The following is a 55,962-nucleotide window of genomic DNA, read 5'->3' as shown; positions in this document are numbered from 1 at the left end:
TATTTTTTCATCATTCCGGGCGTGCGTGTTGTGTTTGTTTTTAAAAGGCCGCAGGGCCCTTACTGTTTTTCCGGCGGCGTATAGCCTTCGATGTGCACGTCTTTCCCTTCAAACAGGAACTGCACCATCTCCTGCTCCAGCAGCTTGCGGTGCTCCGGGTTCATCATGCTGAGCTTTTTCTCGTTGATCAGCATGGTCTGCTTGTGCTGCCACTGCGCCCAGGCTTCTTTGGAGATTTCGTTGTAAATGCGCTTCCCGAGTTCGCCCGGATACAGCTGAAAATCCTGGCCGTCCGCTTCACGCTGCAGGAAGGTACAAAAAATGGTTCTGCTCATAATCAATCCTCTTTGATAGCCGAAAATTTATACCGGCGTTCCGGCTTTTAACTGTTGCAACAAGCGCTCCACGGGGGCCGCCAGACCGACCGACGGCGGCTGCGCTAAGTTATACCAGAGTGCGTTGCCTTCATCCATGCATGCGCCAGATGAGTGCACTGTAAGCCACATCGGCACAATATCCAGATGGAAATGGCTGAAAGTGTGGCGAAAAGCGGTGAGCTGCGTCAGATTATCGGCCTTAATCTGGCGCTGTGCCAGCCACTCGCGCAGGCCCGCTTCGTCGGCAAACTGCGGAAAACAGAACAATCCGCCCCACAGGCCCACCGGCGGACGCTGGGCGAGAAACACCTCGTCGCCGTGCTGCATCAGCAGGAAATAGCCGGTGCGTTCCGGAATGGTCTGCTTCGGTTTTTTGCCCGGATATTCTGCCCATGAATGATTGGCGTAGGCCACGCAGCCGTTGCTCAGCGGGCACAGTTCGCACTTCGGCTTCGAGCGGGTGCAGACCATCGCCCCGAGGTCCATCATCGCCTGGTTAAAGCGCTCCACGCCCTTCGCTGGCGTGACCGCTTCGCTGATCTCCCACAGCCGTTTTTCCACCTCTTTTTTCCCCGGCCAGCCGCTGACAGCATAGCAGCGGGCGAGCACGCGCTTCACGTTGCCGTCGAGAATCGGATAATGCTGACCGAGCGAAAGGGATAAAATGGCCCCCGCCGTTGAGCGCCCGACGCCGGGAAGCGCCGCCACTTCGTCAAAGGTCTGCGGGAATTCGCCGCCGTGCTGCGCCGCCACCTGCTGCGCCGCTTTGTGTAAGTTGCGCGCCCGCGCGTAGTAACCCAGTCCGGTCCACAGGTGCAGCACCTCATCCAGCGGCGCGTTGGCGAGATCGACCACCGTGGGGAAACGCGCCATAAAGCGTTCAAAATACGGGATAACCGTGGTCACCTGGGTTTGTTGCAACATCACTTCGGAGAGCCATACTTTGTAGGGCGTCTTGGCGATTTGCCAGGGCAGGGTTTTACGCCCGTATTTGTCGTACCAGTCCAGGACCTGGGCTGAAAATTGCGTGGCGAGAAAAGTCAAAGCTACGGCTCCGGGATCGCGATTACAGGGTGGCAGATTGCAGCACAAGGCCGAGTGGCTGTAAACCCTTGCATCCGCCGGGTAACTTTGGATAATGCCCGTTTTCCGAACACTTTCACTAGCAGACCTAACTTTTATGAAAAACGACGTCATCTCTCCGGAATTTGATGAAAACGGCCGTCCGCTGCGCCGTATTCGTAGCTTCGTCCGTCGCCAGGGCCGCCTGACGAAAGGGCAGCAGCATGCGCTGGATAACATTTGGCCGGTGATGGGCGTTGAATTCAACGATGCGCCGCTCGATTTCGCCGCCCTGTTTGGCCGCGAAGCGCCGGTCACCCTCGAAATTGGCTTCGGGATGGGCGCCTCGCTGGTGGCGATGGCAAAAGCCAAACCGGAACAGAATTTCCTCGGCATCGAAGTGCACTCCCCGGGCGTCGGCGCCTGTCTGGCCTCGGCCGAAGAAGAAGGTGTGCAAAACCTGCGCGTGATGTGTCACGATGCGGTGGAAGTGCTGCACACTATGATTCCGGATAATTCGCTGAATATGGTGCAGCTGTTTTTCCCTGACCCGTGGCACAAAGCGCGCCATAATAAACGTCGTATCGTGCAGCCGCCTTTCGCCGAGCTGGTGAAAAGTAAACTGAAGCTCGGCGGCGTCTTCCATATGGCGACCGACTGGGAAGCCTATGCCGTCCATATGCTGGAAGTGATGTCCTCGCTGGAAGGGTACCGTAACCAGTCGGCAAGCAACGATTACGTACCGCGCCCGGAATCGCGCCCGGTAACCAAATTTGAACAGCGTGGCCATCGTCTCGGCCACGGCGTATGGGACTTAATGTTCGAGAGGGTGAAATAATGGCCAAGAATCGTAGCCGTCGTCTGCGGAAAAAAATGCATATCGACGAGTTTCAGGAGTTAGGCTTCTCCGTCGCCTGGCGTTTCCCGGAAGGGACCAGCGAAGAACAGATCGACCAGACGGTCAACGATCTGATCGAAGAGGTGATTGAGCCGAACAAGCTGGCCTTTGACGGCAGCGGCTATCTCTCCTGGGAGGGGCTGATCTGCATGCAGGAGATCGGTAAATGTACCGAAGAGCATCAGGCTATCGTGCGCAAATGGCTGGAAGCGCGTAAGTTAGAGGATGTGCGCACCAGCGAACTTTTTGACGTCTGGTGGGACTAAGTTTGACAAGGGTCGGCAACTGCCGGCCCGTTTTGTCTTAAGGGAGTTTTATGATGCGTAAAACGCTGCTGGCGGTGGCGCTCTCCGTCACCGCTTTGTCTGCCCATGCAGACTACCAGTGTAGCGTCACGCCGCGTGACGATGTGATCCTCACCCCGCAGCAGGTCCAGGTGAAAGGGGAAAATGGCAATCTGGTGATCAAACCGGACGGTAACCTGACCTTTAACGGCAAGGCCTATGCCCTCAGCGCCGCCCAGCGCGAGCAGGCCCAGGATTATCAGGCCGGTCTGCGCAGCAGCCTGCCGTGGATTGACGAAGGCGCGCGTTCGCGAGTCGAAAAAGGCCGCAAGGCGCTGGATAAAATCATTACCGAACAGGTCGGCGCCGACAGCAGTATGCACGGTCGTCTGACTAAGCTGGACGCGCAGCTGAAAGAACAGATGAACCGCATTATTGAGCGCCGCAGCGATGGCCTGACCTTCCACTATAAAGCCATCGACCAGGTGCGCGCCGACGGCCAGCAGCTGGTGAATCAGGCGATGGGCGGCATTCTGCAGGACAGCATTAACGAGATGGGGGCGAAAGCGGTGCTCAAAGGCGGCGGCAACCCGCTGCAGGGCATTCTCGGCAGCCTCGGCGGTCTGCAAACCGCGATTCAGGACGAGTGGAAAAACCAGGAGGCCGATTTCCAGCAGTTTGGTAAAGACGTCTGCAGCCGAGTGGTCTCCCTTGAGGACAGCCGCAAAGCGCTGGTGGGCTCGTTAAAGTAAGCGACATCCCGCTACCTGCGTCCGCAGGTAGCAAAATCAGATTTCATTTATCCTGCCTGCGGTGGCGAACGCCTTATGATGCCTGCTGTATTCATAAAAGGAATTTGCTGATGAAAGAGGCATGGAAAACGCTCACCGTCCTGATGATCGCTTCCCCTTGTTACGTGCTGGCGGATGCCAACACGCCAACAGACGACGTGGTGAAAAAGCAGTTTGCTGAACAGACTGGCGGGATTATGCGCTTGCAAAGTGTGACGCTAAAGCAGCTCGACGCCAGGGGAAATCAGGCGACCTATATGCTGGAAGGCGATATGGCCGCCGCGGAAGATCTCTATATTTGCGTCGGCGTCGCGGGAGATTACTTTTTTTATGAGCGAGTCTGGACCAGGGGGCGGCCGGTAAAGTTCTCCGCCATGATGACCTCGGTAGGGACCAAAGACTCCGGCTGGCAGACCGAATTCTTTTCGCTGCAAATGGCGGCGAAGAGGGGCGGGAGAACCTTGAAGGAAATCGGAGGGGATGAAAGTAAAAACCTGATCGTTAATGACCACAAATTTATGGCGCAATTTGCCAAAATTAACGCCAGCTTTGCCGCCAGCAAAGCCACGATGAAGACGTTGCAAGGGCAACAGGATGCGCTGAAAACCGAGATCGCCGCGTTAGAGGAGCAGATTAACCGTTCATGGGGTACGGATGCGAACGGCAAGCCGCTCGATCGCAGCGACGTGCAGCAGGCGATGCTGGAAAAAATGTATGAAGTAGATCGGCAAAACGATCCGCTGAAATTCGAGAATCATTACTACAAAACTATCTATGAACCCGCCCTGGCCGCCTGTCAGAAAAAAGCGGTTTGCGATGCCGGGCCGCTGCGCGCCGAGCGCGATGCTGTGCTGAATGAGCAGAAGCGTAACTATTATCGCCAGCATAAAGAGATGAGTGAAAATATCAAAGCGGAGATGGCCGCGCGCGATAAAAAGATAGCGCCGCTGCAGAAGCAAAAAGGCGAACTGAGCGCGCAGCTGATGGCGCTGGAGATACGCTATCGGGATTTGGCTCGCGACGAAAAATACTGGCAGGAGGGGCTGGAGAAGATGCGCCGCGACGGGGTCCTTAAGTAGCCGAATCAGGTTCGGAATGGCCCGGCTGCGCCTGGCGGGTATAGGCTTGTCGGATAACACAATGTTCTGATATTGAAGATTTTTGCCTGACGGGCAGGGCGCTAACCGCCGCCCGGGCAGAAGCGTTAGCACGGGGGCTAACGCTCGTTTTTCCTCAGGGAGGAGAGCCCCTTCCCCTGGGCAAAACCCTACATTAGCCCCAACAGCTGTGGAATAAACAGCGAGATCGGCGGGATATAAACAATCATCATCAGCGCGATCAGCAGGGCGGCGTAGAACGGCAGCAACGGTTTGATGAGCTGCTGAATTTTCACCCCTGAAATGGAGCAGCCGACAAACAGCGCGCTGCCTACCGGCGGGGTCAGCAGGCCGATGCACAGGTTAGCGACCATCATGATGCCGAAATGAACCGGATTCATGCCTAAATCCTCAGCAATGGGCAGAAATATCGGCGTGAAAATCAGCACCGCAGGGGTCATATCCATAAAAATGCCGACGATTAGCAGCACGATATTTATCAACAGCAGGATCACCACCGGGTTTTCCGACACCCCCATTAGCGCATCGCTTATCATGTAGGGAATGTCGGCGTTGGTCATCGCCCACGACATGCCCACCGAAAAGCCAATCAGCAGCAGCACAATAGAGGTCATGACTACCGATTCCAGAATCAGCTTCGGCAGATCGCGCCACTTCACTTCCCGATAGATCAGTACCGACAGGATAAAGGTGTAGACCACGGCGATGGCAGAGGCTTCCGTCGCGGTAAAAATGCCGCCAAGGATCCCGCCCATCACAATGATGACCAGCAGCAGGCTGGGCAGAGCATCGAAAAAGGCCTTTGCCGCCTGGGCGCAGGTCGGCCGTTCGGAAACCGGATAGCCGCGGCGTTTAGCGATGCAGCCGCAGACCAGCATAATAGCCAGGCCCATCAGGATGCCCGGCAAATAGCCGGCCATAAACAGCGAGGCCACCGAGACGCCGCCTGCGGTCAGGGAAAAGACGATCAGGACGTTTGACGGCGGAATAAGCAGACCCGTGATGCAGGATGAGACGTTTACCGCTGTGGAAAAGGTCGGATCGTAGCCTTTTCGCGTCTGAATGGGATTCAGCGTGCCGCCTACCGCGGCGGCGGCGGCGACGGCTGAACCGGAAATCGAGCCGAACATCATATTGGCCAGCACGTTGACGTGGCCCAGAGAGCCCGGCACGCGTCCGACCATCACCTGTGCCAGATTGATTAAACGTATGGCAATCCCGCCGCTGTTCATCAGGGTTCCGGCAAAGATAAAAAAGGGGATGGCCAGCAGCGCGAAGTTATCAAGCCCGTTCGCCAGGCGTTGAGACACGGTAATCACCGCGATATCCCAGGGGAACATCAGCAGCATCGAACCAACGGTAGCGATACCGATGGCGAAGGAGATGGGAACGCCAATAAAAACCAGAATAAAGAAAGCGCCAAACAGCGTCAGTGCAATATAGCTATCCATGAGTTGCTCCTTATTCTGCATGTTTGATGTTTTTCAGGCCGTTACTGATAAAACACAATGCGTAAAACATCATCATGATGCCGGTGAGCGGCAGGATCAGATACACGTAGCCCATAGGGATCTGCATCGCGGCTGAGACCTGGGCGGTCGACAGCGTTTTTGCAATCAGTTTTACGCCGCCGGTCACAATCACTGCGCCGGCAAACAGCAGGATCAGCAGGTTAATGATGACGCTGAAAAGCGCCTGCCTGCGGGGAGAGAGCGTCATGGTGAGTAAATCAATCGCCAGGTGACGCTGGGCGCCGACCGTATAGGCCGCGCCCAGTAGCCCGACCCAGATCATTAAGAAGCGCGCCAGCTCGTCGGTCAGGGTGCTTGGCTGGTTGAGCACGTAGCGGCTGAATACCTGCCAGACGACGCAGACAACCAGCGCAATCATTACAGCGACAGAGAAGGCGGCGATGGTGCGGTCCACCGCCAGCTTAATGCGGTTAAGTATCATCGTTGATTTCCTGGTGCAAACGGGCCAGCGACCGGCCCGTTAAAGGTTATTCCGCGGCAGCTTCAAATTTGGCCAGCAGGGCGGCCTGGCTGGGATCTTTTTTAAAGTCATCGTATAGCGGCTGCACGGCGGCGCGGAACGGCGCTTTATCTACTTTGACTATTTCTCCGCCCAGGGCTTTGGCCTGCGCGCGGGTATCGGCATCGATCTTCCGCCACAGCTGTTGCTGATAAATCTCTGAGGCTTTCGCCGCTTTGATCAGAATGTGCTGCTGATCCGGCGTCAGCTTGTCCCAGGTTTTGCTGGAGATAACGAGGAAGTCAGGGATGGAGGCGTGCTCATCTTCAGAGAATACTTTCGCGATTTCGATATGGCGCGTCTGCACCCAGGAGGGAACGTTATTTTCCGCGCCGTCCACCACCCCCTGCTGCATGGCGGTATAAACTTCACCAAAGGAGATGGGGGTCGGGGAACCGCCCATTAATTCGACCATTTTTAACGTTGTCGGACTGGCCTGGACGCGGATCTTCAGTCCTTTTAAATCTTCCGGTTTAGTAATGGGCTTTTTGGCATAAAAGCTTCGCGTCCCGGCGACATAAGCGGAAAGGGCAAAGAATCCTTTCTCTTTCGTCGAGTTCATTATTTCCTTGCCCACCTCGCCGAAGACGACTTTATTGAAGTGATTCTGGTCGTTAAACAGGAAGGGTAAATTATAAATGGCGTAAATATTATCGAAGGACTCCAGATCGCTGGCGGAACCTTTGGTCATATCCAGCGCGCCGTTTTGTAATAACTCCATGGTCTCGCGCGCGCTGCCCATCTGACTACTGGGGTAAATACGAATCTTCATCTTACCGTCAGAAAGCTGGTTTACCTCTCTGGACATCTCCTCCAGCGCCTGATGCACCACATGGCTGCGCTCAAGGTTATGTGCCAGTTTTAATGTGACTTTTTCAGCCGCGACGGCCCCTGCGGAGAGTAGGGCCAGTAAAGCTATACCTACCAGAGAACGAGAAAAAGGGTATTTTTTCATGAGTTGGCTCCATGCACTTGGGATAATTGGTCAATATCTTTAGCATCATGCTTTATTTCTGTATGACATATTATCTTTGTTGTCGTACATCTTTAAGCTACCTGACTCACACTTTCTGGCAATGAGGTAAGGAAATAACCGATCTTATTGCTGGATTGATATTTGGCTTGTATTAATTAATGCAAATTAATTTGAGGGTGGAATATTTAATAAGAATGAATCGGATATAATAAGGTATATATGGCGGAGGAATCGAGTTATTCCCATTCCCGCACTCTGCCTGGCGGGAATGGGATAACGATATTTATTCGCTAAGGAATAGTTCGAGAAGAGAATTTAAAAACAGCTTTCCATGCTCGGTGATCTGCCAGTTCTGCTCGTCTTCCTGCAGATAGCCCTGAGCTATCGCCGCGTCCAGCTGTGGACGGATCGCCGCTTCATCAAGACCGGTATAACGGCGGAATTCCGCGCGCGGCGCGGCCTCCAGCAGGCGAAAACGGTTCATAAAGAACTCAAACGGTTTATCCGCCTCTTCCACATCATGCTGACGTTCGAGGTAGCGGCCTTCCATATAGCCGCGCGGGTGGCGGGTTTTGGCGGTACGCAGAATGCGCCCGTCCGGGAAGGTTATCTTGCCGTGCGCGCCGCAGCCGATGCCAAGGTAGTCGCCAAAGCGCCAGTAGTTGAGATTATGCTGACACTGATAGCCCGGTTTGGCGTAAGCGGAAGTCTCGTACTGCTGGTAGCCGGCGGCGCTCAGCAGCTGATGCCCCTGCTCGAAAATATCCCATAGCGCGTCGTCATCCGGCAGCACCGGCGGCCGGGAGCCGAACAAGGTGTTCGGCTCAATGGTCAGCTGGTACCACGAGAGATGCGGCGGGTTGAGAGCAATGGCCTGACGCAGATCGTCCAGCGCCTCCTCCAGAGACTGGTCCGGCAAACCGTGCATCAGGTCGAGATTGAAACTGCGCAGGCCCAGGCCGCTGGCGAGGCGTGCCGCGCGTTTGGCCTCTTCCGGGCCGTGGATCCGCCCCAGCCGCTGCAGCTTCGGTTCGCTAAAGCTTTGTACGCCGATGGAGATGCGATTCACCCCGGCGCGCTGGTAATCAACGAAGCGATCGGCCTCCACGGTGCCCGGGTTGGCTTCCATGGTGATTTCCGCCCCGGCGGCCAGCGGCAGGCAGGCGCGGACGCCATCGAGCAGGGTTTGCATGGCCGGGCCGGACAGCAGGCTCGGCGTACCGCCGCCGATAAAAATGGTGCCTATTTCCCGTCCCTGGGCATACTGCGCATCGGTCCGCAGATCGTTCAGCAGATGCTGGACGTAGTCATCGTGCGGCACTTCGCCTTTCAGCGCATGCGAATTAAAGTCGCAGTACGGGCACTTCTGCACGCACCAGGGAATATGGATATAGAGACTCAGCGGCGGCAAATTAGCCATTACGTAATGCTTCCAGTAACAGTTTCAGCGCCTGCCCGCGATGGGAAATGGCGCTCTTTTCTTCACGGCTCAGTTCGGCCGCGGTTTTTCCTTCTGACGGGACGAAGAAGATCGGATCGTAGCCGAAGCCGCCCTGACCCGCGGCTTTCCGGGCGATCACCCCAGGCCAGCTGCCGTGGCACACCAGCGGCGTGGGATCCTCGGCATGGCGCAGATAGACCAGTACGCAGTGGAATTGCGCCTGGCGCTGGTCGTCCGGCACGTCCTGCAGGGCGTCGAGCAGTTTCTCAAGGTTCTGCTGGTCGCTGGCGTCGACGCCGGCATAGCGGGCGGAGTAGATGCCCGGCGCGCCGCCCAGGGCATCGACGGCCAGACCGGAATCGTCGGCGATAGCCGGCAGGCCGGTGATCTGCGCCGCATGACGCGCCTTCAGAATCGCGTTTTCAATGAAGGTCAGGCCGGTCTCTTCCGCAGACTCGACGCCCAGCTCGGTCTGAGCGACGATATCGAGACCAAAATCTTCCAGCAGCGAGGCCAGTTCGCGCACTTTACCGGCGTTGCCGGTAGCGAGGACGACTTTTTGCATGATAAATCCTGTTTATTCAGTTAGCGCCGCGACCGCAGTCGGGATCTGTTGTGGGGCGATGATTTTAACTTGCTTATGGCGGCCCAGCTCGCCTTTTTCAATCAGTACCTGGCTTTTGGCGACGCGGAACTGTTTGGCGAGAAATTTCACCAGATGGGCATTGGCCTGGCCATCAACGGGCGGGGCGGTAATGGCGACTTTGAGCTCGTCGCCATGCACGCCCACGATGCTGTCGCGGCTGGCCTTCGGCTGAATATACAGCCTCAGCACCAGCCCGTCAGCGCAGCTTTCAACGGCACTCATAGCGCCATCCACAGCCCCGGCAGCAGTACGTTACCGGTGGCCTGCAGCACCTCGGCGATACCCATATTGATCACGTACAGCAGCAGCACCAGCACCATCGGTGAGAAATCGATACCGCCCATCGACGGCAGCAGGTTGCGGATAGGGCGCAGCAGCGGGTCCGCCAGCTGCATCAGCACATATTCCACCGGGCTGCGTCCCTGGCTGACCCAGCTCATGATTGCCATCAGCAGGAGCACCCAGAAGATCAGCGAGCCGATGGTTTTCAGCAGAATAAGCAGAGCGGAGATCCAGATGATCGGCTGGAAGGTGATCACCATAAACAGTACGATCGCTTTGATGACGCAGAGGATGAATGCCACCAGCAGCGAGGCGCTGTCAATCGGCCCCATTGCCGGGATAATCCGGCGCAGCGGCCCGACAATCGGCTGCGTGGCCTTTACCACAAACTGCGAAAACGGGTTGTAAAAGTCGCAGCGCGCCCACTGCATCCAGACGCGTAACAACACGACCATCGTGTAAAGCTCAATGACCGTTGAAAGCAGGAAAGTCAACGTCTTCATGGCGTTCCTCAGATTCCTTATTATTTGCTGTAGTCGCGCGCACCAAAAATGGCCGTGCCGATGCGCACCATTGTGCTTCCCGCCGCGATAGCGGCTTCCATATCGTCCGACATTCCCAGAGACAACGTATCGACCGTGGGGTACCGCGTTTTTAACCGCGCAAATGCTACCGCCATTTGCTGGGCGACGGCAAACTGCCTTACATATTCTGACTCAGGCGCGGGGATCGCCATCAGGCCGCGCAGCTCCAGATGAGGTAACTCAGCGATCTCCGTCGCTAAAGCATCGAGCGCTTCCAGCGGGATGCCGGATTTACTCTGCTCATCGCTAATGTTGATTTGAATCAGTACCTTCAGCGGCGGCAAATGCGCCGGGCGCTGCTCGTTCAGGCGGGTGGCGATTTTCAACCGATCGACGGTGTGGCACCAGTCAAAATGTTCGGCCACCAGCCGGCTTTTGTTGGACTGCAGGGGGCCAATAAAGTGCCACTGCAGACCGCTGACGCCTGCCTGCTGGAAATGGTTAATCTTCTCCACGCCCTCCTGGACGTAGTTTTCACCAAATGCCCGCTGGCCTGCCGCGATGGCTTCTTCGATCGCGCTCGCAGGTTTCGTTTTACTCACTGCAAGCAATGTCACTTCTTCTGGCGCACGCCCGCAACGGGCGGCGGCACCGGAGATTTTGTCCCGGACCTGTGCCAGGTTATGCGCAATATCGTTCATATTCCGAGGATGAGTTATGAAGCTGGAAGAAATCGTAGCCCTTAGTGTAAAGCATAATGTCTCCGATCTACACCTGTGCAATTCCGCCGCACCGCGCTGGCGGCGGCAGGGCAAGCTGGAGGCCGCTCCCTTTCCCGCGCCGGATATCGCGGATTTACTCAACGACTGGCTCGATGCCGCACAGTTCCAGCACTGGCAGGAGCACGGCCAGATTGACTTTGCGCTGACTCTGGCCTGCGGTTCGCGGCTACGCGCCAGCGCTTTCGCCCATACGCGCGGAATATCGCTGGTGCTGCGCCTGCTGCCCGTCCAGTGCCCGCGTCTGGAGACGCTGGGCGCGCCGCCTGCGCTAAGCGAGCTGCTGGCGGAAGAGAGTGGCCTGCTGCTGGTCACCGGGGCGACGGGCAGCGGCAAGTCGACTACCCTGGCGGCGATGGTCGGGCATCTCAACCAGCATCTTGATGGCCATATTCTGACGCTGGAGGATCCGGTGGAGTTTATTCATCACAGCGAGCGCTGCCTGATCCAGCAGCGGGAGATTGGCCGTCACTGTCCTTCGTTCTCCGCGGCGCTTCGGGTGGCGCTGCGCCAGGATCCGGATGTGATCCTGCTTGGGGAGTTACGCGACAGCGAAACCATCCGTCTGGCGTTGACGGCTGCGGAAACCGGGCATCTGGTGATGGCGACATTACACACCCGCGGCGCGGCGCCGGCGGTGGAGAGATTGATCGATGTCTTTCCGGCAGAGGAGAAAGATCAGGTTCGGAGTCAGCTGGCCGGAAGCCTGTGCGCGGTGCTGGCGCAAAAATTATTACCCGCACGTCAGGGCGGCAGAGTTGCGCTATACGAGCTTCTGGTCAATACGCCGGCGGTGGCGAATTTGATCCGCGAAGGAAAAGTGCACCAGCTGCCCGGTGTGATGCAGACCGGGATGCAGGCCGGAATGCTGACATTTACCCAGAGTTTTCAGCAACGTGTGGCCACAGGCCAGCTGTAGGGGGGGCGTGAAGCGGGTTGGGTGGTTAAAATGATGTGTTAACTGAATGTTTAAATGCTGTTTCTGGATATTATTTGATAATACAAATAATCTTTCTGAATAAATTCAAATAAGACATTCAGCTGAGATATTTCGACAGTGAATACGCATTTCCAGGAAAAAAGTTTGATTACCTTTTGACAGCTTTGCGGTATTCGATTTATGCTGTTTACGGGAATAGGATGATTCTCATGGAATAACGTTTCAATTTGTAAATTGCTAAGGCTATTTATAAATTCATGACTGATTGTATATTTTTTTATTCATTTAACCACCATGATGGTGGATAGCAGCTAAGGAGAGTTTTAAGTGATTAATTTAAATGGAAATTTATCATCTTCTCGTCAGGTTACATTTATTACCCACCCGTCAATCCAGAGTAAAGCCTTTGCCAGCTATCTCAGCGAAACCCTGATGGCACCGGTAGTTTTACAAAATATTAATAAACCGCTGGCGCAGCGACTGGCGAAAGACTCTGTAATATTATTTGATATCGCCGTTTCAAATAAGAAATTAAACGGGGTGTGGCGAGATATTATTCGGCTGCAGTCAGATAATCCCCGCTTGCTGATTATCAACAGCGCGCAAAAGTATGAGTTATACGAAATGGCGCAGTGGCCGGCTTTATATGGCGTGTTCCGCCATGACGATGATGAATCGCGCTTAATTGAGGGCGTCAAGGCCGTGCTGAACGGCGAACAGACGGCTGAATTGAGCGTGATGCACCCGGCGATGTACGCTGCGGACCATACATCGGCGCCGGTTGAAAACTCGCCGCTGACCGAACGAGAATGCGAGATCCTCAACGAACTGCGCTGCGGCGCGACCAACCTGGATATTGCCCGCGCGCTGTTTATCAGCGAGAACACGGTGCGGACGCACCTGTATAACGTGTTCCGTAAGCTGAGCGTTAAGAATCGCACCCAGGCGGTGAGCTGGGCTAACGAACATCTGCGCCACTAGGCGGGAGGATCTGCGCCGTTAGCGGTTCGCCGGCGGCGCAGAAGACAGAGCTTAAAAGCTCTGCTCGAAGTAGCTTTCCAGAATGACCACCGCAGAGGCCGAATCGACGCTGCCTTTATTCAGCGCCCGATAGCCGCCGTGTTCGAACAGGCCCGCCCGGGCCTCAACCGTACTCAGACGTTCATCGTGGAGAAGGATCGCGACGCCAAAGCGGCCATGAATTTTATTGGCGAAATTACGTGCGCGCGCCGTCAGCGGTTGCTCGGTGCCGTCCATATTCAGCGGCAGGCCGACGATCACCGCCTCAGGCTGCCACTCCTTAAGCAGTTTTTCGATGATATTCCAGTCCGGTTTACCGTCCTGCGCCTTCAGCGCCGGCAGTGGCCGGGCGGTGGCGGTGATGCGTTGCCCCACCGCCACACCGATGCTTTTCGTCCCGAAATCAAAGCCAAGAAAGGTTCCGCTCATCATGCATGCCCCGCGACGCCTGGCATCGTCACGATGTCGATGCCAATCAGTTTAGCCGCCTCGCGCCAGCGATCGGCGATGGGCGTACGGAAAAGAATATTCTGGTCCGCCGGGGCGGTGAGCCAGGCATTATCTAAAATCTCCTGCTCCAGCTGCCCTTTCTCCCACGAGGAGTAGCCCAGCGCAACCAGCACGTTGCCCGGCTGCCGGTCGGTGCCTAAGGTTTCGAGGACATCCCGGGAGGTGGTGATCACCGTGTTATCCGAGATACGGATGCTTGAGGAAAAGTCAGAGGGCGGGGTATGTAAAATAAAGCCGCGGTCTTCCGCCAGCGGGCCGCCCAGCATCACCGGTTTATCCAGGCGGATCTCCGGATTACGCGGCTCCGGGACAATTTTGAGCTTCTCAAGGATCCCTTCCACCTGCAGATTTTCCAGCGGCTTATTGATAATAATGCCCATGGCACCCTCGTCGTTATACTCGCAGATATAGACCACGGAGCGGCGGAAAATGGGGTCCTGAAGCGCAGGCATGGCAATCAGAAAGTGATGCTGTAAATTCATTGTCAGAGGTTCTGTTCCTGGTTCAAAAAGCAACACCCAGTATGCGGGCAAAGTAGAATGGTGTCGATGCACTTTATCTGGCAGGCGCCTGAGCGGCGCCTGGCTGGAAGGGTTTCACCAGCGCGGCGATCCGCGCTCGCTGTGCCCTGAGCGGACGTTCGTCCGCCGTAGTGCTTATCGGGCGAGACGTCTTTCAATAGCGTCCATCAGCATGCCGGTGATCGAAATATCCGGGAAGGCGGCTTCGATCTCACGTACGCAGGTGGGGCTGGTGACGTTAATTTCCGTCAGACGGTCGCCGATGATATCCAGGCCGACGAAGATAAGACCTTTGGCCTTCAGCGTCGGGCCGACGCGGCGGGCGATGTCCCAGTCGCTTTCGGTTAGCGGGCGAGCTTCGCCGCGGCCGCCGGCGGCCAGATTGCCGCGGGTCTCGCCGCCCTGCGGAATGCGCGCCAGGCAGTAAGGCACCGGCTCGCCATCCACCACCAGCACGCGCTTGTCGCCATCTTTAATGGCTGGCAGATAGTTCTGCGCCATGCAGTAGCGGCTGCCCAGCTCGGTCAGCGTCTCGGCGATAACCCCAAGGTTCGGATCGCCGGCTTTGACGCGGAAAATAGAGGCGCCGCCCATGCCGTCGAGCGGCTTCATGATGATATCGCCGTGCTTTTCCCAGAAGGCTTTCAGCTGGGCTTTATTGCGGGTGACCAGCGTTTCCGGGGTCAGCTCGGAGAACCAGGCGGTGAACAGCTTCTCGTTACAGTCGCGCAGGCTCTGCGGCTTGTTGACGATAAGCGTGCCTTTCTCTTCCGCTCGCTCCAGAATATAGGTCGCATAAATAAATTCGGTATCAAACGGCGGATCCTTACGCATCAGAATGACGTCAAGATCCGCCAGCGGCAGGTCCTGTTCGCCGGTGAAGTCATACCATTTGTCGTAGTTCTGTTCGACGCTCAGCGTGCGCGTCCGGGCGCGGGCTTCGCCGTTGATCAAATAGAGGTCGTTCATCTCCATATAATGGAGTTCATAGCCGCGACGCTGCGCCTCCAGCAACATAGCGAAGCTGGTGTCTTTCTTGATGTTGATGGTTGCGATGGGATCCATCACGATGCCGAGCTTGATCATGGTTCTTCTCCGTTAACGCCTCAACCTAAGTCGCCAAAACGCACCTGCAGGGCGGTGATGGCGGTGAGCGCAGTAGTCTCTGTACGCAGAACGCGCGGTCCCAACAGGATATCAGTAAACTGGTATTTCGCGGTCATCGCTATCTCTTCAGCCGACAGCCCGCCTTCCGGGCCAATCAGCAGACGGACGCGTTCAACCGGCAGCGGCAGCGTGTTAATGCTGGCGCTGGCGCGCGGGTGCAGGTTGAGCTTCAGCCCGCTGTCCTGCTCGGCGCACCACTCCTCCAGCTGCATCGCCGGGCGAATTTCCGGTACCACATTACGACCGCTCTGTTCGCAGGCGGCAATAGCGATTTTCTGCCACTGCTGGATCTTTTTCTGCAAACGTTCGGCGTCCAGTTTAACGCCGCAGCGCTCGGAAAACAGTGGCGTTATGAGGCTTACCCCGAGTTCGATCGATTTCTGGATGGTGAATTCCATTTTTTCGCCGCGGGACATCACCTGGCCTAAATGGATATGCAGCGGCGATTCCCGATCGTCGGGTTCGCCACTGAGGACTTCAACCGCGACGTTTTTCTTACCGGCCTCGGTGATGACGGCGTCAAACACCTGGTTACTGCCGTCGAAGAGCTGAAGGTGCTGACCAGCGGTCATGCGCAGGACGCGGCCGACGTGGTTGGCCGCGTCATCGCTCAACGCGATCAGGCTGCCGACAATGAGGCGTTCTGGATGATGGATGCGAGGAATGCGCATGCTTGATATTCCGTTCTTTGCGCAGATGCCAGCTTCCCGCCATTGGGCGGGAAGCACAGGGCTGCAAATTAACAATTGCCGCTAGTGTAGGTTAGCTCTTTTGCGCCTGGCAAGCCTGCAGGACATACGGATTATGGTTGCCCTGTACTTTCGCGATGCGTTCATCGCGTTCACACTCCCAGGCGGTGACCGGGTACTGTTTATTCCAGGCGGTAAACAGCTGAGTTTGCTGGCGGGAAAGATTCAGCTGGTAGCGGTCGCGCATATAGAAGTAGGTGCGGGCGATGGCGCCGCGTGCGCGGGCAGGGGGCTCGGCGATTTTATCTTTAAAATCGACCTTCATGGTGCACTGGCCGTACTGGCCTTCACCGCCGTTCCACTGGCTGTACATAAAGTTGCCGCGATCGCCATTCACTTCTCCCACCGCCGGCTGCAGATTGTGCATATCGCTTTCCATCTTGCGGTACTCCGGATCTTTGGCGCAGTTTTTACGTCCACCCTCCTGCCAGCACTGGCGCTGATGGCCGAACTGCCACGCCGGCACCACGTGTTCCCATTCAACCCGGCTGGCGCGGTTCTCATTTTTACGCACTTTATAGCCGCAAGATTCCAGATCGATAACGCCTTTTTTACCCTGCCAGTCAATTTTACAGCCGCAGTAAAAGTCGCCGGGAACGTCGGCGTTTACTTTGACGCCAGCGGCCTTGGCCTGGGAAAAGCTGGTAATTTCGGCGGCCGCAAGCGGGCCACTCACTGCCGTGCACAATACTGCAACGGCTAAAACATGCATACGGGACATCGTTCACTCCGTGTCAAAACGAGCCCGCAACGTAGCGAATGAGGGTGCCGGATGCAATCAGTCAGATCAGAAAGTTTCTAATTAATTCCAATGGTTATTTTTCAGCCACCAGCAGATCGCCGCAGCGCACGCAGCGGTAAGTGGCTTCGCCGCGCACCACCCGGTTATGGCGACGAACGGTGAGCTGATGCTGCTGGCAGCGGCAGCGGTAGGGGAAGGTATTCTGGCGGACCGAATCAAGTTCAAAACGGTGGGTGCGACGCGCGGGAACGCCCAGGACGCTCTCCATCATCCATTTCCACTCTTTGCCGTGCGGGGCTACCCGGCCAAAGTGTTGCCACACCAGCAGGTGCGCCAGCTCATGGGGCACCACTTCATCGATAAACTCCTGCTGATTCTCCAGCAGCAGCACCGGGTTTAAACGAATTTCGTTTTTCTCCAGCCAGGCGGTGCCGGCGGAGGTACCGCGCTGCTGGTAGACCAGCGTCGGCTCCGCGTAGCGGCGTTCCAGCTTGAGGTTCGCTTTGGCGAGATGCTCCCGCAGGCTGCGCATCACGGCCTGCTGAATAGCGATGGGAATACGGGGTGTTTTCATAGCGCCAGAGGATAGTGCGGCGGAGGGGGGAGAGCAAGAGGAAGCTTCCTCCCGTGAGGGGAGGAAGCTCAGGCGGGTTAATCGCGGGCGCCGATCTCGCGCAGCGGACGACCCTGCATCAGGTTGCGTTCGATATGTTCCAGCGAGACGTTTTTGGTTTCCGGGATCAGCCACAGCGTCAGCAGGATAAACAGCACGTTCAGACCGCCGTACACCCAGAAGGTGTTGGCGCTGCCCAGCGAATTGAGCATGGTCAGGAAGGTAGCCCCGACAATCATGTTGGCAATCCAGTTGGTCGCTGTGGAGCAGGTGATACCGAAGTCGCGGCCTTTCAGCGGCTGGATTTCGGAACACAGTACCCAAATCAGCGGGCCGGCGCTCATGGCGAAACCGACGATAAACATCAGCAGCATCAGGACGGCGATGTACTGGGCGGTTGAGGAGTGAATGCCGATGTGCATCATGCTGCCCAGCACGCCCATCCCCGCGGCCATGACGATAAAGCCAAGGATCAGCGTCGGTTTACGGCCCCAGCGGTCGACCAGACCGATGGCGATAAAGGTAGCCAGCACGTTAGTCAGGCCGACGATCACCGTCCCCCACATCTGCTCGGTGGTGTTGGCATAGCCCGCCAGCTCAAAGATCTTCGGCGCGTAGTACATGATGACGTTCATCCCGGTGAACTGCTGCATCACCTGCAGCAGAATGCCGAGGAACACCGCGCGGCGGAAGTTGCTGTTGTCTTTAAACAGCGACCAGCCGGACTGTTTTACCTTCAGGCTTTCGCGGATCTCGTCGAGTTCGCGTTTCGCTTCGGCGCTGGTATCGCGCAGGCGCAGCAGCACGCGCTCGGCATCGACAAAGCGACGTTTAGCGGCGAACCAGCGCGGGCTGTCCGGCAGGAAGATAACGCCGATCAGCAGCAATACCGCCGGAATAATGATTACGCCGAGCATCCAGCGCCATGCGCCGCTGTAGCTGAAAGCGGTGTCGGAGAGGTAGGCGCCAAGAATACCGATGGTGATCATCAACTGGTACATGGAAATCATACTGCCGCGAATTTTCTCCGGAGCGATTTCCGACAGATACAGCGGCGCGGTGTAGGAGGCGACGCCCACCGCCAGGCCCAGCAGCACGCGGGAAACCAGCAGGATCTCGACGTTTGGCGCGGCGGCGGAGAACAGAGAGCCGGCGACGAAGAGGATGGCGCCGATCATCAGGCTCTTTTTACGGCCCAGTTTGAAGGAGAGCCAGCCGCTGCCGACCGCACCGACGGCGGCGCCGAACATCATGGAGCTGACCACCCACTCCTGAGTGTGAGCGGAAATCTGGAACTCATTGGCAATAAAGGGTAACGCACCCGCAATAACACCGATATCAAGGCCGAACAGCAGGCCAGCCAGCGCGGCGAGGAAACAGACGAAGAACGTCATGGTCTTGTTTGAACGCCCTTGTTTTTTGTTGTCAGGCATAACGCCCTCCAGTTGAGTTATTGATTCTGTCGATGGTTAGCGTAGGACACTCGTCGGTAAAAAAACGTGATTATAGTCACGGCTGTGTAATCGTTTCCACAAAGGTAAAGAAACGTAATTCATTAAATGCTTTTTAAATCAGCAATATAAATAAGGATAGACGACAATTTTAAAAACGGTAATCAGAGTTAACCGAAACAATATGTAACATTGTGAAAAATGCGCGCATATGGAGGCGCTTGCAGGCAGCAATCGACCATTGTCATTATGTAATCGCTTTCATTGCATCGCCGCGGTTCGCTGAAGCAGGGCATGGGAGGGTGGGTAACGGACATAAAAAGGCCAGCGCGAGGCTGGCCTTGAAGAGTGGAAGCGGGGAGATTATTTCAGACCAGCCGCTTCGCGCAGCAGGGCCGCTTTGTCGGTTTTTTCCCATGGGAAATGTTCGCGACCAAAGTGACCGTAGGCAGCGGTTTCTTTGTAGATCGGGTGCAGCAGATCCAGCATCTGAATCAGGCCGTACGGACGCAGGTCGAAGAACTCGCGCACCAGCAGGGTCAGCTGTTCAGAAGGCACTTTTTCTGTACCAAAGGTTTCCACCATGATGGAAGTCGGCTCTGCAACGCCGATGGCGTAGGAAACCTGAATTTCGCAACGGTCAGCCAGGCCTGCGGCAACGATGTTTTTCGCCACATAGCGCGCCGCATAGGCTGCGGAACGGTCAACTTTAGATGGATCCTTACCGGAGAAGGCGCCGCCGCCGTGACGAGCCATGCCGCCGTAGGTATCGACGATGATCTTACGACCGGTCAGACCGCAGTCGCCCATCGGGCCGCCGATAACGAAACGGCCGGTTGGGTTGATGAAGAATTTAGTGGACGCGCTCAGCCATTCGGTTGGCAGAATCGGTTTGATGATCTCTTCCATCACCGCTTCCTGCAGCGATTTCTGGTCGATATCTTCCGCGTGCTGCGTGGACAGCACCACCGCGTCGATGCCGACGATTTTGCCGTCGTCATACTGGAAGGTCACCTGGCTTTTCGCATCCGGACGCAGCCACGGCAGGGTGCCGTTTTTACGTACTTCAGCCTGGCGCTGCACCAGACGGTGAGCGTAGGTCACCGGCGCCGGCATCAGCACGTCGGTTTCGTTGGTGGCGTAGCCAAACATCAGCCCCTGGTCGCCTGCGCCCTGTTCCAGCGGATCGGCACGGTCAACGCCCTGGTTGATGTCCGGAGACTGTTTACCAATGGCGCTCAGTACGGCACACGAGTTGGCGTCAAAGCCCATATCGGAATGCACGTAGCCAATTTCGCGGACGGTGTTGCGGGTGATCTCTTCGATGTCAACCCATGCGCTGGTGGTGATTTCGCCGCCTACCAGCACCATGCCAGTTTTGACATAGGTTTCACATGCGACACGCGCTTTCGGATCCTGCTCGAGGATCGCATCCAGCACGGCATCAGAGATTTGGTCAGCAATTTTGTCAGGATGCCCTTCTGATACGGACTCAGACGTAAAAAGGTGTTTTGCCATATTTTATTTCACCTGTGGACGATTCGGATAGCTCATACTGTTGTGTAATGTGGCTTTGGTGGATAATCAGCGCAAAGCCGCGCAGGTAGCGACACGAGCAGTCTGAGTGTTAATCAGTATAGACGGATTAACTTCTGGACGGCTATTTTAGGTCAAATCTTAAGCCCATTTCCAGCCTTTTTTGATGGCGGTCGCATTTATCGGAAAACTCGCCTGGCAAATTTTCCTGACAACCGCGCAAACCTGCACATTTTTATTTTGCTTTTTACCCCGCTTCTCGGTATAAAACGCCGCGCGCGGCTCATTAAAAAAGCGCACGGGGATCTCCCCGTGGTGCCACTTCCAGCCGGGTTAAGCAGTCTGTATTTACAGAATCTCGCAACGGCATAGCGCCTGTTGCCCGGTATGTATAGCTTTGGCTTGTCGCCGACCCTGACCCAGGGCGGTGTGGAGGTGATACCAGATAATGAACCAACGTTTTTCGCTTGATTCGTCGCGTCGTTCTGTCGCGCGTCAGCACTCCGCAACCTGCATCTCTCTCATGCAAACCAGCCGATGTTCACCCCATCTCGGCGCTTCTCAGGATTCCAGGGCCGGTCGGTCGTCAGAAAACTGAACAAGGGCGCTCTTGCCTGGCAAGAGTTTTCTCGTGGTTTCTCCGGACTGTCATACTCTGTTCGGCTACGTGTTTTACGATGATATGAATAAGAAACCGGTCGCGCAGTCGCAAAACCAGCAGATAGTGCTGGGCTTTAGGACTGTTCATGGGTTGTTATCGCATCTTTGGACTGCGATAGTAGTTAACTGTCTTACACTTATTATTAAAAATTGAGGTTCGCTATGTCTGACGACATGTCTATGGTTTCGCCTTCGTCAGCAGGCGAACACGGTGTACTACGTTCCATGCAGGAGGTAGCGATGAGCTCCCAGGAAGCCAGCAAGATGCTGCGTACTTATAATATTGCCTGGTGGGGCAATAACTATTATGACGTCAACGAACTGGGCCACATCAGCGTTTGCCCGGATCCGGACGTCCCGGAAGCGCGCGTTGACCTCGCTGAATTAGTCAAAGCGCGCGAAGCGCAAGGGCAACGCTTGCCGGCGCTGTTCTGCTTCCCGCAGATCCTGCAGCACCGCCTGCGCTCAATCAACGCCGCATTCAAGCGCGCGCGCGAATCCTACGGCTATAACGGCGATTACTTCCTGGTCTACCCGATCAAGGTGAACCAGCATCGCCGCGTCATCGAATCGCTGATCCATTCCGGCGAGCCGCTGGGTCTGGAAGCCGGTTCGAAAGCGGAACTGATGGCCGTGCTGGCGCACGCCGGGATGACCCGCAGCGTCATCGTCTGTAACGGCTATAAAGACCGCGAATACATCCGCCTGGCGCTGGTGGGCGAGAAAATGGGCCACAAGGTCTATCTGGTCATCGAGAAGATGTCGGAGATCGCCATCGTGCTGGAAGAGGCCGAGCGCCTGAACGTGGTGCCGCGCCTTGGCGTGCGCGCGCGTCTGGCCTCGCAGGGGTCCGGTAAATGGCAGTCTTCTGGCGGCGAGAAGTCCAAGTTCGGCCTCGCGGCGACCCAGGTTCTGCAGCTGGTGGAGATCCTGCGTGCCGCAGGACACCTCGACAGCCTGCAGCTGCTGCACTTCCACCTCGGCTCGCAAATGGCTAACATTCGCGATATCGCCACCGGCGTGCGTGAATCGGCGCGTTTCTACGTCGAGTTGCATAAGCTGGGCGTCAATATCCAGTGCTTCGACGTCGGCGGCGGCCTGGGCGTGGATTACGAAGGCACCCGCTCGCAGTCTGACTGCTCGGTGAACTACGGCCTGAACGAATACGCTAACAATATCATCTGGGCCATCGGCGACGCCTGCGAAGAGAACGGCCTGCCGCACCCGACGGTGATCACCGAGTCCGGCCGCGCGGTGACCGCACACCACACCGTGCTGGTTTCCAACATCATCGGCGTGGAGCGCAACGAATACACCGAGGCGACCCCGCCGGCGGAAGACGCCGCGCGCCCGCTGCAGAGCATGTGGGAAACCTGGCTGGAGATGCACGAAACCGGCAATCGCCGCTCGCTGCGCGAATGGCTGCACGACAGCCAGATGGACCTGCACGATATCCATATCGGCTACTCCTCCGGCACTTTCAACCTGCAGGAGCGCGCCTGGGCAGAACAGCTGTATCTGAACATGTGTCATGAAGTGCAGAAGCAACTCGACCCGAGCAACCGCGCCCATCGCCCGATTATTGATGAGCTGCAGGAGCGCATGGCGGATAAAATCTACGTCAACTTCTCGCTGTTCCAGTCGATGCCGGATGCGTGGGGGATCGATCAGCTGTTCCCGGTGATGCCGCTGGAAGGGCTGAACAAGTCGCCGGAGCGCCGCGCGGTGCTGCTGGACATCACCTGCGACTCGGATGGCGCCATCGATCACTACGTGGACGGCGACGGGATCGCCACCACCATGCCGATGCCGGAATATGACCCGGAGAACCCGCCGATGCTGGGCTTCTTTATGGTCGGCGCCTATCAGGAAATCCTTGGCAACATGCACAACCTGTTCGGCGATACCGAGGCGGTAGACGTGTTCGTCTTCCCTGACGGCAGCGTTGAGGTTGAGCTGTCCGACGAGGGCGATACCGTGGCGGATATGCTGCAGTACGTGCAGCTGGATCCCAACACGCTGCTGACCCAGTTCCGCGATCAGGTGAAAAACACCGGCCTGGACGACGCGCTGCAGCAGCAGTTCCTCGAAGAGTTCGAGGCGGGTCTGTACGGGTACACTTATCTGGAAGACGAGTAACCGCCGATGCCCGGTGGCGCTGCGCTTACCGGGCCTGCGTATGGCGGCCGCCTAAGGCGAAGCCGTCATCCGGCAGAAGGCGATACTCACTTGAACCCGTATGCATTACCGGCGATAATTCACGCCAATAAGCGATTTATCTATCAAACCCTTCCTCGTCGGGCCTAACGACGCGGAGGGGTTTTTTTATACTTATTTTTTACGTTCCACGACTGTGAAAAGAGGTCATATCCATGAGCACTTTAGGTCATCAATACGATAACTCCCTGGTATCCAATGCCTTTGGCTTCCTGCGTCTGCCGATGAATTTCATGCCCTACGACAGCGATGCTGACTGGGTGATCACCGGCGTCCCGTTCGATATGGCGACCTCCGGGCGCGCGGGCGGCCGTCATGGCCCGGCGGCGATCCGTCAGGTTTCCACCAATCTCGCCTGGGAGCACAACCGTTTTCCGTGGAACTTCGACATGCGCGAACGCCTGAACGTGGTTGACTGCGGGGATCTGGTGTACGCCTTCGGCGACGCGCGCGAAATGAGCGAGAAGCTGCAGGCCCACGCCGAGAAGCTGCTGGCGGCCGGCAAGCGCATGCTCTCCTTTGGCGGCGACCACTTCGTTACGCTGCCGCTGCTGCGCGCCCACGCCAAGCACTTCGGTAAAATGGCGCTGGTGCACTTCGATGCCCACACCGACACTTACGCCAACGGCTGCGAGTTCGACCACGGCACCATGTTCTACACCGCGCCGAACGAAGGGCTCATCGATCCGAACCACTCCGTACAGATCGGTATTCGCACCGAATTCGATAAAGATAACGGTTTCACCGTGCTTGATGCGGGCCAGGTTAACGACCGCAGCGTCGATGACGTGATTGCCCAGGTGAAGCAGATCGTTGGCGATATGCCGGTGTACCTGACCTTTGATATCGACTGCCTGGATCCGGCATTTGCGCCAGGAACCGGTACGCCGGTTATCGGTGGGCTCACCTCTGACCGCGCGATCAAGCTGGTGCGCGGTCTGAAGGATCTGAACATCGTCGGGATGGACGTGGTGGAGGTCGCCCCGGCCTACGATCAGTCCGAAATCACCGCCCTGGCGGCGGCGACCCTCGCGCTGGAGATGCTGTACATCCAGGCGGCGAAGAAGGGCGAATAACCCGAGGTCACCCCAACCCTCTCCCTTCCGGGGAGAGGGTACCGCACGGCACAGGGGGTTAATCAAGGCGCCGGACGGTTGCTCCTGCGGGCCGGGAGAGGGCCGACCCGCAGGAGAGGGTTCATCAGGTGCTTAAAACACGTTAAATGGATATTCGACGTAGAACCGCACTTCATTACCGCTGACGTTATAGTCGCTGGCGTTGCTGGAAACCCGCAGTACCGAATAGCGAAGCCTGAATTTCAAATCTTTCGCCGCCCCGTTTTGCACCTGGTATTGAACCTGGTTGAACCATTCATGTTCTTTGCCGTTGCTGGTCTCTGACGTTTTAATGTTATCCCCGCGCACGTAGGCGGTGGTCCAGGTCAGCCCCGGTAGCCCCAGCCCGGCAAAATCCAGTCCATACGATGCCTGCCAGGAGCGTTCATCTTCCCCGTTAAAATCAGACCAGTAGGAGTTGGCCAGCCAGATGGTGTTCCCGCCATCGCCGACGCCGCCCTGGTTCTGGTAGCCGCCGTAGTGGTAGCCGGTGCTGCCGCTGCTTTGCTGGTAAGCAACCTTAAAGGTATGGATATCCCAGATGTAGCTGGCGGCCAGGCTCCAGATACTGTTGCTGCGTCCGGTGTAATTGGCATCGGCATATTGCTGATCCAGGCGTGAGTGATAGCCGTTGAAGTCGAGAACCAGTTGTTGGTTGGCGGCGAACGGCTGCTGATAGTTCAGGCCGAGATACTGTTTGTTCAGCACATCTTCGACATGCGACGCGTACAGCGCGCCGCTGAGCTGGTCGTTGAACCGGTAGCTGGCGCCGCCGAAGGACAGGCTTTTCAGACCGCTGTTATGGCTGTCGTCGCTTTTACGCTGCTGATCGGTCAGGTAGCCGGCGTTAATTTCCAGACCGTCGATTTCGCGTGAGGTCAGCATGGTGCCGGTATAGCTCTCGTACAGCAGACGTGAATCATCGGCGTAGACGATGGGCAACATCGGGCGCTGACTGCCGTAGCTGAGCACAGTATTCGAAAAGCGCATTTTGCCGGTGGCGCCGAATTTCGCGAGGTCGGATTTTGCCCGGCCGTCGTCATCCTGGGCGAAAAAGTCAATGCCGCCCGCGCCGCTGCGGCCGCGGCCGCCGTCGAGGCGCACGGCGTACTGGGCGATGCCGTCCACGCCGAAGCCGACCGGTCCCTCGGTAAAGCCGGATTCGAAGGTGGCGATAATTCCCTGGCCCCATTCGGCTTTATCCGGCAGCCCATCGCGATAATCGCGTTTGATATACGCGTTACGTAAAAAGAGATCCAGATGGCTGTCTTCAATAAAGCCCTGGCTGGTAGATTGTTGGCTGGCGAAAGCCGGCGCGGCGGCAATAATGCCAAGTGCGATGAATGATAATTCTTTTTTCACTGAGGGCACTTCTCTGTCTGTCGATATATTCAAGGGAATCACTGCAATCGCGATATTCTCCTGAAATAATGTCAAAAGCAATCATTGTGTGAGCAATGGTATCGGCAGGAAACAAGCGGTGTGGCCCACGCCGGCCAGGTTTGGCGAAGAGGGGTGGACTATTTAATATTTGGTCTAACCCGGTTCTGAAAGGCGGATTGTGTACGCCGTTTTTCATTTGCCAAATAATATTTTGCTGAGTGACAGCATATAAAATAATTGGCTGCGACGAGGTGAAATAATAATTAACGGTTTGTGCGCTTAAGTTATCAATTGATGCGGCTAAATATTTTTACTGGCAGATATAAAAGGGAGGCAGTCATGCCTCCCGCTGGCGATTATTTAATCCCGTCGGCCTTCATGCGATCGCGAATATGCTGGGCGCGCGCTTCTGAGGCCGGGTGATCGTCAAACATCGAGCTCTGACGGCCGGCTTCCAGCTTGGCCAGTTTCTCGAAGCTGGTGGCCAGTCCCGACGGATTGATGCCGCGCTTACGCAGCAGGTCGTAAGAGTAGTCGTCCGCTTCCGATTCCTGGCGCTGGGAGAACTGCGAGTTCACCAGTTTTTCACCCAGATCGCCGAGCTGCGACTGGGACAAGCTGCCGACGATGCCGCCGGCGGAGGCCGCCGCCGCGCGCACGGCGTTGGTGCCCAGGGCGACCTGCATGCCTTTCTTCACATGGCCCAGCGCGACGTGGCCCATTTCGTGGCCGATCACCGCCTCGACTTCATTATCGTTCATCAGATCCATCAGCCCGCTGTAGACGCGGATGCAGCCGTTAGCCATGGCGAAGGCGTTGACATCCTTGGTCTCATAGACCTTGTAGTTCACGGGCTGACCATTGATGTTATCGCCCAGCGCGGCCGCGATTTTGTTCAGCCGCTGGCTGTATTCACTGCTGGCCGGGGCGATTTTCGCTTTGGCGTCCATCTCTTTACAGGCCTGGTCGCTTAAGGTTTTCACCTGCGCGTCGCTGAGGGAGTATGCCTGGAAGGCTTCGGCCCCTGAGCTGAGCAGACCGTTGGAGTCCATGTTCTGACATCCGGTGAGCGTTGCTGCGATCCCAAGAGCAAGTACGGTTGAGCGAATTTTCATTTTTTATCTTCCACAATCTTATGGTTGTTTATCCGACAATACGGCGACGGCAGGGAACCGTATTCTGCGTAAATTATAAAGAGTATCGCAGGATGCGGGCGAGCGGATTCCGGCGTAGCACAACCTGTTCCAGAGATTTCTTAAAGGGCAAAAGGATGCTCCATGTACATGACTTGTCGCTTGGGTTACATTGTTCACACTTTTTTCCGGCGTAGCCCAAAACGCGCTCTCGTCAAGTCGTTAAGGGCATGGCCTTCAACAGTCCGAACTGGAGTCAAAATGTCCTCACGTAAAGAGCTTGCTAACGCTATTCGTGCGCTGAGCATGGACGCTGTACAGAAAGCCAAATCCGGCCACCCGGGTGCCCCGATGGGTATGGCTGACATTGCCGAAGTGCTGTGGCGTGATTTCCTGAACCATAACCCGAACAATCCGGCCTGGGCTGACCGTGACCGTTTTGTACTGTCCAATGGCCATGGTTCGATGCTGATTTACAGCCTGCTGCACCTCACTGGCTACGATCTGCCGATTGAAGAGCTGAAAAACTTCCGCCAGCTGCACTCCAAAACGCCGGGCCACCCGGAAGTCGGCTACACCGCGGGCGTGGAAACCACCACCGGTCCACTGGGCCAGGGTATCGCTAACGCGGTCGGGATGGCTATCGCCGAGAAAACTCTGGCGGCGCAGTTCAACCGTCCGGGCCACGACATCGTCGACCACTACACCTACGCCTTCATGGGCGACGGCTGCATGATGGAAGGCATTTCTCACGAAGTGTGCTCCCTGGCCGGTACCCTGAAGCTGGGCAAACTGGTGGCCTTCTATGATGACAACGGCATCTCTATCGACGGCCACGTTGAAGGCTGGTTCACCGACGATACCGCCAAACGCTTTGAAGCCTACGGCTGGCACGTGGTGCGCGGCGTTGACGGTCACGACGCTGACGCCATCAAACGCGCAGTAGAAGAAGCGCGCGCGGTCACCGACAAACCGTCCCTGCTGATGTGCAAAACCATCATCGGCTTCGGTTCGCCGAACAAAGCCGGTACCCACGACTCCCACGGCGCGCCGCTGGGCGACGCCGAAATCGCCCTGACCCGCGAAGCGCTGGGCTGGAAACACGCGCCGTTTGACATTCCGTCTGACATCTATGCGCAGTGGGACGCCAAAGAAGCCGGTCAGGCGAAAGAAGCGGCATGGAATGAGAAGTTCGCTGCCTACGCCAAAGCCTTCCCGCAGGAAGCAGCCGAATTCACCCGTCGTATGAAAGGCGAGATGCCGTCTGACTTCGACGCGAAAGCCAACGAGTTCATCGCGAAGCTGCAGGCCAACCCGGCGAAAATCGCCAGCCGTAAAGCCTCTCAGAACGCCATCGAAGCTTTCGGTCCGCTGCTGCCGGAATTCCTCGGCGGTTCCGCTGACCTGGCGCCGTCCAACCTGACCCTGTGGTCTGGTTCTAAGCCGATTAACGAAGACACCGCGGGTAACTACATTCACTACGGCGTGCGTGAGTTCGGTATGACCGCTATCGCCAACGGTATCGCGCTGCACGGCGGCTTCCTGCCGTACACCTCCACCTTCCTGATGTTCGTGGAATACGCGCGTAACGCGGTACGTATGGCCGCGCTGATGAAACAGCGTCAGGTGATGGTTTACACCCACGACTCCATCGGTCTGGGCGAAGATGGCCCGACTCACCAGCCGGTAGAGCAGGTGGCTTCTCTGCGCGTAACGCCGAACATGTCCACCTGGCGTCCGTGTGACCAGGTTGAATCCGCGATTGCATGGAAATATGGCGTCGAGCGTCAGGACGGCCCGACCGCGCTGATCCTCTCCCGTCAGAACCTGGCGCAGCAGGAGCGTACCGAAGCGCAGCTGGCGAACGTGGCCCGCGGCGGTTACGTGCTGAAAGATTGCGCCGGCCAGCCGGAGCTGATCTTCATCGCCACCGGTTCCGAAGTGGAGCTGGCGGTGGCCGCGTGGGACAAACTGACCGCCGAAGGCGTGAAGGCGCGCGTGGTCTCCATGCCGTCCACCGACGCGTTCGACAAGCAGGATGCGGCCTACCGTGAATCCGTACTGCCGAAAGCCGTGACCGCGCGCGTTGCCGTGGAAGCGGGTATTGCTGATTACTGGTTCAAATACGTTGGCCTGAACGGGGCGATCGTTGGCATGACCACCTTCGGTGAGTCTGCGCCGGCTGAGCAGCTGTTCGAAGAGTTCGGCTTCACCGTCGACAACGTGGTCGCTAAAGCGAAAGCGCTGCTGTAATTGCGGTTACGGTGCGGGCTGATGCCCGCACCCCAACCCTCTCCCACAGGAGAGGGTGCAAACGCCAAAAACGGTAACCCCTGGGTTACCGTTTTGCTTTAACCTCGCCACCCGGCTTTTCACCCGGCTTTTTGTATCTGCTATTCCTGAACCATGTAATACGGTTGTAAATTATTCCAGCGAAAATGTGATGTGAGTCATATAGCTGGTTTATTGCGCTGGACAAACATTCCTTTTATTCCTCGTTTGGCTTATTCTAGCTGAAGCGTTTCAGTCGTTTAAATGTTCGACAATTAATCAATCAGTCGCAGTTTGCGGCTGGTAAGGTTTCCCTCAGAGCGTAGCTGGATTACTCTGTCAGCCACCTCATAACAGGGACAGCCTTGCAGGAGATCTATGACCATTCGCATCGCGATTAATGGCTTCGGTCGTATTGGACGCAACGTGGTTCGTGCGCTATATGAATCCGGGCGCCGTGCGGAAATCACCGTGGTGGCTATCAATGAGCTGGCGGATGCTGCGGGCATCGCGCATTTGTTGAAATATGACACCAGCCATGGCCGTTTCGCCTGGGATGTTCGTCAGGAGCGCGAGCAGCTGTTTGTTGGCGATGATGCCATCCGGCTGCTGCACGAGCCGACCATTGCGGCGCTGCCCTGGCGCGAGCTGGCGGTAGACGTGGTGCTCGACTGCACCGGCGTTTACGGGAGCCGTGAACACGGTGAGGCGCACCTGCAGGCTGGGGCGAAGAAAGTGCTCTTCTCCCATCCCGGCGGCAACGACCTCGACGCGACGGTGGTGTACGGCGTCAATCAGGATGAACTCCGCGCCGAGCATCGCATTGTCTCCAACGCCTCCTGCACCACCAACTGCATTATTCCGATCATTAAACTGTTAGATGATGCCTATGGCATCGAGTCCGGCACCGTCACCACCATTCACTCGGCGATGCATGACCAGCAGGTGATTGACGCCTACCATCCGGATCTCCGGCGTACCCGCGCGGCCAGCCAGTCGATCATTCCGGTGGATACCAAACTGGCGGCAGGGATCACCCGTATTTTCCCGCAGTTTAATGACCGTTTTGAAGCGATTGCCGTGCGGGTGCCGACGATAAACGTGACGGCAATTGACCTGAGCGTGACGGTTAAAAAACCGGTAAAAGCATGTGAAGTCAACCAGTTGCTGCAAAAAGCAGCACAAGGTGCATTTCATGGTATAGTTGACTATACGGAATTACCGTTGGTCTCAACAGATTTTAACCACGATCCGCACAGCGCCATCGTCGATGGCACGCAAACCCGGGTCAGTGGCGCGCATCTGATCAAAACGCTGGTCTGGTGCGATAACGAATGGGGCTTTGCTAACCGAATGCTCGACACGACGTTAGCGATGGCGGCTATTGGTTTCAGGTTCGACGCGTAAACGTCGACAAAACTTTATGAATCAACGAGAGGATTCACCATGTCTGTAATTAAGATGACCGATCTGGATCTGGCTGGTAAACGCGTTTTTATCCGTGCGGATCTGAACGTACCAGTTAAAGACGGGAAAGTAACCAGCGACGCACGTATCCGTGCCTCTCTGCCGACCATTGAACTGGCGCTGAAGCAGGGCGCGAAAGTCATGGTTACTTCTCACCTGGGTCGTCCGACCGAAGGCGAGTACAACGAAGAATTCTCTCTGCTGCCGGTTGTTAATTACCTGAAAGACAAACTGTCCAGCCCGGTACGTCTGGTTAAAGACTACCTGGACGGCGTGGAAGTCGCTGCCGGCGAGCTGGTGGTGCTGGAAAACGTTCGCTTCAACAAAGGCGAGAAAAAAGACGACGAAGCGCTGTCCAAAAAATACGCCGCGCTGTGCGACGTGTTCGTGATGGACGCTTTCGGTACCGCGCACCGCGCGCAGGCTTCCACCCACGGTATCGGCAAATTTGCTGACGTGGCGTGCGCAGGCCCGCTGCTGGCCGCTGAACTGGACGCGCTGGGTAAAGCGCTGAAAGAGCCGGCTCGTCCGATGGTCGCTATCGTCGGTGGTTCTAAAGTATCCACCAAACTGACCGTGCTGGATTCCCTGTCTAAAATCGCTGACCAGCTGATCGTCGGCGGCGGTATCGCCAACACCTTTGTTGCCGCTCAGGGCCACAACGTCGGTAAATCCCTGTACGAAGCGGATCTGGTTGATGAAGCCAAACGCCTGCTGAGCACCTGCGATATCCCGGTTCCGACTGACGTTCGCGTCGCGACCGAGTTCTCCGAAACCGCAACGGCGACTCTGAAATCTGTTAACGACATTAAAGATGACGAGCAGATTCTGGACCTCGGCGACGTTTCCGCACAGAAACTGGCTGACATCCTGAAAAACGCCAAAACCATCCTGTGGAACGGCCCGGTTGGCGTATTCGAATTCCCGAACTTCCGTAAAGGGACTGAAATCGTGGCTAACGCTATCGCGGACAGCGAAGGTTTCTCCATCGCCGGCGGCGGCGACACCCTGGCAGCGATCGACCTGTTCGGCATCGCTGACAAAATTTCCTACATCTCCACTGGCGGCGGCGCGTTCCTTGAATTCGTCGAAGGCAAAGTCCTGCCGGCAGTAGCGATGCTCGAAGAGCGCGCTAAGCAGTAATTCAGTTCAGGCGGGGAAACCCGCCTGTTTTTCAGCGCGCTTAAGGGCTCGCGAACCTTCTTCAACGGTCGAAGATACAGATACAGGACTAAGTAACATGTCTAAAATTTTTGATTTCGTAAAACCGGGCGTCATCACTGGCGACGACGTTCAGAAAGTGTTCCAGGTAGCGAAAGAAAACAACTTTGCACTGCCGGCGGTAAACTGCGTAGGTACTGACTCCATCAACGCCGTTCTGGAAGCTGCTGCGAAAGTTCGCTCTCCGGTTATCGTTCAGTTCTCTAACGGCGGCGCGGCGTTCATCGCAGGTAAAGGCGTGAAAACTGACGTTCCTCAGGGTGCTGCTATCCTCGGCGCTATCTCTGGCGCGCACCACGTGCACCAGATGGCTGAGCACTACGGCGTGCCGGTTATCCTGCACACTGACCACTGCGCGAAGAAACTGCTGCCGTGGATCGACGGCCTGCTGGACGCGGGTGAAAAACACTTCGCCGCTACCGGCAAACCGCTGTTCTCTTCTCACATGATCGACCTGTCTGAAGAGTCTCTGCACGAAAACATCGAAATCTGCTCTAAATACCTGGCGCGCATGGCCAAAATGGACATGACCCTGGAAATCGAACTGGGTTGCACCGGTGGCGAAGAAGACGGCGTGGACAACAGCCACATGGACGCTTCCGCCCTGTACACCCAGCCGGAAGACGTGGATTACGCGTACACCGAGCTGAGCAAAATCAGCCCGCGCTTCACCATCGCCGCTTCCTTCGGTAACGTACACGGCGTGTACAAACCGGGTAACGTCGTTCTGACCCCGACTATCCTGCGCGACTCTCAGGAATATGTTTCCAAGAAACACAACCTGCCGCACAACAGCCTGAACTTCGTCTTCCACGGCGGTTCCGGTTCTTCCGCTCAGGAAATCAAAGACTCCGTTAGCTACGGCGTAGTGAAAATGAACATCGATACCGACACCCAATGGGCAACCTGGGACGGTATCCTGCAGTACTACAAAACTAACGAAGCTTACCTGCAGGGCCAGCTGGGCAACCCGAAAGGCGAAGACCAGCCGAACAAGAAATACTACGATCCGCGCGTATGGCTGCGTGCTGCACAGACTTCCATGGTGACTCGTCTGGAGCAGGCATTTAAAGAGCTGAACGCGATCGACGTTCTGTAAGAAAAATCTGTTTCTTACCCTGAAGCCCGCAGTAATGCGGGCTTTTTTATTAGCTTAACAACAGGATAGCGCGGCAGAAAACTGTGATCCATTTGGCAAAACGTGCACTTATTGTTTACCCTATAACCTGACTGCCCTGTCGCAGGCTGAGTTATTTACTTCCCCCTGGGGGATTCATAAGGAATGTTAAATGGAAGATTTGAACGTTGTCGATAGCATCAACCACGCCGGGACGTGGCTGGCACGCAACCAGGAGCTGCTGCTGAGCTATGCCGTCAACATCGTCGCGGCTATCGCTATCCTGATCGTCGGGATGATCGTGGCGCGCGTCGTCTCTAACACCGTCAACCGCCTGATGCTGGCGCGTAAAATTGACGCCACCGTTGCCGATTTCCTCTCCGCGCTGGTGCGCTATGCGGTTATCGCCTTTACGCTGATTGCCGCCCTGGGCCGCGTGGGCGTGCAGACCGCCTCGGTCATTGCGGTGCTGGGCGCCGCGGGTTTAGCCGTCGGTCTGGCGCTGCAGGGGTCTCTGTCTAACCTCGCGGCTGGCGTACTGCTGGTGATGTTCCGCCCGTTCCGCGCCGGTGAATATGTCGATCTCGGCGGCATTGCGGGTACCGTACAGAATGTGCAGATTTTCTCCACGACCCTGCGCACCGTCGATGGCAAAATCGTGGTGGTGCCGAACGGCAAAATTATCGCCGGCAACATCATTAACTTCTCCCGCGAACCGGCGCGCCGCAATGAGTTTATTATCGGCGTCTCTTACGATGCCGATATCGACAAGGTGAAGCAGCTCCTGACCTCGATTATCGAATCTGACGATCGTATTCTGCGCGATCGGGAAATGACGGTGCGCCTGAACGAACTCGGCGCCTCGTCGGTGAACTTCGTGGTGCGCGTGTGGAGCAAAAGCAGCGATCTGCAAAACGTCTACTGGGATATCCTCGAGCGCATCAAGCGTGAATTTGACGCCAATGGCATCAGCTTCCCTTATCCGCAGATGGATGTTCATGTGGTGCGCCTGCCGGAAAAAGCCGAGTAAACCACTACTCAGTGACTCAGGCCGGCCATGCCGGCCTTTTTTAATGGCTCATTATTAGCTTTGCTTATTAATGATTAATACTTTCAATTTCCGCTAATAATTTATTCGCGTTATAGTCAGCGCCACTCTCGAAGACAGCGGAAAAATCCTCATGTTTACCTATTACTTTCAGGGCCTTGCCCTGGGAGCGGCAATGATTTTGCCGCTTGGCCCACAAAATGCTTTCGTGATGAACCAGGGCATCCGTCGTCAGTATCACCTGATGATTGCCTTGCTGTGCGCCGTCAGCGACTTGCTGCTGATCTGCGCCGGCATTTTTGGCGGCAGCGCGCTGCTGATGCAGTCTCCCTGGCTACTGGCGCTCGTGACCTGGGGCGGCGTGGCCTTTTTACTGTGGTACGGGTTTGGCGCGCTGAAGACGGCGTTCAGTCAGAATCTTGAGCTCGCCAGCGCCGAGGCGATGCAGCAGGGGCGCTTGAAAATCATTATCACTATGCTGGCGGTCACCTGGCTGAATCCGCACGTTTATCTGGATACGTTTGTGGTGCTGGGCAGCCTGGGAGGCCAGCTGGCGGTGGAGCCGAAGCGCTGGTTTGCGCTGGGAACCATTAGCGCCTCTTTCCTGTGGTTCTTTGGGCTGGCGCTGTTGGCCGCCTGGCTGGCGCCGCGGCTGCGTACCGCCAGAGCCCAGCGGATCATCAACATTGTGGTCGGCGCCGTCATGTGGTTTATTGCGTTTCAGCTGGCAAAAGAGGGCGTCGCCCATATCCAGGCGTTGCTCAACTAAGCGTTGTCCGATGGACTTTCCTGCTGTACGCGCTAAGCTTGCTGGCATGCGTCCCGTAAGGGCGATTTAAGTAACATGGAGAAACGACAGTGAAGTTAAAAGTCTTAGCCCTGGCGGCAACACTCGGATTTAGCACGATGGCGGCACAGGCAAGCGAATTGCCGGACGGTCCGCACATTGTGACTTCAGGCACAGCAAGCGTTGCTGCGGTTCCGGATATCGCTACCCTGGCGATCGAAGTGAACGTGGCGGCAAAAGATGCCGCATCGGCAAAAAAACAGGCTGACGATCGCGTTGCGCAATACCTCTCTTTCCTCGAAAAGAGCGGCATTGCGAAAAAAGACATCAACTCGGCGAATCTGCGTACCCAACCTGATTACGACTATCAGAACGGGAAAAGCATTCTGAAAGGCTATCGCGCGGTGCGCACCGTCGAAGTGACCTTGCGCCAGCTGGATAAACTCAACGGTCTGCTGGATGGCGCCCTGAAAGCCGGTCTGAACGAAATTCGCTCCGTCTCGCTGGGCGTTGCGCAACCGGACGCCTACAAAGATAAAGCGCGTAAAGCGGCGATCGACGACGCCGTGCACCAGGCGCAGGAGCTGGCCGCAGGTTTCCACAGCAAGCTGGGGCCGGTGTACAGCGTACGCTACCATGTCTCTAATTATCAGCCGAGCCCGATGGTTCGCATGATGAAGGCCGCTGACGCTGCGCCGGTTTCCGCCCAGGAAACCTACGAGCAGGCGACTATCCAGTTTGACGACCAGGTCGACGTCGTGTTTGAACTGCAGCCGGCGCAGGCCGCGGCTCCGGCGAAACCGGCTGAAGCGCCGAAACCGGCCCAGTAAACGAGAGAAACAAAAAAGCCACTTCAGCGAAGTGGCTTTTTTTATGCCCGCGGTTTAATCCTGACGCAGCACCTTGTGACCGTAGTCGATGAGCGCATCGGTCACCCGCCGCATCATACGGCTTTCCGGGGCAAAGCGGTGCCAGTAGAGCATACGGCGCTGAAACAGGCCGGGAGTGAGGTCGATAAGCTCGCCGCTGTTGAGCTCTTTTTCGATCTGCAGATGCGGGATCATACAGCAGGTAGTGCCCTGGCGCGCCAGCTGGACGAAGGCTTCCGACGAGTTGACGATATGGCAGGGGACGCTGCCCGGCGGTAGGTCGAAGTTTTGCTGCAGAAAGGCCTGATGCATATCGTCCAGATGGTCGAAGGCGACGACCGGGGCTTTCAGCAGCGCCGAACGCGTTACGCCGTTCGGGAAGTAGCGTTGCGCAAACTCTTTTGAGGCGACAAACAGGTAATCGAGCGCGCCGAGCTGATCCACCAGGCAGCTTGGCAGCGCCTGCGGCTGGATACTTACCGCGCCGACCACTTCGCCACGGCGCAGGCGTTCCTGGGTGCGGGTTTCATCTTCCACCTGCAGGTTGAGACGAATAGGGGAGTCCGACAGCACATTAGCCAGCGCCGGCAGCAGCCAGGTCGCCAGACTGTCGGCGTTCACCGCCAGCGACAGCAACAGCGGCGTGGAGCCAGTCTGCTCGTCGCCCAGCCACTCCTCTTCCAGCAGTTCAACCTGGCGCAACAGAGCCAGCAATTTTTGTCCTTGCTCGGTTGGGCGCGGCGGCACGGTACGTACCAGTAGCGGCTGGCCGAACATATTTTCCAGCTGCTTAATTCGCTGTGAGACGGCGGACTGGGTAATACATAGCTTCTGCGCGGCGCGCTCAAATCCTCGTTCTCTAATCACCGCGTCCAGCGCTTGTAGTGTCCTGTAGTCCGGTCGTTTCATTATTCTGGCGTGCCCCCATAACTAATCGTTATCTCGCACTATGACATAAATTTTTATTTGATACAGACGAAATTGGTCTGCTCTGTTGTGTGATCTGCATCGCAGGGACATTTCCACTGTCGATGTTCTATAATGCGCCACAGGCATTCACATCTCGGACCATTATTATGACGCAGGATGAACTGAAAAAAGCGGTAGGTTGGGCAGCGCTGCAATACGTACAGCCAGGGACCATTGTGGGCGTTGGCACCGGCTCGACGGCGGCCCATTTTATTGACGCGCTGGGCACCATGAAAGGGCAGATCGAAGGGGCGGTCTCCAGCTCCGATGCCTCCACCGAGAAGCTGAAAAGCCTCGGGATCACCGTCTTCGATCTCAACAGCGTCGATCGCCTGGGGATCTACGTTGACGGCGCGGATGAGATCAACGGTCACATGCAGATGATCAAAGGCGGCGGCGCGGCGCTGACCCGTGAGAAGATCATCGCTTCGGTGGCCGATAAATTTATCTGCATCGCCGATGCCTCCAAGCAGGTCGATATTCTGGGCAAATTCCCGCTGCCGGTTGAAGTCATTCCGATGGCGCGCAGCGCCGTTGCACGCCAGCTGGTCAAGCTGGGCGGTCGTCCGGAATACCGTCAGGGCGTGGTGACCGATAACGGCAACGTGATCCTTGACGTGCACGGCCTGGAAATTCTCGATGCTATCGCGCTGGAAAACGCGATTAACGGCATTCCTGGCGTCGTGACCGTAGGGCTGTTCGCCAATCGCGGCGCCGACGTGGCGCTGATCGGCACCGCTGACGGTGTGAAAACCATCGTAAAATAGTCTGTCCGCAGGGAGCCAACCGGCTCCCTCGCAAATATTTTTTCACCTGGTGCAATTTAGTGACTTCTGTCACATTTGTGCAACCATTCTGATTAACGCGCTACCGTTCATTATCTTTCTGGTGTTTTGTCCTGCCATTTCCTTCTGAATGACATTTCTTCAGGACGGCGACGCAAACGTTCATATTGCCGCGATAGTTTTTTTTGATATGTTGCTGAGACGAACTTTCGTTCAGCACGACATCAGTTAAGACAAAACAGGACGGGGAAATGGCTAAGGTATCACTGGAAAAAGACAAGATTAAATTTCTGCTGGTTGAAGGTGTGCATCAAAAGGCAATCGATAGCCTTCGCGCGGCAGGTTACACCAACATTGAATTTCATAAAGGCGCGCTGGATTCCGAACAGCTGAAAGCGTCGATCCGTGATGCCCATTTCATCGGCCTGCGTTCCCGTACCCATCTGACTGAAGAGATTTTCGCCGCGGCGGAAAAACTGGTTGCCGTCGGCTGCTTCTGCATCGGTACCAACCAGGTGGATCTGAACGCCGCCGCGAAGCGCGGTATTCCGGTGTTTAACGCGCCATTCTCCAATACCCGTTCGGTGGCCGAGCTGGTGATCGGTGAGCTGCTGCTGCTGCTGCGCGGCGTGCCGGAAGCCAACGCCAAGGCGCATCGCGGCGTATGGAATAAGCTGGCGGTGGGGAGCTTTGAAGCGCGCGGCAAGAAACTGGGGATTATCGGTTACGGCCACATCGGCACCCAGCTCGGCATTCTGGCGGAATCGCTGGGGATGCATGTCTTCTTCTATGATATTGAAAACAAACTGCCGCTCGGCAACGCTACTCAGGTACAGCATCTCTCCGACCTGCTGAACATGAGCGACGTGGTCAGCCTGCACGTGCCGGAAAACGCCTCCACCAAAAATATGATGGGCGCGGAAGAGCTGGCGCTGATGAAGCCGGGCGCGCTGCTGATCAACGCCTCCCGCGGTACCGTGGTGGATATTCCGGCGCTATGCGATGCGCTGGCGAGTAAGCATCTGGCCGGGGCGGCAATCGACGTCTTCCCGACCGAACCCGCGACCAACAGCGACCCCTTCACTTCGCCGCTGTGCGAATTTGATAACGTGATCCTGACTCCGCATATCGGTGGCTCCACTCAGGAAGCGCAGGAGAACATCGGTCTGGAAGTGGCCGGCAAACTGGCCAAGTACTCTGACAACGGGTCAACCCTGTCGGCGGTCAACTTCCCGGAAGTTTCTCTGCCGCTGCACGGCGGACGCCGTCTGCTGCACATCCATGAGAACCGGCCGGGCGTCCTGACCGCCATCAACCAGATCTTCGCCGCGCAGAGCATCAACATTGCCGCCCAGTATCTGCAAACGTCGCCGCAGATGGGTTACGTGGTTATTGATATCGAAGCGGAAGAAGACGTTGCCCAGCAGGCGCTGCAGGCAATGAAAGCGATCCCGGGGACTATCCGCGCCCGTCTGCTGTTCTAATCATTTTTGCCTCTCGGGCAGGTCGCGTACCTGCCCGTTTTTTTGTTAATAATTTCCAGGCTGAATTTCTCGTCCCCGCGTACCTACCAACACCAGGTTTTGCCCGGGGTGATCACCGCCGGCAGCGGGATATCCCACTCTTCGCTCGGCAGGGTGTCCACCTGCTGGCAGTCGTGCGCGTAGCCCACCGGCTGCAGGCGATACTGCTGCCAGTTTTGCAGCGTCCGGTCGTAAAAACCGCCACCCATCCCCAGCCGTTGGCCGCCGGCATCGAAGGCCACCAGCGGGGTGACCAGCACATCGAGTTCAGCGAGCGGCAGCACGTCGCGCACGTCGAGCTTCGGTTCGCGGATCTTCAGGCGATTCACTATCAGTTCGCTCTGCGGATGGTAATGTAAAAACAGCAGGTTACCGGGGCTAAACGGATGCAGCACCGGGAGATAGACTCGCTTACCGGCCCGCCAGAGCTGGTCGATCAGCGGTTGGGTGTCCAGCTCGCCGTCAAAGGAGAGAAACAGCGCCACGGTGTGGGCGAGAACCACCGGCGGCCAGGCCATCATTCGCTCTGCGGCCTGCAGGGCAAACTGCCGCTGTTGCTCAGGGCTGAGCGCGCGTCGACGCTCGCGGATCTGCTGGCGAATGTGCTGGCGGGAGAGCAGGGTATCGGGCTGTAGAGTCATGCAGGTCTCATGGCGAGCAGGCGTAACAATAGAAAACAGTGTAATACAGTGCGGCATCAGCCGAAAACAGGCGTGGGGAAATAATGCGAGGTAAGGAAGGGAATCTCCGAGATGCCGCCGCAGGCTGTAACCCTTGAACCCTTGGTTCAAGGTGAATGTGTCGTCACAGTTTTAAGGCTTCTCGGACGGACCGAGCATGCTCACCAACCGTGGAGCGCCACATTCTTGTGGTATGAAATATCGGCTCAGGGGACTGGCCCGCTTGCAAACATCTCAGAGAAATTTTGTTCCTGGAGTTACTCTAACACAGTTAACTGCAAAGTGTTATTCAAACTTCGACCCTGGTCTTTCGCTTATGCGACCTTGCTCAAGCAATGCTTGCTCGATGGTCTGCTGAAGCATGCGAATGCGCTGCTCCATACTGGAAGCGTAGTCGCGGGTCTTCGCTTTTTCCTGAGTCAACTCATAGCTGATGTTCAACGCGGCGATGAAGACCAGCTGCTCAGTATTTGTGACTCTAGTGCGTTCTTTTAAATCTTGCAACCGCTGATTAAGGTCTTCAGCTGCCTGATTCAGGGCATCCCTTTGTTCAGGCGGGCAATTCACTCGCAGTGAACGGCCGAAAATTTGGAGATCTACGGGTTGTGCAGACATGCCACCTTCCTGCTGATTGACTGCGCTGCCTTCACACCCTGACCCGGGTCTGCGAAGGGGCGACACTATAGCTACCCTGGTGCGAAGATACAAGCCCTATTCTGGTTCACCAGGGTCCAAAGTGGTAGCATACCATGAATATTCCTCCCAACGATGACGAATGCGCATGTCTATACAGAACGAAATGCCTGGTTACAACGATGTAGACCAGTTACTGAACCAACAAGGGGTAGGGCTTACCCCGGCCGAGATGCACGGTTTGATCAGCGGATTACTGTGCGGCGGCAACACGGACAGCAGCTGGCAGCCGCTGGTGCACGACCTGACCAACGAAGGTCTCGCCTTCGGCCATGAGCTGGCCCAGGCGCTGCGTAACATGCATTCCGCCATCAGCGACTCACTGGATGACGACGGCTTCCTCTTTCAACTGTATCTGCCGGAAGGCGATGCGGTGAGCGTCTTTGACCGCGCCGACGCCCTCGCCGGCTGGGTCAACCACTTCCTTCTCGGCCTTGGCGTTAGCCAGCCGAAGCTGGATAAAGTGAAAGACGAAACCGGGGAAGCGATTGACGATCTGCGTAATATTGCCCAACTGGGCTACGATGAAGACGAAGATCAGGAAGAGCTGGAGATGTCTCTGGAGGAGATTATCGAGTATGTCCGCGTAGCCGCACTGCTGTGCCACGACACCTTTGCGCGTCAGCAGCCAACCGCACCGGAAGTCCGCAAACCGACATTACACTAACTAAAATTCGTTCAGGGGGCGTCATGACTCAGCAGGAATTTCTCTCGCGTCGCCAGGCGCTGTTGGCGCAGATGCAGCCAGGCAGCGCGGCGCTGATTTTCGCCGCACCGGAAGCGGTGCGCAGTGCAGATTCGGAATATCCCTACCGGCAGAACAGCGATTTCTGGTACTTCACCGGCTTCAACGAACCGGAAGCGCTGCTGGTGTTGATTAAAAGCGATGAAACCCACAACCATAGCGTGCTGTTCAACCGGGTTCGCGATCTGACCGCTGAGATCTGGTTCGGTCGCCGTCTGGGCCAGGAGGCCGCGCCGGCGAAGCTGGGCGTTGACCGGGCGCTGGCGTTCAGCGAAATCAACCAGCAGCTGTATCAGCTGCTCAACGGTCTGGACGCTATCTATTTTGCCCAGGGCGAATATGCCTATGCCGATGAGATTGTGTTCAACGCCCTCGAAAAACTCCGCAAAGGCTCGCGGCAGAACCTGCAGGCGCCGAACTCGGTGATCGACTGGCGGCCCATTGTGCATGAGATGCGCCTGTTCAAATCCGCGGAAGAGCTGGCCGTGATGCGCCGCGCCGGGGAGATCAGCGCCCTGGCCCATACCCGGGCGATGGAAAAATGCCGCCCTGGCATGTTCGAGTATCAGCTGGAGGGCGAAATTCTCCATGAATTCAATCGCCACGGCGCGCGCTTCCCCTCCTATAACACCATCGTTGGCGGCGGCGAAAACGGCTGCATTCTGCACTACACCGAAAACGAATCTGAACTGCGCGACGGCGACTTAGTGCTGATTGACGCCGGCTGCGAGTATCGCGGCTATGCCGGCGACATTACCCGCACCTTCCCGGTGAACGGCAAATTCAGCCAGCCGCAGCGCGAAATCTACGATATCGTGCTGGAATCGCTGGAGACCGCGCTGGAACTCTATCGCCCGGGCACCTCAATCTGCCAGGTGAACCAGGAAGTGGTGCGCATTATGATCACCGGCCTGGTGCGGCTGGGGATCCTCAAAGGCGAGGTTGACGAGCTGATCGCCAACAATGCCCACCGCCCGTACTTTATGCACGGTCTGAGCCACTGGCTGGGGCTGGATGTACACGATGTCGGTCACTACGACACCGACCGTTCTCGCGTCCTGGAGCCGGGGATGGTGCTGACCGTCGAACCGGGGCTGTATATCGCCGCCGACGCCGACGTGCCGGCGCAGTACCGCGGCATCGGCATCCGTATTGAAGATGACATCGTCATTACCGAAGACGGCAACGAAAATCTCACCGCCGGCGTGGTGAAGAAGGCAGATGAGATCGAAGCGCTGATGGCGGCGGCGCGCCAGTCATGAGCGTGCTGATCGTCGGCGGCGGGATGACCGGGGCGACGCTCGCCCTGGCCATCTCCCGTTTGACCGGCGGCGCGCTGCCGGTCCATCTGATTGAGGCGCAGGATCCCCAGTCGGCTCGCCATCCCGGCTTCGACGACCGGGCGATCGCCCTGGCCGCCGGCACCTGCCAGCAGCTGGCGCGCATCGGTGTCTGGCAACGTCTCGCCGAGCGGGCGACGGCTATCCAGCGGGTACACGTCAGCGACCGCGGCCATGCCGGTTTTGTGAATCTGGCGGCGGCGGATTATCGCCTGCCGGCGCTGGGTCAGGTGGTTGAACTCCACGATGTCGGCCAGCGACTGTTTAGCCTGCTGCGCGAGGCGCCGGGCGTGACGCTGCATTGCCCGGCGAAGGTGGCAGCGGTCAGCCGCAGCCAGGAGAGCGTCAGCCTTACCCTTGACGGGGGCGAAACGATCAGCGGCAAGCTGCTGGTGGCGGCGGACGGTTCGCGTTCGTCGCTGGGCGCCCGCTGCGGCATCAGCTGGCAACAACAGCCCTATGAGCAACTGGCGATTATCGCCAACGTAAGCACCGCGCTGCCCCACGAAGGCCGCGCTTTCGAACGTTTTACCGAGCATGGCCCGCTGGCGATGCTGCCGATGTCGCAAGGGCGCTGCTCGCTGGTGTGGTGTCATCCGCAGTCGCGCCGCGACGAGGTGCTGAGCTGGTCTGACGAACGCTTTTGTCAGGAGCTGCAGCAGGCGTTCGGCTGGCGTTTGGGGCGCATTACCCACGCCGGGAAGCGCAGCGTCTATCCGTTGGCCCTCACCACCGCCAGCCGCGCGGTGTCGCACCGCCTGGCGCTGGTCGGTAACGCGGCGCAGACGCTGCACCCGATTGCCGGGCAGGGCTTTAATCTCGGCCTGCGCGATGTGATGAGTCTGGCGGAGCTGCTCGCTGACGCCCATCTCAGCGGCGAAGATGTCGGCCATTATCCGCTGCTGTGTCGCTATCAGGCGCGCAGAACAGGGGATAAAGCCGCCACCATCGGCGTGACCGATGGGCTGGTGCATCTGTTTGCCAACCGTTGGGCGCCGCTGGTGGCGGGGCGCAATGTCGGTCTGATGGCCATGGAATTATTTACCCCGGCGCGCGATGCGCTGGCGCAGCGTACCCTCGGTTGGGTTCCCCGTTAAGGAGTAGAACGTGCAAAGTGTTGATGTTGCCATTGTTGGCGGTGGAATGGTGGGGCTGGCGGTAGCCTGCGGTTTACAGGGCAGCGGCCTGCGCGTCGCGGTGCTGGAGAAAGCGGAGCCGCAGCCGCTGGCTGCCGATGCGCCGCCGGCGCTGCGCGTGTCGGCAATAAACGCCGCCAGCGAAAAGCTGCTGACGAAGCTGGACGTCTGGCGCGAGATCGTTGCCCGACGCGCCAGCTGCTATCACGGAATGGAAGTGTGGGACAAAGACAGCTTCGGCCGCATTAGCTTTGATGACCAGAGCATGGGCTTCAGCCATCTGGGCCATATTATTGAAAACGCCGTGGTGCATTATGCGCTGTGGCAGAAGGCGCAGCGCTGCGCCGACGTCACCCTGCTGGCGCCTGCGCAACTGCAGCAGGTGGCGTGGGGCGAAAATGAGGCCTTTCTCAGCCTGCAGGACGGCAGCATGCTCACCGCGCGTCTGGTGATCGGCGCCGATGGGGCGAATTCGTGGCTGCGCAATAAAGCCGATATTCCGCTGACCTTCTGGGATTACCATCATCACGCGCTGGTGGCGACTATCCGTACCGCTGAGCCGCATCAGGCGGTGGCGCGCCAGGTATTTCATGGCGACGGGATCCTCGCCTTCCTGCCGCTCTGCGATCCGCACCTGTGCTCTATCGTCTGGTCGCTGTCGCCGGCGGAGGCGCAGCGGATGCAGAAGGCTGATGAAGCCACCTTTAACCAGGCGTTGAATATCGCCTTCGATAATGGCCTTGGCCTCTGCCAGCTGGAAAGCGCACGTGAAGTCTTCCCGCTGACCGGCCGCTATGCCCGCCAGTTCGCCGCCCACCGCCTGGCGCTGGTCGGCGATGCCGCGCATACCATCCACCCGCTGGCCGGGCAGGGCGTCAACCTCGGCTTTATGGATGCCGCCGAGCTTATCGACGAACTGAAGCGTCTGCACGCCCAGGGCAAAGATATCGGCCAGCATCTTTATCTGCGCCGCTACGAGCGCAGCCGCAAGCACAGCGCCGCGCTGATGCTGGCGGGTATGCAGGGCTTCCGCGACATGTTTTCCGGTAGCCATCCGGCGAAGAAGTTCCTCCGCGACATGGGGCTGAAACTGGCCGATACGCTGCCGGGCGTGAAACCGCGGCTGATTCGCCAGGCGATGGGCCTCAACGATCTGCCTGCCTGGTTACGTTAACCGCGTCACACTTCTTTCACCCGGCCTGCGCGCCGGGTTTTCCCCCTCATTTGAAATATTCTAATTTCACCTCTTTTTTCGCATTAGTTTTATTAATGCGTCCTTTTTTTTGTTAAAGAAATTAGGGCTATAAAATCGCATAAAACACCATCATTCCCTAATTTGAGCCGCGGTATTGTTAATTTTATGTGGCGTAAATCGCTTTTTTCCAGTCAATAACTCTGTAGGCTTTTCGGCGGATTTTAGTCATAAGCTAATGTGATGCCCTGAATGAGCTTATGGTTTAGCGCCGGGTTCGGTGGTAAGTTCAGGCAAAAGAGAACGTTTGCGTCGGTGTCCGTCAGCGATGCCGACGCCCCATTTCGTGGCGAAAAATCGCCGACAATCTCGTGGCTGGTTCCGTTTTATTCGATGAGGAAAAGATGGCTCAACAGACTCCGTTGTATGAACAACACACGCTGTGCGGCGCGCGCATGGTGGATTTCCATGGCTGGATGATGCCGCTGCATTACGGATCCCAGATTGATGAGCACCATGCGGTGCGCGGCGACGCAGGCATGTTCGATGTGTCGCATATGACCATCGTTGATTTCCACGGCAGCCGGACCAGAGAGTTCTTGCGCTATTTGCTGGCCAACGACGTGGCGAAGCTCACCACCCCGGGCAAAGCGCTCTACACCGGCATGCTGACCGCCTCCGCCGGCGTCATCGACGACCTGATTGTCTATTTCCTCTCTGAAGATTATTTCCGCCTCGTTGTTAACTCCGCCACCCGCGAAAAAGACCTCGCCTGGATTTCCGAACAAGCTGAACCTTACGGCCTTGAAATCATCGTTCGCGACGATCTGTCGCTGATCGCGGTCCAGGGGCCGCAGGCGAAAGCGAAGGCGGCGACGCTGTTCACCGACGCGCAGCGTCAGGCCGTGGAAGGTATGAAGCCGTTCTTCGGCGTGCAGGCCGGCGAGCTGTTTATCGCCACCACCGGCTATACCGGCGAAGCGGGTTATGAAATCGCCATGCCGAACGAGCAGGCGGCGGATTTCTGGCGCGGTCTGCTGGGCGCTGGCGTTAAGCCGTGCGGTCTCGGCGCGCGCGATACCCTGCGCCTGGAGGCCGGGATGAACCTGTATGGCCAGGAGATGGACGAAGGCGTCTCTCCGCTGGCGGCGAATATGGGCTGGACTATTGCCTGGGAACCGGCGGATCGTAACTTTATCGGTCGCGAAGCGCTGGAGATGCAGCGTGAAAAGGGCACCGAACAGCTGGTTGGCCTGGTGATGACCGAGAAAGGCGTCCTGCGCGGCGGCCTGCCGGTACGTTTTACCGATAGCGACGGTACTCAAAAAGAAGGCATTATCACCAGCGGCACCTTCTCGCCGACCCTGGGCTACAGTATCGCGCTGGCTCGCGTGCCGGCCGGGATAGGCGACACCGCGGTGGTGCAAATTCGTAACCGTGAAATGCCGGTAAAAGTGACTAAACCTGGTTTTGTACGCAATGGCAAAGCCATTGTGTGATTTCCCTTTTTTGGAGATGAATTGATGAGCAACGTACCAGCAGAACTGAAATACAGCAAAGAACACGAGTGGCTGCGTAAAGAAGCGGACGGCACCTATACCGTCGGGATCACCGAGCATGCGCAGGAGCTGCTGGGCGATATGGTATTCGTTGATCTGCCGGAAGTGGGCGCCACCGTTGAAGCGGGCGCCGATTGCGCGGTTGCCGAATCCGTGAAGGCGGCTTCCGATATTTATGCCCCGATCAGCGGTGAAATCGTTGCCGTTAACGAAGAGCTGAACGACTCGCCGGAACTGGTCAACAGCGACCCGTACACCGACGGCTGGATCTTCAAAATCAAAGCCAGCGATGAAGCGCAGGTTGCCGCGCTGCTGGATGCGACCGCCTATGAAGCTCTGTTAGAAGACGAATAAATACGTTTCATCCTTCACGCTGCAGGGGCGTTGGCTTCCTGCCGCGCGGACGATTTTGCGTATTCCGGCCCGGTAAGCATCAGCGTTTGCCGGGCAAACCAGTCAGACAATCACGATTCACCGCACGTTTCAGGAACCATCGCTCATGACTCAGACTTTAAGTCAGCTTGAAAACCGCGACGCCTTTATCGAACGTCACATTGGCCCGGACGCTCAGCAGCAGCAAGAGATGCTGAAGACCGTCGGCGCGGATTCGCTTAACGCCCTGATCGGCCAGATTGTGCCGCAGGATATCCAGCTGGCGACCCCACCGCAGGTGGGCGACGCGACAACCGAATTCGCCGCGCTGGCAGAGCTGAAGGCGATCGCCGGTCGCAACAAGCGCTTCAAGTCTTACATCGGCATGGGCTACACCGCCGTGCAGCTGCCGCCGGTTATTCAGCGCAACATGCTGGAAAATCCGGGCTGGTATACCGCCTATACCCCTTACCAGCCGGAAGTCTCCCAGGGCCGTCTGGAATCGCTGCTCAACTTCCAGCAGGTTACGCTGGATCTCACCGGGCTGGATATCGCTTCCGCTTCGCTGCTCGATGAAGCGACCGCCGCCGCCGAAGCGATGGCGATGGCCAAACGCGTCAGCAAACTGAAAAACGCCAACCGTTTCTTCGTCGCCGCCGACGTCCATCCGCAAACCCTGGACGTGGTGCGCACTCGTGCGGAAACCTTCGGTTTCGACGTGATCGTCGATGACGCCGACAAAGTGCTCGATCACCAGGATGTCTTCGGCGTGCTGCTGCAGCAGGTGGGCACCACCGGCGAAATCCACGATTACAGCAAACTGATCGCCGAGCTGAAAGCGCGCAAAGTGATTGTCAGCGTCGCTGCCGACTTTATGGCGCTGGTGCTGCTGACGGCGCCGGGCAAGCAGGGCGCGGATATCGTCTTCGGCTCCGCCCAACGCTTCGGCGTGCCGATGGGCTATGGCGGCCCGCACGCGGCCTTCTTCGCGGCGAAAGATGAATTCAAACGCTCCATGCCGGGCCGGATTATCGGCGTATCGAAAGATGCGGCGGGGAATACCGCGCTGCGCATGGCGATGCAGACTCGCGAACAGCACATCCGCCGCGAGAAAGCGAACTCCAATATTTGTACCTCGCAGGTGCTGCTGGCCAACATCGCCAGCCTGTACGCGGTATTCCACGGCCCGGCGGGTCTGAAACGTATCGCAGGCCGCATTCATCGCCTGACCGACATTCTGGCCGATGGCCTGCAGAAGAAAGGGCTGAAGCTGCGTCATGCCCACTACTTCGACACCCTGTGCGTGGAAGTGGCGGATAAAGCCGCGGTGCTGGCGCGTGCCGAAGCCCTGCAGATTAACCTGCGCAGCGATATTCACGGCGCGGTGGGCATTACGCTCGATGAAGCGACCACCCGCGAAGACGTGCTCAACCTGTTCCGCGCCATCGTCGGCGACGATCATGGTCTGGACATCGATACCCTGGATAAAGACGTGGCGCTGGACAGCCGCTCCATCCCGGCGGCGATGCTGCGCGACGATGCGATCCTCACCCATCCGGTGTTCAACCGCTACCATAGCGAGACCGAGATGATGCGCTACATGCACGCCCTGGAGCGTAAAGATCTGGCGCTGAACCAGGCGATGATCCCGCTGGGCTCCTGCACCATGAAGCTGAACGCCGCGGCGGAGATGATCCCCATCACCTGGCCGGAGTTCGCTGAGCTGCACCCGTTCTGCCCGGTAGAGCAGGCGGAAGGGTATCATCAGATGATCGCTCAGCTCTCCGACTGGCTGGTGAAACTGACCGGCTATGACGCCGTCTGCATGCAGCCGAACTCCGGCGCGCAGGGCGAATATGCTGGCCTGCTGGCGATTCGCCACTACCACGAGAGCCGCAACGAAGGCCATCGCGATATCTGCCTGATCCCAAGCTCCGCGCACGGCACCAACCCGGCTTCCGCGCAGATGGCGGGTATGCAGGTGGTGGTGGTTGCGTGCGACAAAAACGGCAACATCGATCTCGCCGACCTGCGTGAAAAAGCAGAGCAGGCGGGGGCAAATCTCTCCTGTATCATGGTCACCTATCCGTCGACCCACGGCGTATATGAAGAGACCATTCGCGAAGTGTGCGAGATCGTGCACCAGTTCGGCGGCCAGGTTTACCTTGACGGCGCCAACATGAACGCCCAGGTCGGGATCACCTCTCCGGGCTTTATCGGCGCTGACGTTTCGCACCTCAACCTGCATAAAACGTTCTGCATTCCGCACGGCGGCGGCGGCCCGGGTATGGGCCCAATCGGCGTGAAAGCGCACCTGGCGCCGTTCGTGCCGGGTCACAGCGTGGTGCAGATTGAAGGGATGCTGACCCGTCAGGGCGCGGTTTCCGCTGCGCCGTTCGGCAGCGCATCCATCCTGCCGATCAGCTGGATGTATATCCGTATGATGGGCGCGGAAGGGCTGAAGCAGGCGAGCCAGAACGCGATCCTTAACGCCAACTATATCGCTACCCGTCTGAAAGACGCCTACCCGGTGCTCTACACCGGTCGCGATGGTCGCGTGGCGCACGAATGTATTCTCGATATTCGTCCGCTGAAAGAAGAGACCGGCATTAGCGAGCTGGATATCGCCAAGCGCCTGATCGACTTTGGCTTCCATGCGCCGACCATGTCCTTCCCGGTAGCGGGTACGCTGATGGTTGAGCCGACGGAATCGGAAAGCAAGGTGGAGCTGGACCGCTTTATCGACGCGATGCTGGCGATCCGCGCGGAAATCGACCGCGTCAAAGCCGGTGAATGGCCGCTGGAAGACAACCCGCTGGTGAACGCGCCGCATACCCAGGGTGAGATCGTTGGGGAATGGAACCATCCGTACAGCCGCGAGCTGGCGGTATTCCCGGCGGGTCTGCACAACAAATACTGGCCGACGGTGAAACGCCTGGACGACGTGTACGGCGACCGTAATCTGTTCTGCTCCTGCGTGCCGATGAGCGAATATCAGTAACGTGCGGAATTAGCTATACTTTTAAAGGCGCTGCGGCGCCTTTATTTTTTGGGAGAGAAGCATGGGGATAGCACTGATTAGCGGCGCGAGCCGCGGAATAGGTCGGGCGACGGCGCTGCTGCTGGCGCAGGAAGGGTATACTGTCGCGGTCAATTATCATCACAATATTAACGCTGCCACCGAGGTGGTGAATACCATTGTTGCCGCCGGCGGCAAAGCCACGGCGCTGCGGGCGGATATCAGTGATGAAGCGCAGGTGATGGCGATGTTTGAGGCGATTGACCGCATGGGCGAGCCGCTGACGGCGCTGGTTAACAACGCCGGGATCCTCTTTACCCAGTGTACGGTGGAGAGCCTGAGCGCCGAGCGCATTAACCGCGTGCTGGCGACCAACGTGACCGGCTATTTCCTCTGCTGCCGCGAGGCGGTCAAGCGCATGGCGCATCAGCATGGCGGCAAGGGCGGGGCGATAGTTAACGTGTCGTCGGCGGCGTCGCGCCTTGGCTCGCCGGGAGAATATGTTGATTACGCCGCGTCGAAAGGGGCGGTGGATACCCTGACCACCGGGCTGGCGCTGGAGGTGGCGGCGCAGGGGATCCGGGTAAATGGCGTGCGCCCTGGGCTGATTTATACCGAGATGCATGCTTCCGGCGGCGAACCGGGACGTGTGGACCGGGTAAAAGATTCGCTACCGATGCAGCGCGGCGGCCAGCCGGAAGAGGTCGCTCAGGCCATTGCCTGGTTGCTGAGCGACAAAGCGTCGTATGTGACGGGTAGCTTCCTCGAACTGGCGGGCGGTAAATAACCCAGGCCATCGTTCAGTATCCCGGCTAAGCACAGCGCAAGCCGGGGAAACCTTCCCGGATAGCGGCTACGCCTTATCCGGGCTACCCAACGATGCGTACCCGTAGCCCGGCTAAGCGCAGCGCGAGCCGGGTAACCCGGCGGTCTACCAGAAGGCCAGCCACAGCCTCAGGCGCATTCCCCAACTGCTGGTCCAGCCAGTGGTAACCGACTTCACCTCGCCTCGATAAATCACCACCAGCGTTGGCGTCACCCGAATGTCCCACTGCCGCGCCAGCTGGCCGCTCGGGTCATTTACCGTCGGCAGCGCCAGTTTCTTTCTGGCAAGCCACGTCTCCAGCGCGGCGTTATCGCCGGATCGCAGGGCCACGGTCAGTACATTGCCGCCATCGGCGGCAAGCGATGCCACCGACGGCGTGGTGTAGCGACAGACCCCGCACCAGGTGGCCCAGACGTACAGCAGCAGCGGCTTTTGCTGGCTCATGGCGTTCAGATCCACCGTCCTGCCGTCGAGGGTGTGCAGCGATGTGGCGCTGACGTTTTGCGGCAGCGCGGGCTGGCGAAAATAATCCACCGCCAGGCCCATCGCCGCGCCAATCAGCAGCCACACTGCCAGCTCACGCAGCCAGCGCCTGAGCTTACTGGCCACGGGCTTTCGCCAGCTGCTCTTTCACCAGCCCCTCCAGTTCGTCAGCAGGGATCGCCCCGGCCACCATCTGATCGCCGATGATGGTCGCCGGCGTGCCCTGAATATTCAGCACCTGCGACAAAATCAGGTTCATCTTCAGTGAATCCATGGTCTTGTCATCGAGACTGACGCTGTCGGTGGCGGTTTTCTTCTGCGCCGCGGCGATGCTGGCGTCATCGTGATAGCCTTTTTTCGCCATCAGCCGCTGATGCAGCGCCCAGAACTTATCGGGCTGCTGGCGCCAGGTAGAGAGCGCCGCTTTGGCGGCATTGACCGAACTTTGCCCCTTGAACGGCAGCAGCTTCACGATCAGCTGGATGTCCGGGTTATCGTGGACGATTTTTTCCAGCATCGGATCAAACTGTTTACAGTAAGGACAGTTGTAATCGGTAAACGAGACGATCGTCAGCTTCGGCGCTTTGGCGCCGGTGCGCGGGCTGTTCGGATCGTTAAACAGCAGCTGCGCCAGCTGGTCATTACCGTTTGCTGGTGGTTCTTCCGCCGGGGCGGCGAAGCTGAAGGCGGATACGCACAGCAGCAATAAGGCGGTGATAGCTCTCATGTTAGTTTCCTTTGGCGGCGGACAGGGTGGCGAGGAGGTGTTCGCGATCTAACAGCGCAGGCAGGATCTCTCCCTGCGGCAATCCCGGTCCGTAAATCTGGTTAAACGGCACCGCGGCGCTGCCGCGGTCGGTTAAAAACTGACTAATCGTGGCGGAGGGGCGGCTCCAGTCGCCGCGCAGGGCGACCACGTCCGGCGCTAACAGCGCCTGCTGGACGTCATCGCGCAGCAGCACATTGTATTTATTGGCTTTACAGGTCACGCACCAGTCGGCGGTGACATCAATAAACACCCGCTTATGTTCCGCCAGGGCGCTGGCGATAGCCTGCTCGCTGAGCGGCTGCCAGTTAACCCGGTCGCGGCGCGGGCCCTCGCCGTCAGGCCGGGAGACAAAGGCGACGGCGCCGGCCACCACGATGGCCAGAGCCCCTGCGCGCAGCGCTGTCCGCCAGCGGTAGCGCCAGGCGGTGGCCAGCAGCACGGCTACGGTCAGTATCACCAGCAGGGTAAGCACCGGGGTACGGCCGATGTGGATCGTCAGCAGGCTGACCAGCCATAGCGCCGAGCCAAGCATCATCACCCCCAGCGCCACCCGCAGATGATTCATCCAGCGGCCTGGGCGCGGAAGGCGTTGCGCCAGCCCCGGCCAGGCGACGATCAGCAGCCACGGCAGGCTCATGCCGATCCCCATGGCGAAGAAAATCCCCCACAGCAGCGGCAGCGGCGCCACCAGCGCCACCGACACGGCGGTGCCAAGGAACGGCGCGGTGCAGGGCGTCGCCAGCAGGGTGGCGAAGGCGCCCTGCCAGAAATGGCCCATTAAGCCGTTGCCGCCTCGGGTGGCGAGGAAGGTGCTGGCGGTGGAGGAGAGGCGGATTTCGAACAGCCCCAGCAGACTGGCGCTGAACAGGACCATCACCAGCGCCATGGCGCCGATAAACCACGGGTTCTGGAACTGGATCCCCCAGCCGAGCGCCTGATTACCCAGGCGTAGCGCGGTCATCATCAGCGCCAGCGCCAGGAACGAGACGACGATCCCGCACGCCGAGGCGAGGAACTGTCGGCGCACCGCGCCGCGTTCGCGATGTTCGGTTTGCACCAGCGAGCCGAGCTTCATCGCCAGCACCGGCAGGACGCAGGGCATTACATTGAGGATAAGCCCCCCGGCCAGCGCCATCAGCAGCACCCAGCCTAACGCCGCTCCCGGCGCGGCGCTGCCTGCGCGGATAGCGAGCTGGCTTTCCTGCGCCTGGCCGCTATCCGCCAGCACCAGCGACAACGTTTTACCGCGTAGATCCGGCGCCGCTTCGCCCCAGCTATCGGTGACCGGCACGCTGGCGGTTAGCGTATCGCCGCGGGTGGTAAAGCTCGGCTTGCCGAAATCGACATCCTCCATGCTGTCGATAAACAGCGCTGGTTGCTGCCAGCCGGCATCACGGCGGGCGGTCACCGTCAGTTTGCCGCTGACGTAGCTGGCGTTCAGCTGCGAAGTCAGGCCATCGCGCAGCGGCAGCGTGCCCATCGCACGGGTGTAATCGTAGGCAAAACCCTCTCCTGGCGGGGCCGTCATATCCAGCGAAAACGGATAGTCAGTGAGAATGCAGACATTGCTGCAGGTGGATAATGTCAGTACGCCGCTGAGCGTCGGCGGTATCTTCCCGCGCAGGGTCATCGGGAAGCTGACGTCGCCGTGATATCCCTGAGTGGAAATGCCCGCAACGTCGAAACGCTGCGGCGTCGGCCAGCGCCAGTCAACCGCCAGCGGCGTGCCCCAGGCGATAGCCGGCGCGATGCCGCCTTCCCCTGGCGAACGCCAGTAGGTTTTCCAGCCCTTTTCCAGCGCCACGTCTAAAAGCAGGCGGGTATCGCCATTGCTCTCGGTTTGCGCCCGCAGGCGCACGCTGGCGTGTTGATTATCGGCGGCGCGTAGCCAGCCGCTGTCGGCGGCCTGGCTGACGGGCAGCCATAGCCAAAGCAGGCAGACCAGTAGTCGCCTGAATAACATAGACATAAATTTGCTCCATAAATGATGAATTAACCTGAACTGTCAGGAAAATCACTCACTCACGGAAGACGCATAATCGCAGATGCACCCGCAATCGGGGCGGGGAGATAACGCGGGGAGGCCACTGGCGTTCGATACGCGGCGGGATCGCCGCCAGCACCGCCAGCAGCAGGGTGATAGCCAACAGCGCCCCTTCGAACAGCATCGGCGGGACGGCCATCAGCGACTTGGCGCTGAGCTCGCACGGCGTGACCGGCGCGTCGGCCTTATCCTGGGTTTGCTGTAGCGACGGGCTGTCGGCAGCGAGGTTCATGACCAGCGCGTGCATCCCGGCCATTCGCTGGGCGGTGCAGACCAGCACCACCAGACAGGCCAGGAGGACAAAAAGAATGGCTTTGCGTTGTCGCTTAATCATGAGCGCCTCAAATATTCACGAGGCCTATCTTATCGGGCGAACGCGTTTTGGCAATGGTAAAGCTGTAAAGAAGTGTCTGGCGGATAAGCGATTTGCCCTCCCCCGGCCGGGAGAGGGCAGTCAATTACAGATTCTCACCGTTGCTGGCGATGACCTCTTTGTACCAGTTGAAGCTCTTCTTACGCGAGCGGGACATATCGCCGGTGCCGTCGTCGTGTTTGTTGACGTAGATGAAGCCGTAGCGTTTGCTGTACTGGCCGGTGGTGAAGGAGACGCAGTCGATGCAGCCCCACGGGGTATAGCCCATCAGATCGACGCCGTCGTAGGTGACGGCTTTCATCATCTCTTCGACGTGGGCGCGCAGGTAGTCAATGCGGTAGTCATCGTTGATGCTGCCGTCGGCTTCGACTTTGTCGTAGGCGCCAAAGCCGTTCTCGACGATAAACAGCGGCTTCTGGTAGCGCTCATACAATTCACACAGGGAATAGCGCAGACCGACCGGGTCAATCTGCCAGCCCCAGTCGGAGGCTTTGACGTGCGGATTCGGCACGCTGCCTTCGAAGCCGGAAATGGCGTCGCCGGTGCCGCCTTCGGCTTTCACCGCGTTGGTCATGTAGTAGCTGAAGCCAAGATAAGCGCAGGTGCCTTCGCGCAGGATCTGCGCGTCGCCATCTTCCATCTTGATGTTGAAGCCGCGGCGCTCCCACTCATTCAGCACATAGCTCGGATAGTAACCGCGCAGCTGAACGTCGGTAAAGACGTAGCGCTCGCGCATCGACTCCTGAGCAAACATCACATCTTCCGGTTTGCAGGAGTAAGGGTAGAGGGCGACCATCGCCAGCATGCAGCCGACCTGCATGTCCGGGTTAATACCACGCGCCGCTTTCACCGCCAGCGCGCTGGCGACGAACTGATGGTGCAGCACCTGGTACATGGTCTCTTCCGGGTTGTCATGCTCGGTATAAACCACCCCGGAGCAGCAGTAGCCGAACAGCGGCGCGCGCCAGTTACGCTGGTTATTGATCTCGTTGAAGGTCATCCAGTATTTCACTTTGTGCTTATAGCGCTCAAAGACCACTTCGGCGAAGCGCACAAAGAAATCGACCACTTTACGGTTGGTCCAGCCGCCGTACTGCTGCACCAGGTGCAGGGGCATCTCGAAGTGGGAGAGGGTGATCACCGGCTCGATGTTGTACTTCAGCAGCTCGTCGAACATGTCGTCGTAGAACTTCAGCCCCTCCTCATTCGGCTGGGTCTCGTCGCCCTGCGGGAAGATGCGGGTCCAGGCGATAGAGGTACGGAAGCATTTGAAGCCCATCTCGGCGAACAGTTTGATGTCTTCTTTGTAGCGGCCGTAGAAATCCACCGCTTCGTGGTTGGGGTAATATTTGCCGGCTTCAACCTGGTGGGTGATTTCACGCGGCACGTCGTGCGCCCCGCCGGTCAGTACGTCGCAGATGCTCGGGCCTTTGCCGCCCTGATCCCAGCCGCCTTCAACCTGATGCGCGGCAACCGCGCCGCCCCATAAAAAATCTTTCGGAAGGGTTAATTTTTTCATCCTGGCTAATCTCTCTAATAACTATTGCTCTCGAGTCTAGCAAAGTGAAATTGAATGTCACGATATAACAAATTACGCCAAACGTAATATGTTACATCGAAAAAACAGGCTGTTATTTTTAGCTGATTTTGCGCGCTAATTTACGTCCGAGCGTTTCGAGAATATAGATCACTGGAATTTGCGTCGTAA

At 57.8% G+C, this 55,962-nt stretch carries 58 protein-coding genes and 1 other RNA gene (2 of these 59 running past the window's edge); 27 read left to right on the top strand and 32 right to left on the bottom strand.

Going from position 1 to position 55,962, the window contains the following annotated elements; genetic code table 11:
- The 3 genes in view from mltC to mutY are tightly spaced (at most 48 nt apart) and all read right to left on the bottom strand, a layout consistent with a single transcriptional unit that may run on beyond the window.
- Positions 1–11: the start of a membrane-bound lytic murein transglycosylase MltC gene (gene mltC / locus ACOI7D_RS13565; protein ID WP_002916629.1), read on the bottom strand. Its footprint begins 1,072 nt before the window's first position; the window shows 11 of its 1,083 coding nt (coding positions 1–11); the start codon lies at positions 9–11; the stop codon falls past the left edge of the window.
- A gap of 48 nt (positions 12–59) precedes the next feature.
- Positions 60–335 carry an oxidative damage protection protein gene (locus tag ACOI7D_RS13560; RefSeq protein ID WP_004105744.1) on the bottom strand — a complete coding sequence of 92 codons (276 nt, stop codon included), beginning with the start codon at positions 333–335 and terminating at the stop codon, positions 60–62.
- A gap of 27 nt (positions 336–362) precedes the next feature.
- Complete coding sequence (gene mutY, locus ACOI7D_RS13555; protein WP_023291004.1) at positions 363–1,421, bottom strand: A/G-specific adenine glycosylase; 1,059 nt, start codon at positions 1,419–1,421, stop codon at positions 363–365.
- A 136-nt stretch (positions 1,422–1,557) separates the two neighbouring features.
- Here mutY and trmB point away from each other — a divergent pair, with 136 nt between their 5' ends.
- The 4 genes from trmB (at position 1,558) to ACOI7D_RS13535 (ending at position 4,491) form a co-directional block, all read left to right on the top strand.
- Positions 1,558–2,277: a tRNA (guanosine(46)-N7)-methyltransferase TrmB gene (trmB, locus tag ACOI7D_RS13550; protein WP_004205192.1), complete on the top strand. Its 720-nt coding sequence runs from the start codon at positions 1,558–1,560 to the stop codon at positions 2,275–2,277.
- Positions 2,277–2,603, top strand: coding sequence for a YggL family protein (locus ACOI7D_RS13545; protein ID WP_002916620.1), 327 nt, complete (start codon positions 2,277–2,279; stop codon positions 2,601–2,603). Before trmB ends, ACOI7D_RS13545 begins: the two co-directional genes overlap by 1 nt.
- Positions 2,604–2,653: 50 nt before the next feature.
- Positions 2,654–3,373, top strand: coding sequence for a DUF2884 domain-containing protein (locus ACOI7D_RS13540; RefSeq protein ID WP_032428990.1), 720 nt, complete (start codon positions 2,654–2,656; stop codon positions 3,371–3,373).
- 110 nt (positions 3,374–3,483) lie between these two features.
- Positions 3,484–4,491, top strand: a complete 1,008-nt coding sequence (locus ACOI7D_RS13535) for a DUF1202 family protein (RefSeq protein ID WP_109546944.1) — start codon at positions 3,484–3,486, stop codon at positions 4,489–4,491.
- A gap of 188 nt (positions 4,492–4,679) precedes the next feature.
- Here ACOI7D_RS13535 and ACOI7D_RS13530 read toward each other — a convergent pair whose 3' ends face one another.
- The 8 genes from ACOI7D_RS13530 to ACOI7D_RS13495 form a co-directional block, all read right to left on the bottom strand.
- Entirely contained in the window at positions 4,680–5,981 is a 1,302-nt protein-coding gene (locus tag ACOI7D_RS13530) for a TRAP transporter large permease (protein ID WP_109546945.1), read from the bottom strand.
- 10 nt (positions 5,982–5,991) lie between these two features.
- Entirely contained in the window at positions 5,992–6,483 is a 492-nt protein-coding gene (locus ACOI7D_RS13525) for a TRAP transporter small permease (RefSeq protein WP_044524703.1), read from the bottom strand.
- A 46-nt stretch (positions 6,484–6,529) separates the two neighbouring features.
- Complete coding sequence (locus ACOI7D_RS13520; protein WP_023290997.1) at positions 6,530–7,516, bottom strand: TRAP transporter substrate-binding protein; 987 nt, start codon at positions 7,514–7,516, stop codon at positions 6,530–6,532.
- Positions 7,517–7,820: 304 nt separating this feature from the next.
- Positions 7,821–8,957, bottom strand: a complete 1,137-nt coding sequence (gene hemW / locus ACOI7D_RS13515) for a radical SAM family heme chaperone HemW (RefSeq protein WP_048298268.1) — start codon at positions 8,955–8,957, stop codon at positions 7,821–7,823.
- Positions 8,950–9,543 carry an XTP/dITP diphosphatase gene (locus tag ACOI7D_RS13510; RefSeq protein ID WP_023290995.1) on the bottom strand — a complete coding sequence of 198 codons (594 nt, stop codon included), beginning with the start codon at positions 9,541–9,543 and terminating at the stop codon, positions 8,950–8,952. Before ACOI7D_RS13510 ends, hemW begins: the two co-directional genes overlap by 8 nt.
- Positions 9,544–9,555: 12 nt before the next feature.
- On the bottom strand, positions 9,556–9,846 hold the full coding sequence (gene yggU, locus ACOI7D_RS13505; RefSeq protein WP_004205183.1) for a DUF167 family protein YggU: 291 nt from the start codon (positions 9,844–9,846) through the stop codon (positions 9,556–9,558).
- Positions 9,843–10,409 carry a YggT family protein gene (locus ACOI7D_RS13500; RefSeq protein WP_002916613.1) on the bottom strand — a complete coding sequence of 189 codons (567 nt, stop codon included), beginning with the start codon at positions 10,407–10,409 and terminating at the stop codon, positions 9,843–9,845. The genes yggU and ACOI7D_RS13500 overlap by 4 nt, the downstream gene beginning before the upstream one ends.
- A gap of 20 nt (positions 10,410–10,429) precedes the next feature.
- Entirely contained in the window at positions 10,430–11,131 is a 702-nt protein-coding gene (locus tag ACOI7D_RS13495; RefSeq protein WP_109546946.1) for a YggS family pyridoxal phosphate-dependent enzyme, read from the bottom strand.
- Positions 11,132–11,147: 16 nt separating this feature from the next.
- On the opposite strand from ACOI7D_RS13495, the gene ACOI7D_RS13490 reads away from it, so the two are divergent.
- Positions 11,148–12,128, top strand: a complete 981-nt coding sequence (locus ACOI7D_RS13490; RefSeq protein WP_032454049.1) for a type IV pilus twitching motility protein PilT — start codon at positions 11,148–11,150, stop codon at positions 12,126–12,128.
- Between the two features lie 348 nt (positions 12,129–12,476).
- Entirely contained in the window at positions 12,477–13,130 is a 654-nt protein-coding gene (locus ACOI7D_RS13485) for a LuxR C-terminal-related transcriptional regulator (protein WP_109546947.1), read from the top strand.
- A gap of 51 nt (positions 13,131–13,181) precedes the next feature.
- Here the strand turns inward: ACOI7D_RS13485 and ruvX are convergent, their stop codons facing one another.
- The 9 genes from ruvX to ACOI7D_RS13440 all read right to left on the bottom strand — a co-directional run bounded on the left by ruvX (position 13,182) and on the right by ACOI7D_RS13440 (position 20,758).
- Positions 13,182–13,598: a Holliday junction resolvase RuvX gene (gene ruvX, locus ACOI7D_RS13480; protein WP_004205178.1), complete on the bottom strand. Its 417-nt coding sequence runs from the start codon at positions 13,596–13,598 to the stop codon at positions 13,182–13,184.
- Positions 13,598–14,161, bottom strand: a complete 564-nt coding sequence (locus ACOI7D_RS13475; RefSeq protein ID WP_002916603.1) for a YqgE/AlgH family protein — start codon at positions 14,159–14,161, stop codon at positions 13,598–13,600. The genes ruvX and ACOI7D_RS13475 overlap by 1 nt, the downstream gene beginning before the upstream one ends.
- A gap of 174 nt (positions 14,162–14,335) precedes the next feature.
- Complete coding sequence (gene gshB / locus ACOI7D_RS13470) at positions 14,336–15,286, bottom strand: glutathione synthase (protein WP_004205176.1); 951 nt, start codon at positions 15,284–15,286, stop codon at positions 14,336–14,338.
- Between the two features lie 20 nt (positions 15,287–15,306).
- A complete protein-coding gene (gene rsmE / locus ACOI7D_RS13465; protein ID WP_023290991.1) occupies positions 15,307–16,038 on the bottom strand; it encodes a 16S rRNA (uracil(1498)-N(3))-methyltransferase in 732 nt (243 codons plus the stop codon).
- Positions 16,039–16,129: 91 nt separating this feature from the next.
- A complete protein-coding gene (endA, locus tag ACOI7D_RS13460) occupies positions 16,130–16,837 on the bottom strand; it encodes a deoxyribonuclease I (RefSeq protein WP_032454045.1) in 708 nt (235 codons plus the stop codon).
- Positions 16,838–16,931: 94 nt separating this feature from the next.
- Entirely contained in the window at positions 16,932–17,432 is a 501-nt protein-coding gene (locus ACOI7D_RS13455) for a SprT family zinc-dependent metalloprotease (RefSeq protein ID WP_032428989.1), read from the bottom strand.
- A 77-nt stretch (positions 17,433–17,509) separates the two neighbouring features.
- On the bottom strand, positions 17,510–18,904 hold the full coding sequence (locus tag ACOI7D_RS13450) for a sugar porter family MFS transporter (protein WP_004205171.1): 1,395 nt from the start codon (positions 18,902–18,904) through the stop codon (positions 17,510–17,512).
- A gap of 381 nt (positions 18,905–19,285) precedes the next feature.
- Positions 19,286–20,440, bottom strand: a complete 1,155-nt coding sequence (gene metK / locus ACOI7D_RS13445) for a methionine adenosyltransferase (RefSeq protein ID WP_004205170.1) — start codon at positions 20,438–20,440, stop codon at positions 19,286–19,288.
- A 159-nt stretch (positions 20,441–20,599) separates the two neighbouring features.
- Positions 20,600–20,758 carry a hypothetical protein gene (locus tag ACOI7D_RS13440; protein ID WP_032428987.1) on the bottom strand — a complete coding sequence of 53 codons (159 nt, stop codon included), beginning with the start codon at positions 20,756–20,758 and terminating at the stop codon, positions 20,600–20,602.
- Positions 20,759–20,906: 148 nt separating this feature from the next.
- Between ACOI7D_RS13440 and ACOI7D_RS13435 the strand changes: the two genes are divergently transcribed.
- The 4 genes from ACOI7D_RS13435 to speB all read left to right on the top strand — a co-directional run bounded on the left by ACOI7D_RS13435 (position 20,907) and on the right by speB (position 24,411).
- The gene (locus ACOI7D_RS13435) at positions 20,907–21,056 is read left to right on the top strand and encodes a hypothetical protein (protein ID WP_418272254.1); all 150 of its coding nucleotides are present in this window, start codon (positions 20,907–20,909) and stop codon (positions 21,054–21,056) included.
- An 84-nt stretch (positions 21,057–21,140) separates the two neighbouring features.
- Positions 21,141–21,272 (top strand): acid stress response protein YqgB, encoded by a 132-nt coding sequence (yqgB, locus tag ACOI7D_RS13430; protein WP_002916578.1) that lies wholly within the window; start codon positions 21,141–21,143, stop codon positions 21,270–21,272.
- An 8-nt stretch (positions 21,273–21,280) separates the two neighbouring features.
- Positions 21,281–23,257, top strand: coding sequence for a biosynthetic arginine decarboxylase (gene speA, locus ACOI7D_RS13425; protein WP_004205167.1), 1,977 nt, complete (start codon positions 21,281–21,283; stop codon positions 23,255–23,257).
- 233 nt (positions 23,258–23,490) lie between these two features.
- Positions 23,491–24,411, top strand: a complete 921-nt coding sequence (speB, locus tag ACOI7D_RS13420) for an agmatinase (RefSeq protein ID WP_004205166.1) — start codon at positions 23,491–23,493, stop codon at positions 24,409–24,411.
- 132 nt (positions 24,412–24,543) lie between these two features.
- On the opposite strand, the gene ACOI7D_RS13415 is transcribed toward speB, so the two are convergent.
- Positions 24,544–25,812, bottom strand: coding sequence for an OprD family outer membrane porin (locus ACOI7D_RS13415; protein ID WP_109546948.1), 1,269 nt, complete (start codon positions 25,810–25,812; stop codon positions 24,544–24,546).
- Between the two features lie 377 nt (positions 25,813–26,189).
- Positions 26,190–26,948, bottom strand: a complete 759-nt coding sequence (locus tag ACOI7D_RS13410; protein WP_017899781.1) for a M48 family metallopeptidase — start codon at positions 26,946–26,948, stop codon at positions 26,190–26,192.
- A 279-nt stretch (positions 26,949–27,227) separates the two neighbouring features.
- Here ACOI7D_RS13410 and tkt point away from each other — a divergent pair, with 279 nt between their 5' ends.
- The 7 genes from tkt to ACOI7D_RS13375 all read left to right on the top strand — a co-directional run bounded on the left by tkt (position 27,228) and on the right by ACOI7D_RS13375 (position 35,707).
- Positions 27,228–29,219 carry a transketolase gene (tkt, locus tag ACOI7D_RS13405; RefSeq protein WP_050533751.1) on the top strand — a complete coding sequence of 664 codons (1,992 nt, stop codon included), beginning with the start codon at positions 27,228–27,230 and terminating at the stop codon, positions 29,217–29,219.
- A gap of 396 nt (positions 29,220–29,615) precedes the next feature.
- Positions 29,616–30,644 carry an erythrose-4-phosphate dehydrogenase gene (epd, locus tag ACOI7D_RS13400; RefSeq protein WP_004205289.1) on the top strand — a complete coding sequence of 343 codons (1,029 nt, stop codon included), beginning with the start codon at positions 29,616–29,618 and terminating at the stop codon, positions 30,642–30,644.
- A 39-nt stretch (positions 30,645–30,683) separates the two neighbouring features.
- Entirely contained in the window at positions 30,684–31,847 is a 1,164-nt protein-coding gene (gene pgk / locus ACOI7D_RS13395) for a phosphoglycerate kinase (RefSeq protein ID WP_023290986.1), read from the top strand.
- Positions 31,848–31,944: 97 nt separating this feature from the next.
- Positions 31,945–33,024, top strand: coding sequence for a class II fructose-bisphosphate aldolase (fbaA, locus tag ACOI7D_RS13390; RefSeq protein ID WP_008806452.1), 1,080 nt, complete (start codon positions 31,945–31,947; stop codon positions 33,022–33,024).
- A 190-nt stretch (positions 33,025–33,214) separates the two neighbouring features.
- Positions 33,215–34,072: a small-conductance mechanosensitive channel MscS gene (locus ACOI7D_RS13385; RefSeq protein WP_023290985.1), complete on the top strand. Its 858-nt coding sequence runs from the start codon at positions 33,215–33,217 to the stop codon at positions 34,070–34,072.
- A 151-nt stretch (positions 34,073–34,223) separates the two neighbouring features.
- Entirely contained in the window at positions 34,224–34,859 is a 636-nt protein-coding gene (gene argO / locus ACOI7D_RS13380) for an arginine exporter ArgO (protein ID WP_109546949.1), read from the top strand.
- Positions 34,860–34,948: 89 nt separating this feature from the next.
- Complete coding sequence (locus ACOI7D_RS13375) at positions 34,949–35,707, top strand: oxidative stress defense protein (RefSeq protein ID WP_023290983.1); 759 nt, start codon at positions 34,949–34,951, stop codon at positions 35,705–35,707.
- A gap of 54 nt (positions 35,708–35,761) precedes the next feature.
- Here the strand turns inward: ACOI7D_RS13375 and argP are convergent, their stop codons facing one another.
- A complete protein-coding gene (gene argP / locus ACOI7D_RS13370) occupies positions 35,762–36,655 on the bottom strand; it encodes a DNA-binding transcriptional regulator ArgP (protein ID WP_002916497.1) in 894 nt (297 codons plus the stop codon).
- A 167-nt stretch (positions 36,656–36,822) separates the two neighbouring features.
- On the opposite strand from argP, the gene rpiA reads away from it, so the two are divergent.
- Positions 36,823–37,482 carry a ribose-5-phosphate isomerase RpiA gene (rpiA, locus tag ACOI7D_RS13365; protein ID WP_002916495.1) on the top strand — a complete coding sequence of 220 codons (660 nt, stop codon included), beginning with the start codon at positions 36,823–36,825 and terminating at the stop codon, positions 37,480–37,482.
- A 269-nt stretch (positions 37,483–37,751) separates the two neighbouring features.
- The gene (gene serA, locus ACOI7D_RS13360) at positions 37,752–38,984 is read left to right on the top strand and encodes a phosphoglycerate dehydrogenase (protein WP_008806446.1); all 1,233 of its coding nucleotides are present in this window, start codon (positions 37,752–37,754) and stop codon (positions 38,982–38,984) included.
- An 83-nt stretch (positions 38,985–39,067) separates the two neighbouring features.
- On the opposite strand, the gene ACOI7D_RS13355 is transcribed toward serA, so the two are convergent.
- The 3 genes from ACOI7D_RS13355 to zapA form a co-directional block, all read right to left on the bottom strand.
- A complete protein-coding gene (locus tag ACOI7D_RS13355; protein ID WP_072413555.1) occupies positions 39,068–39,664 on the bottom strand; it encodes a 5-formyltetrahydrofolate cyclo-ligase in 597 nt (198 codons plus the stop codon).
- A 99-nt stretch (positions 39,665–39,763) separates the two neighbouring features.
- Positions 39,764–39,947: non-coding RNA, 6S RNA (ssrS, locus tag ACOI7D_RS13350), on the bottom strand.
- Between the two features lie 41 nt (positions 39,948–39,988).
- Positions 39,989–40,318, bottom strand: coding sequence for a cell division protein ZapA (gene zapA, locus ACOI7D_RS13345; protein ID WP_004205298.1), 330 nt, complete (start codon positions 40,316–40,318; stop codon positions 39,989–39,991).
- 166 nt (positions 40,319–40,484) lie between these two features.
- Here zapA and ACOI7D_RS13340 point away from each other — a divergent pair, with 166 nt between their 5' ends.
- The 8 genes from ACOI7D_RS13340 (at position 40,485) to ACOI7D_RS13305 (ending at position 50,546) form a co-directional block, all read left to right on the top strand.
- Positions 40,485–41,063, top strand: a complete 579-nt coding sequence (locus tag ACOI7D_RS13340; protein WP_002916486.1) for a YecA family protein — start codon at positions 40,485–40,487, stop codon at positions 41,061–41,063.
- A gap of 23 nt (positions 41,064–41,086) precedes the next feature.
- A complete protein-coding gene (gene pepP / locus ACOI7D_RS13335; RefSeq protein WP_004205299.1) occupies positions 41,087–42,403 on the top strand; it encodes a Xaa-Pro aminopeptidase in 1,317 nt (438 codons plus the stop codon).
- A complete protein-coding gene (gene ubiH / locus ACOI7D_RS13330; protein WP_065805879.1) occupies positions 42,400–43,578 on the top strand; it encodes a 2-octaprenyl-6-methoxyphenyl hydroxylase in 1,179 nt (392 codons plus the stop codon). The genes pepP and ubiH overlap by 4 nt, the downstream gene beginning before the upstream one ends.
- Positions 43,579–43,588: 10 nt before the next feature.
- Positions 43,589–44,791, top strand: coding sequence for an FAD-dependent 2-octaprenylphenol hydroxylase (ubiI, locus tag ACOI7D_RS13325; protein WP_109546950.1), 1,203 nt, complete (start codon positions 43,589–43,591; stop codon positions 44,789–44,791).
- A gap of 422 nt (positions 44,792–45,213) precedes the next feature.
- Positions 45,214–46,308, top strand: coding sequence for a glycine cleavage system aminomethyltransferase GcvT (gene gcvT, locus ACOI7D_RS13320; protein WP_044524690.1), 1,095 nt, complete (start codon positions 45,214–45,216; stop codon positions 46,306–46,308).
- 24 nt (positions 46,309–46,332) lie between these two features.
- Positions 46,333–46,722: a glycine cleavage system protein GcvH gene (gcvH, locus tag ACOI7D_RS13315; protein ID WP_023290979.1), complete on the top strand. Its 390-nt coding sequence runs from the start codon at positions 46,333–46,335 to the stop codon at positions 46,720–46,722.
- Between the two features lie 145 nt (positions 46,723–46,867).
- Positions 46,868–49,741: an aminomethyl-transferring glycine dehydrogenase gene (gcvP, locus tag ACOI7D_RS13310; RefSeq protein WP_023290978.1), complete on the top strand. Its 2,874-nt coding sequence runs from the start codon at positions 46,868–46,870 to the stop codon at positions 49,739–49,741.
- 61 nt (positions 49,742–49,802) lie between these two features.
- The gene (locus ACOI7D_RS13305; RefSeq protein WP_109546951.1) at positions 49,803–50,546 is read left to right on the top strand and encodes an SDR family oxidoreductase; all 744 of its coding nucleotides are present in this window, start codon (positions 49,803–49,805) and stop codon (positions 50,544–50,546) included.
- 144 nt (positions 50,547–50,690) lie between these two features.
- On the opposite strand, the gene ACOI7D_RS13300 is transcribed toward ACOI7D_RS13305, so the two are convergent.
- The 6 genes from ACOI7D_RS13300 to ACOI7D_RS13275 all read right to left on the bottom strand — a co-directional run.
- Positions 50,691–51,194 carry a protein disulfide oxidoreductase gene (locus ACOI7D_RS13300; RefSeq protein ID WP_109546952.1) on the bottom strand — a complete coding sequence of 168 codons (504 nt, stop codon included), beginning with the start codon at positions 51,192–51,194 and terminating at the stop codon, positions 50,691–50,693.
- Positions 51,184–51,795 (bottom strand): DsbA family protein, encoded by a 612-nt coding sequence (locus tag ACOI7D_RS13295; RefSeq protein ID WP_023290975.1) that lies wholly within the window; start codon positions 51,793–51,795, stop codon positions 51,184–51,186. Before ACOI7D_RS13295 ends, ACOI7D_RS13300 begins: the two co-directional genes overlap by 11 nt.
- Position 51,796: 1 nt before the next feature.
- Positions 51,797–53,806, bottom strand: a complete 2,010-nt coding sequence (locus tag ACOI7D_RS13290) for a protein-disulfide reductase DsbD family protein (RefSeq protein WP_109546953.1) — start codon at positions 53,804–53,806, stop codon at positions 51,797–51,799.
- 49 nt (positions 53,807–53,855) lie between these two features.
- Complete coding sequence (locus ACOI7D_RS13285) at positions 53,856–54,215, bottom strand: hypothetical protein (RefSeq protein ID WP_023290973.1); 360 nt, start codon at positions 54,213–54,215, stop codon at positions 53,856–53,858.
- A gap of 124 nt (positions 54,216–54,339) precedes the next feature.
- Positions 54,340–55,773 carry a 6-phospho-beta-glucosidase gene (locus tag ACOI7D_RS13280; protein WP_281166483.1) on the bottom strand — a complete coding sequence of 478 codons (1,434 nt, stop codon included), beginning with the start codon at positions 55,771–55,773 and terminating at the stop codon, positions 54,340–54,342.
- A 118-nt stretch (positions 55,774–55,891) separates the two neighbouring features.
- Positions 55,892–55,962 carry the final stretch of a MurR/RpiR family transcriptional regulator gene (locus tag ACOI7D_RS13275; RefSeq protein WP_032454033.1) on the bottom strand. Its footprint extends 658 nt past the window's final position, so the window shows 71 of its 729 coding nt (coding positions 659–729); its start codon lies beyond the right edge, outside the window; the stop codon is at positions 55,892–55,894.

The organism is Klebsiella sp. C360 (assembly GCF_048822415.1).
GTDB lineage: Bacteria > Pseudomonadota > Gammaproteobacteria > Enterobacterales > Enterobacteriaceae > Klebsiella > Klebsiella quasipneumoniae.
Note: the sequence above shows the minus strand (reverse complement) of the source record. Positions and strands in the feature narration are given on the sequence as shown.

Excerpts from the sequence above, each read along its gene's own strand:
- ACOI7D_RS13560 (WP_004105744.1), bottom strand. The coding sequence starts at position 335 with ATGAGCAGAACCATTTTTTGTACCTTCCTGCAGCGTGAAGCGGACGGC.
- trmB (WP_004205192.1), top strand. The coding sequence starts at position 1,558 with ATGAAAAACGACGTCATCTCTCCGGAATTTGATGAAAACGGCCGTCCG.
- ACOI7D_RS13545 (WP_002916620.1), top strand. The coding sequence starts at position 2,277 with ATGGCCAAGAATCGTAGCCGTCGTCTGCGGAAAAAAATGCATATCGAC.
- ACOI7D_RS13540 (WP_032428990.1), top strand. The coding sequence starts at position 2,654 with ATGATGCGTAAAACGCTGCTGGCGGTGGCGCTCTCCGTCACCGCTTTG.
- ACOI7D_RS13535 (WP_109546944.1), top strand. The coding sequence starts at position 3,484 with ATGAAAGAGGCATGGAAAACGCTCACCGTCCTGATGATCGCTTCCCCT.
- ACOI7D_RS13530 (WP_109546945.1), bottom strand. The coding sequence starts at position 5,981 with ATGGATAGCTATATTGCACTGACGCTGTTTGGCGCTTTCTTTATTCTG.
- ACOI7D_RS13525 (WP_044524703.1), bottom strand. The coding sequence starts at position 6,483 with ATGATACTTAACCGCATTAAGCTGGCGGTGGACCGCACCATCGCCGCC.
- ACOI7D_RS13520 (WP_023290997.1), bottom strand. The coding sequence starts at position 7,516 with ATGAAAAAATACCCTTTTTCTCGTTCTCTGGTAGGTATAGCTTTACTG.
- hemW (WP_048298268.1), bottom strand. The coding sequence starts at position 8,957 with ATGGCTAATTTGCCGCCGCTGAGTCTCTATATCCATATTCCCTGGTGC.
- ACOI7D_RS13510 (WP_023290995.1), bottom strand. The coding sequence starts at position 9,543 with ATGCAAAAAGTCGTCCTCGCTACCGGCAACGCCGGTAAAGTGCGCGAA.
- yggU (WP_004205183.1), bottom strand. The coding sequence starts at position 9,846 with ATGAGTGCCGTTGAAAGCTGCGCTGACGGGCTGGTGCTGAGGCTGTAT.
- ACOI7D_RS13500 (WP_002916613.1), bottom strand. The coding sequence starts at position 10,409 with ATGAAGACGTTGACTTTCCTGCTTTCAACGGTCATTGAGCTTTACACG.
- ACOI7D_RS13495 (WP_109546946.1), bottom strand. The coding sequence starts at position 11,131 with ATGAACGATATTGCGCATAACCTGGCACAGGTCCGGGACAAAATCTCC.
- ACOI7D_RS13490 (WP_032454049.1), top strand. The coding sequence starts at position 11,148 with ATGAAGCTGGAAGAAATCGTAGCCCTTAGTGTAAAGCATAATGTCTCC.
- ruvX (WP_004205178.1), bottom strand. The coding sequence starts at position 13,598 with ATGAGCGGAACCTTTCTTGGCTTTGATTTCGGGACGAAAAGCATCGGT.
- ACOI7D_RS13475 (WP_002916603.1), bottom strand. The coding sequence starts at position 14,161 with ATGAATTTACAGCATCACTTTCTGATTGCCATGCCTGCGCTTCAGGAC.
- gshB (WP_004205176.1), bottom strand. The coding sequence starts at position 15,286 with ATGATCAAGCTCGGCATCGTGATGGATCCCATCGCAACCATCAACATC.
- rsmE (WP_023290991.1), bottom strand. The coding sequence starts at position 16,038 with ATGCGCATTCCTCGCATCCATCATCCAGAACGCCTCATTGTCGGCAGC.
- endA (WP_032454045.1), bottom strand. The coding sequence starts at position 16,837 with ATGTCCCGTATGCATGTTTTAGCCGTTGCAGTATTGTGCACGGCAGTG.
- ACOI7D_RS13455 (WP_032428989.1), bottom strand. The coding sequence starts at position 17,432 with ATGAAAACACCCCGTATTCCCATCGCTATTCAGCAGGCCGTGATGCGC.
- ACOI7D_RS13450 (WP_004205171.1), bottom strand. The coding sequence starts at position 18,904 with ATGCCTGACAACAAAAAACAAGGGCGTTCAAACAAGACCATGACGTTC.
- metK (WP_004205170.1), bottom strand. The coding sequence starts at position 20,440 with ATGGCAAAACACCTTTTTACGTCTGAGTCCGTATCAGAAGGGCATCCT.
- ACOI7D_RS13435 (WP_418272254.1), top strand. The coding sequence starts at position 20,907 with ATGAACCAACGTTTTTCGCTTGATTCGTCGCGTCGTTCTGTCGCGCGT.
- yqgB (WP_002916578.1), top strand. The coding sequence starts at position 21,141 with ATGAATAAGAAACCGGTCGCGCAGTCGCAAAACCAGCAGATAGTGCTG.
- speA (WP_004205167.1), top strand. The coding sequence starts at position 21,281 with ATGTCTGACGACATGTCTATGGTTTCGCCTTCGTCAGCAGGCGAACAC.
- speB (WP_004205166.1), top strand. The coding sequence starts at position 23,491 with ATGAGCACTTTAGGTCATCAATACGATAACTCCCTGGTATCCAATGCC.
- ACOI7D_RS13410 (WP_017899781.1), bottom strand. The coding sequence starts at position 26,948 with ATGAAAATTCGCTCAACCGTACTTGCTCTTGGGATCGCAGCAACGCTC.
- tkt (WP_050533751.1), top strand. The coding sequence starts at position 27,228 with ATGTCCTCACGTAAAGAGCTTGCTAACGCTATTCGTGCGCTGAGCATG.
- epd (WP_004205289.1), top strand. The coding sequence starts at position 29,616 with ATGACCATTCGCATCGCGATTAATGGCTTCGGTCGTATTGGACGCAAC.
- pgk (WP_023290986.1), top strand. The coding sequence starts at position 30,684 with ATGTCTGTAATTAAGATGACCGATCTGGATCTGGCTGGTAAACGCGTT.
- fbaA (WP_008806452.1), top strand. The coding sequence starts at position 31,945 with ATGTCTAAAATTTTTGATTTCGTAAAACCGGGCGTCATCACTGGCGAC.
- ACOI7D_RS13385 (WP_023290985.1), top strand. The coding sequence starts at position 33,215 with ATGGAAGATTTGAACGTTGTCGATAGCATCAACCACGCCGGGACGTGG.
- argO (WP_109546949.1), top strand. The coding sequence starts at position 34,224 with ATGTTTACCTATTACTTTCAGGGCCTTGCCCTGGGAGCGGCAATGATT.
- argP (WP_002916497.1), bottom strand. The coding sequence starts at position 36,655 with ATGAAACGACCGGACTACAGGACACTACAAGCGCTGGACGCGGTGATT.
- rpiA (WP_002916495.1), top strand. The coding sequence starts at position 36,823 with ATGACGCAGGATGAACTGAAAAAAGCGGTAGGTTGGGCAGCGCTGCAA.
- serA (WP_008806446.1), top strand. The coding sequence starts at position 37,752 with ATGGCTAAGGTATCACTGGAAAAAGACAAGATTAAATTTCTGCTGGTT.
- ACOI7D_RS13355 (WP_072413555.1), bottom strand. The coding sequence starts at position 39,664 with ATGACTCTACAGCCCGATACCCTGCTCTCCCGCCAGCACATTCGCCAG.
- zapA (WP_004205298.1), bottom strand. The coding sequence starts at position 40,318 with ATGTCTGCACAACCCGTAGATCTCCAAATTTTCGGCCGTTCACTGCGA.
- ACOI7D_RS13340 (WP_002916486.1), top strand. The coding sequence starts at position 40,485 with ATGTCTATACAGAACGAAATGCCTGGTTACAACGATGTAGACCAGTTA.
- pepP (WP_004205299.1), top strand. The coding sequence starts at position 41,087 with ATGACTCAGCAGGAATTTCTCTCGCGTCGCCAGGCGCTGTTGGCGCAG.
- ubiH (WP_065805879.1), top strand. The coding sequence starts at position 42,400 with ATGAGCGTGCTGATCGTCGGCGGCGGGATGACCGGGGCGACGCTCGCC.
- gcvT (WP_044524690.1), top strand. The coding sequence starts at position 45,214 with ATGGCTCAACAGACTCCGTTGTATGAACAACACACGCTGTGCGGCGCG.
- gcvH (WP_023290979.1), top strand. The coding sequence starts at position 46,333 with ATGAGCAACGTACCAGCAGAACTGAAATACAGCAAAGAACACGAGTGG.
- gcvP (WP_023290978.1), top strand. The coding sequence starts at position 46,868 with ATGACTCAGACTTTAAGTCAGCTTGAAAACCGCGACGCCTTTATCGAA.
- ACOI7D_RS13305 (WP_109546951.1), top strand. The coding sequence starts at position 49,803 with ATGGGGATAGCACTGATTAGCGGCGCGAGCCGCGGAATAGGTCGGGCG.
- ACOI7D_RS13295 (WP_023290975.1), bottom strand. The coding sequence starts at position 51,795 with ATGAGAGCTATCACCGCCTTATTGCTGCTGTGCGTATCCGCCTTCAGC.
- ACOI7D_RS13290 (WP_109546953.1), bottom strand. The coding sequence starts at position 53,806 with ATGTCTATGTTATTCAGGCGACTACTGGTCTGCCTGCTTTGGCTATGG.
- ACOI7D_RS13285 (WP_023290973.1), bottom strand. The coding sequence starts at position 54,215 with ATGATTAAGCGACAACGCAAAGCCATTCTTTTTGTCCTCCTGGCCTGT.
- ACOI7D_RS13280 (WP_281166483.1), bottom strand. The coding sequence starts at position 55,773 with ATGAAAAAATTAACCCTTCCGAAAGATTTTTTATGGGGCGGCGCGGTT.